The organism is Streptosporangium sp. NPDC000095 (genome assembly GCF_042899335.1).
GTDB lineage: Bacteria > Actinomycetota > Actinomycetes > Streptosporangiales > Streptosporangiaceae > Streptosporangium.
The window spans coordinates 243,437-301,107 of record NZ_JBIAZS010000005.1 but is presented as its reverse complement, the minus strand read 5'-3'; the positions used below and the strand labels follow the sequence as shown (position 1 = coordinate 301,107).

The window sequence follows — 57,671 nt, the reverse complement described above, 5'->3', positions numbered from 1 at the left end:
TCTCCATCATGAGCTTCCAGTTGGCCCGAGCTCCGTGGAGTTGCGCCCCCTGGATCACCTCCATCCCGACCTCGGACTGGTCGTCGATCAGGTCGAGGTACTCCGTCGCGCCCGCCAGGTACTCGGTCAGGGTGCGCGGCTGCTCCGCATCGAAGGTGACGAACACGAAACCTCGGTAGCCGTCACTGCGGTGCTGTGCCAGGCCGAAGTCCGCCTTGCGAAAGCCCGGCCCGTACCCGTCGGGGATCGGGACCCCGACCAGGTCGCCCTGGTTGGAGAACGTCCAGTCGTGGTACGGGCACCGGAACGATCTGGCCTGCCCGGCCGGCTGCGAGCAGATCAGGGCACCGCGGTGGGTGCAGCTGTTCGCGAAGACCCGGATCACCCCGTCGGACCCGCGCGCCATGACCACCGGGCGCCCGCCGACGTCGCGCGACACGTAGGAGCCCGGTCCCGGCACCTCCGATTCGTGCCCGACGTACAACCAGCAGCGATCGAAGATCCTGGTCATCTCCTGTGCGGCCAGGTCGTCGTCGGTGTAGGCGCGGCGATCCACCCGGAACGAGAGGCGCTCAAGATCGTCGAGCACGATCGGGTCGCCCACCGGCCGCCGCGGTTCGATCGTCACTGCTCCCTCTTTCGCTGTAGCGTCTCGACCGCGCCGATGACCAGCTCGGCCGTGCGCACGGCGGAATCGCCGCACTCCGGCTGCGCGGCGCGCAGCCGGGCCCGGTGGTCCCGGGCGGGATCGAGCAGGTCGGTGACGGCGTCGGCGACCGCCTGCTCGGTGACGCCGGCCGGCTCCAGCGCCGTCCCGAAGCCCGCCCTGTCCACGAAGTACGCCTGGATGGGCTGGTCCACGGCCAGCGGGATCACCAGCATCGGTGTCGCCGCCCGGATCGACTCCGCCACGGAGTTGTAGCCGCCGTGGGTGATGAACACGTCGGCGCGTTCGAGCACCTCACGTTGCGGTAGATAGGGGGCGGTGAGCACTTCGTCGGGCAGCGCGAGCTCCTCGGCGAGATCTCCCACCGCGGCGATCACCTGCGCACCGGTCGCCGCCGCCCCGGTGATCACCGTACGCAGCAGGTCCGGCCGCCGGTAGAAGATCGTGCCGAAGGAGACGTACACCAGCGGGCGGTCGGGGTCGATCCGATCCAGGCCGGAGAAGGCGACCTCGTCGCCGCGGGTCCCCACCGCACCCGGCAACCCGACCAGCTGCACACCGTCGTCGGTGACCGCGTCGTCCCCGACGAGGGCGGGAATCGTCGGCATCAGGTTGAGAATCGGCGAACGCGCCGAATGGGTCCGGGTCGACCACAACACCCCGTGCCCGGTCAGATAGGCGCCGACCTGCTCGTCGTACGGCCAGCGACCTCGTCGATGCTCGCGCGGGCATACTCCGCCCAGGTTGGCCCAGATCATCCCGTACGGCACGCCGGACGCCTCCGCGCCGACCATGGCCGACGCCGTGACCGGCAGCGAATCGACGAGTACGAAGTCCGGCGCCGTCTCACGGAGCGCCTTGGCCGTCTGCTCCGCCACCGGCGACGACCGGAGCATCGGGCCGATCTTCGCCGGGTCGCCGCTCCACGGCGCCATCTCGACCTTCCCGATCGCGTGGACCGGCGTCTCACCCAGGGCCTGGCGACGCTGCTCGTCGAGCGTGCCACCGTCGGCGGACAACAACAGCAGCGCGACCTCACTGCCGGCGGTTCGGAGCGCATTGACCACCGGAATATACGGGTTCAGGTGACCATGCTGAGTCGTGGTGAGGAGGGCAACGCGCATCAAATCTCCGATTCATGGAAAGAAGACGACCAGGCCGACTCAGAATCCGGCTCCGGGTGCACCACAGCAGCTACGACCGCGACACCCTCCTGCCTTCGGAAACGAGTCGAGACGGCGACGGGCGAACGGCGGAACTCCGCCTCCGGACAGGCAAAAACGCCCGGCAGGCGAAAGGGGCCGTCGACGTCTGGGCACTGCTGTGAAGCTCTACGCATTCCCCACCATCGCCGAGGGGACACATCATGTCAACGACGTCTAAATCCTGGATTTGACGCTAATTTCATGATATCGACCTGTTTAAGCGGGCAAAGAGGATGCGCTTGCGCAGGAAAACAGAGTTGGCCAGGCCATACATCTGTCGCTTGAGCATCTTGACGCGGTTTGATGTCAAGCAGCTTCTTGGCATCGTGAAGACCATTGGCGAGGGAGGCAACCGGTGAACCGGTCCACCCAAGAGCCCTCACTGCTTGAGCTCACCACCGCCCTGACTCCCGCCACCGTCTCGCGGTTCCTCGCCTCCAACGCTTGGAACCTTGAGTACAGGGGGCAGGTCAAGGAGGTCTGGCGGCTCGTCGAGGGCGGGAATCTCATCGCCCGGATCATGCTGCCCCTCGACCCGGACTTCGCTGACCACTCCGATCGCTTCTGCGACGCCCTCCACGTGATCGGCCGGGTCAACGACTGCGATGCCGACCAGCGCTACGAGCGCATAGTCGCCACGAAAGTCGACGCGAGTTCCCTTCGGCGCAGGCTGGGAGACTTGCCCGAAGCGTAGTTCGGCTGTGTCTGAAGGAGCCCTCACCTTGTTTCAGGTGAAGGGTTTCCGCTGTTCCGTGCCGTGAGGTTCCCGAGGTAGTCCCTGATCATCGATCTCGACCCCCGCGAGGGGAGCTGGGCTAATACTCCCTTTTGCTGCATCTTTCCCTTTTGCTAAGTTGATCTTATGCGCCCCCTCCTCGCAATGCTCTCCGGCGCACTGGTGAGCCTTTTCCTGGTCGGTACAGCCACAGCCGACGCCGACCGACTCCGGCCGATCCCCACCGGCACAGCCGCCCTCACAGCCAACCCGATCTACGAGACCGGCGAACTGAAACCGGACACCTGCCCGGAGCGGCCAGTTGACAACGACGACTTCAAAGGCGCCACCAACTACCTCAACGGTCTCCTCCGTTGCCTCAACACCAGTTGGAAGCGCCAGTTCGCAACAGCGAGACTTCCCTTCAGCACACCGAAGCTGCGGGTCATACGCCACGCCGGTGTGAAAACCGGCTGCTCCGAATTTCCCGAGAGCGCCCAGGCGATCTACTGCTCGGCGAACAAGACGATCGTCTTTCATCTCGACAAGAAAGCCTTGGCCGACGTAAGCGACCTGTGGCTATTCTCAGTCCTTGGCCATGAGTACGGCCACCACGTCCAAGAGCTCTCCGGAATCATGACCACCTTCGACTCTCGCAGGTACCGCTCCAAGAAGGACTACAACGCAGCCTCACGTCGCCTCGAATTGCAAGCCGACTGTCTGAGCGGCGCCTTCATCGGCAGCGTCTGGTCCTCCCTGGAGCGGCCGGACTCGGACTTTTCCTACCTGCGGCGCTTTGAGAAGAGTTCTCCGACTCATGGCAAGGCCGCGAACTACTCTTACTGGTTGAACCGCGGCTTCCTGGCCAAGGGGCCCGACGCCTGCAATACCTTCGCCGCCAAGTCCAGAGTGTCTTGACCGCTGTCTTGGCGCCCGCGCCTCTTCCGGCGGCGAGGCGCTGAATCGGGACCGGGGGCAGCTTCGTCGCTCCGCTCCCGCCTGTCAGCGGTGCCATGACAGTCGTGCCGGGCGTGGGCGGAGTACCGCATGCGGCTCCTGTCCGGCGACCCCCATAATGATCGACGGCATTTGCCGATCAATAGGGGGTTTTGTGAAGAAGGTCATGGTCGCCACGGCTCTCGTCCTGGCCGGTGTGGGCACGGTGGCCGCGCCCGCGCCCGTGCTGGCCCGGTCGACGACCTCGGGGGCCGCGTCGTCGCTCGTCACGGCGGGAGGCGAGGCGGCCGTCGTGAAGTGTCAGACCCGCAGCCTCAAGTCGCTGGCGAACGGCAGGTACGTGTCCGCGGAGTTCGGCTGGTCGGGCGACAAGTACGGGATGCTGCGCGCCCGCGCCACGAAGGTCGGCCCCTGGGAGAGGTTCTCGATCTGCTACAACGGCCGCAACTACACGATCAAGTCCCTGGCGAACGGCAAGTACGTGTCCGCGGAGTTCGGCTGGTCAAGAGGCGACCGCGGGATGCTGCGCGCCCGCGCGTCCTCGGCCGGCACCTGGGAGAGGTTCCACATCGCCTCCTGCGGGACGGGCTGTGTGTCGATCAGGAACCTCGCCGTCCCCTCCCGGAACTACGTGTCGGCGGAACTCGGCAACAAGGGCGACAAGTACGGGATGCTGCGCGCCCGCGGCTCGAAGGTCGGCCCCTGGGAGAAATTCAGGGTGCAGTAGACCGCATTTCGGGCATCGATTTCGGGCATCGCCGTGGGCCGCCGATCCGGGTCCGGCAGGCGGTTCGCGGCGGATGCCATAGGAACGGGGCCGGTTCGCGGCGAATGTCACGGGAACGGGACCGGGGACCGGTTCGTTGGCAGGGAAACCAGGCGACCGGCCGAGATGACGGGGTGTGACGACAGGCGGGCGGAGTCTCGGCCGGATGACGGTCGTCGTCCGGACAGGGGCGGTCCTTCGCCGCTTCACGGCGGCGAAGTGATCTCGCGGGGGTTCCGTTCCAGAAGGGGTGCTTGATGCGTACCACCACGGATGCCGACGTGCGGCGGGTGTTCGACCGGATGGCGGATCGGTACGACGACCAGATGCGGGTCTGGGAGCGGCGCCTGTTTCCGGGGAGCAGACAGTGGGCCGTCGGGCAGGCGCGCGGCCGTACGGTGGAGATCGCGGTCGGCACCGGGCTCAACCTGCCGCTGTACGGAGCCGACGTCACGGTGGTCGGCATCGAGCTGTCCGAGCGGATGCTGGAGCTGGCGCGGCGGCGGGTGGCGCGGGAAGGGCTCGGCGAGCGGGTGGAGTTGCGGCAGGGCGACGTGCAGCGCCTGGAGCTGCCCGACGGCCACGCGGACACCGTGCTGTCCACGTTCACGATGTGCACCATCCCGGACCCGGCGGCCGCGGCGCGCGAGGCATACCGCGTGCTCAAGCCGGGCGGCAGGTTCGTGCTGGCCGAGCACGGGCCGTCGAGCAACCCGATCGTCCGCGCCGGGATGCGGGTGGTGGAACCGCTGTTCGTGCGGTTCGCGGCCGACCACCTCACCCGCGACCCCCGGCCGTTCCTGGAGCAGGCGGGGTTCCGGATCGAGTCGGTGTCCCGGATGACACGCGGCGTCGACTTCCGGGTGCTCGCCGTCCGGCCGTGACCCGCCGCCTTCCAGCCGCGTGATTCCGGTGCCGGTGAGGCACTGCACCCTCATGAGCGGGGTACGAGAGGGAACGGGCATCGACGAGGAGGCACCCGTGGAGTACGTCCTGAAGGAGATCGCCGACCAGCCCGCGTGCTGGCGGCAGGCGCTGGATCTCGGCGCGGCGAGTCCGGCGGGGCTGCCGGAGACGGGTGAGCGCGTCGCCGTGATCGGCTGCGGCACCTCGCTGTACATGGCGCAGGCGTACGCGGTGCTGCGCGAGCGTTCCGGGCAGGGGGAGACCGACGCGTTCCCCGCCTCCGAGCTGCCGGCGCGCCGCTACGACCGGCTGGTCGCGATCACCAGGTCCGGGACCACGACCGAGGTGCTGCGCGCCCTCGACGCGGCGGGCGACGTCCCGACGGTCGCCGTCACCGCCGACCCGGCGACCCCGGTCACCGGCCTGGCCAAGACGGTGATCGCGCTGGAGTTCGCCGACGAGCGTTCCGTGGTGCAGACCCGGTTCGCCACCAGCGCTCTCGCCCTGCTCCGCGCGCACCTCGGGGAGGCCCCCGCCGACCTCGGGGCCCAGGCCGAGACCGCGCTCACCACACCGCTCCCCGAGGGGGCGATCTCGCGGCGGCAGTTCACCTTCCTCGGCAGCGGCTGGACCAACGGCCTCGCCCAGGAGGCGGCGCTGAAGCTCAGGGAGGCCGCTCTCGCCTGGTCGGAGGCCTACCCCGCGATGGAGTACCGGCACGGGCCGATCAGCGTCGCCGACGAGAACAGCCTGGTGTGGTTCTTCGGCGGTCAGGAGAGACTGCTCGACGACGTGGCCCGCACCGGAGCCCTGACCACGGCCACCACCCTCGACCCGCTGGCCGACCTGATCCGGGCCCAGCGGCTCGCGGTGGAACTGGCCCGGTCGCGCGGCCTCGACCCGGACAACCCGCGCAACCTGACCCGTTCGGTGATCCTCGGGTAGTCGCCCTCAGCGGCGCCGGGCGGCGTTCAGCAGCCAGCGGCGGATCACGGCCAGCGCCAGCGGCAGCGGCACGGTGCCCGCGCCCAGGCCCACGTCGACCAGCAGGTCGAACACCTCCTTGCGGCGGGCGGCGGTGTCGATCGCGGCGTCGATGAAGCCGGGTGACTGGGAGGCGAGGGCGAGCACGTCGGTGGTACGCAGGTGCCGGCCGAGAGCCTTTCTCAGGCCGCGCCGGTAGGCGGGCAGCGGGTCGTCCGCCGCCTGGACGGCGGCCTCCCCGGCGAGCCGGCCGGAAAGCAGCGCGTAGAAGATGCCCTCGCCGGTGAGCGGGTTGATGAGACCCGCGGCGTCACCGGCGAGCAGCACCCGCCCCGAACCCGGCCCGGGACGGCCGGGGGAGAGGGGAAGATGGTGGGCGCGCAGGTCGCGGGCGTTCACGTGGGGCAGCAGCTCGGCGAGCCGTCCGTGCAGCACCTCCTTGCCCGGCAGGCCGGTGGCGTGCAACCGGGGCAGGAGCATGCCGTAGCCGACGTTGGCGGTCCCGTCGCCGATCGGGAATGACCACGCGTACGCGGGCCACCCGTCCTGCTGCATGAAGATCGACTGGACGTCGTCGTCGGCGGGCACGTCGGCGTAGCCGCGCACGGCGATCGCGGTGTGCTTCTCGGGGGAGGGGGGAACGCCGATGAGGCGCCGTACGGCCGAGTTGGCCCCGTCCGCGGCGACCACGGCGCGGGCGGTGACGGTGCCGTCGAGAACCACGTGATCGCCGAGATCGGCGAGCGCGCGGACCTGGTGGCGGCGGACCTCGACACCGCGGGCGCGGGCGGCGTCGACGAGGCGGGCGTCGAAGACCTTGCGAGGCACGACGTGGTTGGACCTGGCGGAGGTGGCCGAGACGCGGGCGCCGCCGGGGGAGACCACCGCCAGGCGCCGTGTGGGCCGGTAGTCGGCGATGAGGTCGGGAACGCCCAGCAGGGCGAGCTCGTCGCGTCCGTGGGCGGCGATGCCGTCACCGCAGGCCTTGTCGCGGGGGAAGTCGGCCCTGTCGAGCAGCAGGACCCGCGCCTCGGGCCTGAGCTGTCTCGCGCGCAGGGCCGCGGCCGCCCCCGCGGGCCCGCCGCCGACGACCACCAGATCCCAGACGTCATCCACCCCGGGGAGCCTTCCCCGTACGCCCGGGGGGAACCTCCACGCGGTGGATCTTCCGGGTGGCGCACGCCACCGTGACCCACCCGGGTATGGGGCCGGGGTGGGCGGGAGCGCGGAGGCCGGGCCGCTCAGGGCCGGGGAAAGCCGGTGGCCGGAGGTGGCCTCAGGGCCAGGGACCGGGGGGAGAGGCGGTGCAGGCGGCGGCTAGAGGTCGCTCAGGGCGGGGAGGAGCTCCTTCTCCGACCAGTCGAAGAACGCGTCCTGGTGCTCGTGACCGATCTGGACGAGGGCGACGTGGGTGAAACCGGCGTCGGTGTAGGCGCGTACCGCCTCCACCACGGCGTCCACGTCGGGGCCGCACGGCACCTTGGCCGCGACGTCCTCTGGGCGCACGGTCTCGGTGGCGGCGGCGAAGTTGACGGGCCCCGGAAGCTCGGCCATCACCTTCCACCCGGCCACCGACCAGCGCCACATCCGGTGCGCCCGCTCCCTGGCGGCCTCCACGTCGGGGTCGTAGCAGACGGCGAGCTGGCCGTAGACGGGCTTGCCCGTGCCGCCCTCCCCGGCGAACAGGCGCACCAGGTCCGAGTCGGGATCGGTCGCGACCAGCGCGTCGCCGTGCTCGGCGGCGATCTTCCCCGACTGGCCGCCGGAGGCGGCGATCGCGAGCGGGATGGGCCGGTCCGGCAGGTCGTACAGCTTGGCTGAGTCGACGTCGAAGAACTCGCCGCGGTAGGTGACGTACCCGCCCTCGAACAGCTCCCTGATGATCTGCACGGCCTCGCGGAACATCCCGTGCCGGGTGTCGGCGGACGGCCAGCCCTGACCTGTCACGTGCTCGTTGAGGTTCTCGCCCGCGCCCAGCCCGAGCGTGAAGCGGCCCTCGCTCAGCACGCCCATCGTCGCCGCCTTCTGCGCCACCACCGCGGGGTGATAACGCATGATCGGGCAGGTCACGTACGTCATCAGGGGCAGGTGCCGGGTGGCCTGCGCCGCCGCGCCGAGCACCGACCAGGCGTACGGGGAGTGGCCCATCTCCTCCAGCCACGGGAAGTAGTGGTCGGAGATGACCGCGTAGTCGAAACCGACCCGCTCGGCCGTCGCGACGTCCTGGACCAGCTGCCTGGCGGGCGTCTGCTCACACATCATCGTGTAACCGATCTTTGCCATACCCCGCCCCTACCCGGCTTTCCGCGAGCATCGCCGGAAGAGCCGAAAATATCGCCGTCCTTTACGAATCGCCCATCTACCAGTGGCCTGCCTCCACATCGCCCGCCTTCGAGTCGTCTGTCGGTGGATCGCCCGGCCACGAGTGACCCGGCCACGAGTGATCCGGCTACGAGTCGCCCGCCTTCGCGGAGGCGCCCGCCTTTCGTGGGGTGTCCGCCTTCGACGCCTCCCCGTCCGGGGCGTGCGGAGCCTGGGGGGTGGTGTGCTTGAGCGGGACCGCCGTGCCGCGGACCACGTCCAGCTGGACGGTCTGGCGGGGCGTCAGCAGGTCCAGCAGCCAGCTTCCCGCGATGCGTGCCCGGTTGCTCGGGATGGACAGCAGGTGGTAACCCCGGGTGACCACCTTGGCCGCCATGCCCGACAGCGGCACGCCCAGCGGGTTCGCGGCGGCACCGGTCCCTCCCAGGTCGACGACGAACCCCAGGTCGCTGTGCTTGTACGGCCGGAGCTGCCCGTGGCCGTAGGAGGCGGCGATGTTGCGGGCGGCCCGCCTGCCCTGGCGGCCCGCGTGCTGGGCGGTCATCGCCGTGTACTCGCCGGGCCGGGTGAGGTCGGGGACCGCGGCCGCGTCGCCGCAGGCGAAGATCTCCGGGTGGCCGGGCACCCTCAGGTACTCGTCGACGCGCAGACGCCCCTTCACGGTCGGCAGGCCCAGGGACTCCACCATCGGGTCGGGGCGCACGCCGACACACCAGATCAGGGATTTGGTCGGTACGAACTCCCCGTCGGAGAGCTTCACCCCCTCGGCCGTCGCCTCGGCCACGCTCGTCTCGGTGCGAATCTCCATGCCCCGCTCGGACAGCGTCCGGTACGCGCTCCGCGACAGGCGTTCGTCCAGCTCGGGGAGGATGCGCGGGGCGATGTCGGCGAGGATCCAGCGCATCGGCTGGTCGCGCAGCCTCGGCCGGTGTCTGCGGAGGGCGTTCGTGAGCAGCTGGCCCTGCGCCGCGACCTCGGTCCCGGTGTATCCGGCGCCCACGACCACGAAGGTGCACCTGGCCGTACGCTCCTCGGGGTCGTCGGACGCGTCGGCGAGCTCGACCTGGCGGATCAGGTGGTCGCGCAGGTAGAGGGCCTCGACGATGCTGCGGAAGCCGTGGGCGTACTCGGCGACCCCGGGTACGGGCAGGAGTTTGTTGACGCTGCCGACCGCGACCACCAGGCGGTCGTAGCCCAGTTCGCGGTGGTTGCCCTCGGCGTCGGTGCACTTCACGCGGCGCGCCTCGATGTCGACGCTGTCCGCCGTGGCGAGCAGATACCGCACGCCGGGATAGTCGCCCGCCAGCGGGACCGCCACCTTGCGGGCGTCGAGGATGCCCGCCGCGACCTCCGGCAGCAGGGGCAGGTAGAGGAAGTAGTCGGTCGGATTGATCAGGACGATCTCGACCGCGCCCTTCGCGATCCGGGAGAGGGTACGGACCGCGGTGAAACCCGCGAACCCTCCTCCGATCACGACGACTCGTTGTCGTTCACCCATGACGTCGCTCCTTTCGGCACTCCGTTTCCAGCGGCGTGCCCCCTCTACCCCCGGGTCAAGCGTGATGGGCCGTCCCATATTGCCCACGCGGCTCGTACGGACGCCGCGGCGAGCGGGTGGGACGCGGGGCCGCGGAATGCCCGGGGAGCGGATAAGGAGGATTAATCGCCAGGTCATCGGGCGGGCAAGATGGCGGGGCGGGCGAGTGGGAGCCGCTTTCCCTGGGGATGGCCGGGAGAAGGCGGTGGAATCCAGATGCCGCGCCGATTCGAGGATGATCCGGTTTGTTGGAGGATCGGCCGGTTTGGAACGGCCGGTTCGGGGGCGGGTCTGCTTCGGGGATGGGCCGGTCCGAGGATGGGCCCCTCTTCGGGGACGGCGGGTTCGAGGGCGAGCCGGTTCGAAGGGGGTGGGTCGTGACGACCTCCGAACAGTCACGCGAGGAGCCGCTGACCTCACCGTTGGCGCCACGCGCGAAGGAGCCGGGCTCGATCGTCGTGCGCTGGCTCACCAGCACCGACCACAAGGTCATCGGCTACATGTACCTGATGACGTCGTTCGTCTTCTTCCTGTTCGCCGGGCTGATGGCCATGGTCATCAGGGGGGAGCTCGCCCAGCCGGGACTGCAGGTGCTGACCACGGCGCAGTACAACCAGCTGTTCACCATGCACGGCACCCTCATGCTGCTGCTGTTCGCCACACCGCTGTTCGCCGGGTTCGCGAACGTGGTCATGCCGCTGCAGATCGGGGCGCCCGACGTGGCCTTCCCCCGGCTCAACATGGTGAGCTTCTGGCTCTTCCTGTTCGGCGGGCTCATCGCGAGCTTCGGCTTCCTCACCGGCGGGGGTGCCCCCGACTTCGGCTGGACGGGATACACGCCGCTCTCCCACGCGACCTACTCCCCGCAGCTCGGCGGAGACCTGTGGATCGTGGGCCTGACGATGTCCGGGCTCGGCACGATCCTCGGCTCGGTGAACTTCATCACCACGATCATCTGTATGCGGGCCCCGGGGATGACGATGTTCCGCATGCCGATCTTCACCTGGAACACGCTGCTCACCGGTGTCCTGGTGCTGATGGCCTTCCCGGTGCTGGCTGCCGCGCTGCTCGCCCTGCTGGCCGACCGCAAGTTCGGCGCCCACATCTACGACCCGCAGACCGGGGGGCCGATCCTGTGGCAGCACCTGTTCTGGTTCTTCGGCCATCCGGAGGTCTACATCATCGCGCTGCCGTTCTTCGGCATCATCACCGAGGTGATTCCCGTCTTCAGCCGCAAGCCGCTGTTCGGCTACATCGGCCTGATCGGCGCGACGATCGCCATCGCGGGGCTGTCGATGACGGTGTGGGCGCACCACATGTTCGCCACGGGCCGGGTGCTGCTGCCGTTCTTCTCGTTCATGTCGTTCCTGATCGCGGTCCCGACCGGGGTGAAGTTCTTCAACTGGATCGGGACCATGTGGCGGGGGCACATCTCATTCGACACGCCCATGCTGTTCGTCGTGGGGTTCTTGGTGACGTTCCTGTTCGGCGGGCTGACCGGGGTCATCATGGCCTCCCCGCCGCTGGACTTCCACGTGCACGACTCGTACTTCGTGGTCGCGCACTTCCACTACGTGGTCTTCGGCACCGTGGTGTTCGCGATGTTCTCCGGCTTCTACTTCTGGTGGCCGAAGATGACCGGCAAGATGCTGAACGAGAAGCTGGGCAAGCTGCACTTCTGGACGCTGTTCATCGGCTTCCATGTCACCTTCTTCGTCCAGCATCTGCTGGGCGCGGAGGGCATGCCGCGCCGCTACGCCGACTACAGCGCGCTCGACGGGTTCACCACCCTCAATTTGATCTCCTCCATCGGCGCCCTCCTGCTCGGCCTCTCCACGCTGCCGTTCCTGTACAACCTCTGGTACACCGCCCGCCACGCTCCGCGCGTGACGGTGGACGACCCGTGGGGCTTCGGCAACTCGCTGGAGTGGGCCACCTCCTGCCCCCCGCCCCGGCACAACTTCACCTCGATCCCGGCCATCCGCTCCGAGCGGCCCGCCTTCGACCTGCACCATCCGAGGGTGGCGATGCAGCCGCGCCAGCTCGACCCGACGGTGGGGCTCAAAGAGGAGATCTGACCGGCGGCACGGTGGTGACGCGACGGGCCGCCAGGGCGTCCGGGCCCGGCGAGGCGGTCCGCTCCCTTCCCCGTGCCCCTCTCAGGGGCCACCCGTGACGCGGCCGAGGGCGATCTCGGTGGTCTCCTCGGGGTACGGCGACAGGCGTACGGCGTCGGCGGGGGAGAGCAGACCTGCCGCCACCCGCCCGCACAACTCGGCGAGGGCGGCGATCTCCGCGTGCTGGGCGAGGACGAACGCGCGGTCGACCGGGTCGCCGTGCCCGGGAACGACCGTGCCACCGGAGCCGGAGCCGGAGCCGGAGCCGGAGGTGGGGGCGGGGGTGGGGGTGGTCGTGTCACCGGAGGCGGGGAAAGACTCGGTCGTTCCATCGGGACCGGGACCGTCGTCGGGCCGGTCGAGCAGGCCGAGGAGCCCGGTGAGTGTGGCGGGCCATTCGAGGGGATAGGCGTCCTCGTAGGCGGGCGGCGCGCCGTTCTCCACCAGGTCCCCGGCGAAGATCACTCCGGCGTCCGGCACGTGAACGACGAGGTCGTTGCCGGAGTGGCCGCGGCCGAGGTGGGCGAGGACGACCGGGCGGTCCCCGACGACGAGCCGCGTCCGGTCGGTCACCAGGTGGTCCGGCGGCACGATCTCGGTCCTCGCGATGTCGTCGGCGATGTCCGGCCGCCCCAGATCCCGGTAGTACCGTTCCCACCCGTCCCTCGCCCGTTCGCCGTTCTCGACCAGGTCGGCGCGGCAGTCCTCGTGCGCCCAGACCGGGCAGCCGAGGAAGGACCGGGTGCCGAAGCTGTGGTCGAAGTGTGAATGGGTGATCGCCACCGTCCACGGGTCGCGGGTGATCCGTCTCACCTCCGCGAGCAGCTCCGCCCCCTGCCGCTCGTCTCCCCGCGTGTCGACCACCAGGCAGCCGCCGTCGCCCATGACCAGCCCCACGGACAGGTCCAGCTCGGCGTACCGCCGCACGAGCACCCGGTCCGCCACCTCGACCCATCGACCTTCCACGAGTCGCATTCTCCCCCCCAACCCGGGACCTCGGCACAGGCCCCCAGCCCGGGACCTCAACCCAGGACCTCAGCACAGGCCCCCGGTCCGGGACTTCAGCGCAGCACCTCGGTTCAGGGCCTCAACCCAGGACCCGGCCGACCATCCGCGCGTACATCCGCCCCGGGCTCGGCACCGACGACGGGTGCAGGAAGCCGGGAAGCATCGGCAGGTCCACCGCGAAGGGCTGCAGCCGCTCGTAGAGGACGTCGGCTCCCGAGGGGCGGTTGTCCGGGTCCTTCTCCAGCAGGTCGGCGAGGAGGCGGTTCAGCTCGTCAGGGATGCCGGGCACCCGCGGCGGGCGCTCCTTCACCTGGCGCTCGAACACCGCGTACTCGGTGGGGCCGGTGAACAGCTGGCGGCCCGTCAGCATCTCGTGGATCACGCACCCGAGGGCGTAGAGATCGCTGCGGGGGCCGGACAGGCCGCGCTGGATCTGCTCGGGGGCCATGTACGACGGGGTGCCGAGGATCTGTCCCACCCGGGTGAACTGGGTGGAGTCGGACTCGCGCAGCACGGCCAGGCCGAAGTCGAGGACCTTCACGCTCCCGTCGGGACAGAGCATCAGGTTGGTCGGCTTCAGGTCGCGGTGGCAGACGGACAGCGCGTGGGCGGCCGTCAGCACCGCGCACGCCTGGGCGGCGATCGCCGCCGCCCAGGGCACGGGGAGCGGGCCGTGCTCGCTGACCACGTCGGCCACGGTGACGCCCTCGATGAACTGCATCACCTGGAAGAGCCGCTGGTCGAAGGTGCCGAAGTCGTACAGGACCGGAGCGCCGGGGTGCTCCAGCCTGGCCAGGATGCGGGCCTCGCGCAGGAAACGCCGCTTCAGCTCCTCGTCGGGGCCGGTGAGGAACTTCAGGAACTTGACGGCCACCCTGCGGTCGAGATGCTTGTCGTGACCGCCGTAGACGGCCCCCATGCCTCCCTGGCCGAGAGGGAGGTCGTCGAGCACGTACCGGTCGCCGATGACCATCGACCCTCCCCTGGACCTGCGGGCATCAAGCCCCTTGGTCGCACGGCCGGAGATGGCCGTCGACCAGTCCGTCAAAGCCTAGCCGGATCAGCGTTTCCCCCAGCGTCCGTGTTTCACGCAGTTTGTCCTCCAGTTCGAACAGCTCGCGAAAGGCGGTGCCGTACATCCGCTGGTCGGACAGCGGCAGCACCGGCACCCGCGCCCGCCGCACGTCGAGGCGGCTGGAGCTGGGATGGATCCTGGCCGCGTCGGCGGAGCGCAGGAACCCGGCGAGGAACCCGGGGTCGAGCCGCTGCGGATCGACCCGGTAGAGCGTGAGCTGCGGGCCGAGCGCCGCGCCGCCGTGGGTGATCACCCTGACCGCGCCCAGCACGGTGGTCACCACGTCACCCGGCCGGATCATGACCAGGGCCGGGTCGAGGGTGGTCCGGCCGGAGGGCGGCGTGCCCGCCGCGGTGTCCTCGGCGGTCAGCACCGGCAGGGGACCCTCGTCGGCGGACATCCTCGCCGGTGCCTGCAGGATCGTGATCAGTCCCGCCTTGGCCAGCTCGCCGACCGTGGTGGTCGGCAGGTCCTGCCGTTCGGCGAGCGGCTGGAGGGCGGGGGTGGCGTCCGAGAGCAGGGCCGAGGTCTCCTTGAAGCCGGCCAGGGCGTCGGTGAAGTCGCGCAGGAGGTCGGGGCCGCCGTGCTGCGGGCGGTGCCTGGACGGGGCGAGGTCGACCTCGTCGTCGAGCAGGTCGATGATCCGTACCGTCCTGCTCTCGCCGGACAGCTCGGCCTCGGGGTCCTTCTGGTACGCGCGCCAGGCGGGCTCCACGATCGACAGGTCGTCACCGGCGTCCACCAGCAGCAGCCGGGACGGCGGACGCCCGCCGTCGGGCCTGCGGAGGATCCACAGGTCGGGACCGCCGGGCGCGAGCGTCACCACGGCACGCAGCGCGCCCGCCCGGAGCAGGTTGCCGCGGATCCGCTTGCCGGGACGGCGGCTGGCGGCGGCGGTGGGCATCAGGATCGCCACCAGGCCGCCCGGTCTCACCCGGGCCAGGCAGTGCTGCACCCACGCCAGCTCCGACTCCCCGCGCGGCGGCAGCCCGTACTCCCAGCGCGGGTCACCGGCGAGGTCCTCGTGTCCCCAGACCCGCTCGTTGAACGGCGGGTCGCAGACCACGGCGTCGGCGAGCTCACCGGCGAGGCGATCCTCGCGCAGGGAGTCGCCGGCGACGATCCGCGCCTCCGCGCCGCGCAGCAGCACCCGTACGGCGGTGAGCAGCGCGTTCGACTCGTTGATCTCCTGCCCCATCAGGACGGTCTTCCGTTCCGACCGGGTACGCCCCTTGCGGCCCGTCCGTGAGCCCGTGCGCGAGTCCGTCCGTGAGCCCGTGCGCGGCCCGGCGAGGGAGTCCGCGCCCAGCAGCAGTGTCCCGACGCCGCACGCGGGGTCGAGGACGACGCCGCCCTCCCCGGCCGCGAGCCCGACCATGAGCGCGGCCACGTCGTCCCTGGTGACCGGGAGCTGGCGGGAGTGGGCCTCGGCGTAGCGCTGGAACAGGAACTCGAAGACCTCCAGCGGGTCGCGCTCGGCGGCGAGCTCGGCCACCAGCCGGACGAGGGCGAGGTCGTCCAGAAGAAGATCGGCGGAGCCGGGAAGATCCGTCGTCACCTCGGCCACGCGGGTGAGAGACTTCGTACCATGATCACGCCAGAGGGTGGGTTCGCGGCGCAGGAAGAGCAGGAACGCGCCGACCCCGCCCACGAGTTCGCCCAGCCTGAGGTCGTCGACCGAGGTACGCATCCGCTGCCAGACCAGGTCACCGAGCGAGACCTCGAACGACTTGCCGTTCGCGCGCAACCACACGGCGATCTCGGGCAGGGAGAACAGCGGGCTGGAGGTGGTGCCGCCCACCGGCTGGGGAAAGTCCTCGTGGCGGCGGCGCCAGTTGCTCACCGCAGCCCTGCCGACCCCGGCGAGCCGGGCGATGTCGCCCGCGTTCACGGTGATCTCCTGACTCTCCTCCATGGTGGGTCACAGTAGTTGACCGTGCCGCAACGGTCTACAACGACTTTGCTTGTGAAGTGCTTCAACCAATGATTTACTGCCCTCATGGCACTGAACCAACCACTTGCACTGCGCTACGCGGCCCGCTCCGACGTGGGTGTCCGTCGTGAGGCGAACGAGGACTCGGGCTACGCGAGTGCACGCCTGCTCGCCATAGCCGACGGCATGGGTGGTCACGCGGGTGGAGAGGTCGCCAGTTCACTTGCCGTCACAGCCATGGCGAAGCTGGACGACACCCTGCCCGCCGACGGTGTCGACCTGCTCGCCGCGCTCAAGGGCGCGGCGAGGGACGTGAACCACACGCTGCACGACATGAGCGAGCAGGACCCCACGCTCCGCGGCATGGGCACCACGTTGACCGCGATGCTCTGGAACGGTGCCACCTTCGCCCTGGCCCACGTGGGAGACTCCCGGGCCTACATGCTGCGCGACGGCGCCCTGTACCAGATCACCCACGACCACACCCTGGTCCAGTCGCTGGTGGACGAGGGGCGGATCACCCCGGAGCAGGCCGCCGAGCACCCGCGCCGGTCGATGGTGCTGCGGGTCCTCGAAGGCACCGGCGACGGGGAGCTGGACCTTTCGCTGCGCGAGGCCTACCCGCAGGACCGCTACCTGCTCTGCTCCGACGGCCTGACCGCCGTGGTCGGCCCCGAGACCCTGTTCAACACGCTGACCGAGATCTCCGACCCCGACGAGGCCGTCCGCCGGCTCATCGACCTGGCCAACCGGGGCGGCGGCCCCGACAACATCACCTGCATCGTGGCCGACTTCGGGGCGCCCACCGGCGCGGCCCAGCCGGGCCCGGCCATCGTGGGCGCCGCGGTCGAGCGGAAACTTCCCCTCTGACCCGCGATCCCGCGGACGGCCGAGGGCGACCTCCCGCAGGAGGACCCCCGGCCCCCGACTCGCGGGCCCTGGCCTTCGACGCTCACCGAGAGCACCGGCTCCCGGCGTTCGGCAGGTCACGCGGCTTGGTGGCGTCAGACTCCCGGAATCACCAGGTTTTGCCGGTGATGCGTTCGTACGCTTCGATGTAGCGCTGCCGGGTGATCTCCACGACCTCGGTGGGTACCTTTGTGGCGCCGGGCTCCTGGACTTACCAGGTTTTGCCGGTGATGCGTTCGTACGCTTCGATGTAGCGCTGCCGGGTGATCTCCACGACCTCGGCGGGTACCTCGGGGGCGGGTTCCTTCTTGTCCCAGCCCGTGCCGGTCGCCCAGTCGCGCACGTACTGCTTGTCGAAGGAGAACTGCGCGTGGCCGGGCTCCCACCGGTCGGCGGGCCAGAAGCGGGAGGAGTCGGAGGTGAGCACCTCGTCGCCGAGTACGAGGGTGCCCTCGGAGTCCCAGCCCAGCTCGATCTTGGTGTCCGCGATGATGACGCCCCGCTCCGCGGCGAGCTCGGAGCCTCGCCGGTAGATCTCCAGCGTGATCCGCCGGAACTCCTCGGCGACCTCCGCGCCCTCCAGGGCGACGACGTCCTCGAAGGAGATGGGCTCGTCGTGCTGCCCGAGCGGCGCCTTGGTGGACGGGGTGAAGATCGGCTCAGGCAGTTTGGAGCCGTCGAGCAGACCGGGCGGGAGCGGCACGCCGGAGACCGATCCGTGCTCCCGGTACTCCTTCAGACCGCCTCCGGTCAGGTAGCCGCGCGCGACGCACTCGACCTTCGCCATCGTCAGCTTCCTGCACCGCACCGCGCGCCCCTCGAACTCGGCGGGCACGTCGGTCGCCGAGATCACGTGGTTGGGCACGATGTCGGCGAGCTGGTCGAACCACCACAGTGACAGCCGTGTGAGGATCTTCCCCTTGTCGGGGATCGGGGTGGGCAGGATCACGTCGTACACCGACACCCGGTCGGACGCCACCAGGATGATGTCCCCGCGGTCCTCGTAGACGTCGCGGACCTTCCCTGAATGAAGAAGCTTCACTGCGTTCCTTGCTCTCGCTCGACCCGGCGGCCACCTCGCGGGCCACCGGTCGCTGACCGACACCTGCCCACCGTATTCGAGATCCGGCGGCGACCCGGCAACCGGGCACCCCCTCACCTGCTCGGGGAGAGTTTCGCGACCCCCTTGGCCGGTGGCCCTCGCTACTCGCCCGGCCGCGCTTCCTTCGGTGCCAGGCTCACGTAGGACGCCGCGGTCGACTCCGCAGCAGGTCGGCCAGGACCACGGCCTCGCTGATGTCGGCCTGCCTGGTCGCGGTCAGGAGCGTCACCGTTCCCCGCTTCGCCAGCTCCCGCAGGTGCTCAAGTACGGTGGCCCGCTCGGGGTCCTTCAGTTCGGCCCGGTAGCGGTGGCGGAACTCCTCGAACCGAGCCGGATCGTGGCCGTACCACTTGCGCAACTCGGTCGAGGGCGCTACCGCCTTGCACCACTCCTGAAGATGCGCCTTCTCCTTGGAGAGCCCGCGCGGCCAGACCCGATCGACCAGCACCCTGGCACCGTCCTCGGCCTCCGGCTCCTCGTAGATCCGGCGCACCCGTACTTCTGGTTCGTCAGCCATGACGTGGTCGTTCCCGGGTGACGGTAATGGCAGCCACCCGGTGGAGTCGATCAGTCGGGTGAGAGGCGGTCGGCGGCGTGTTCGATGGCGGTGCTCACCCGGTCGGCCAGCAGGCCGACCGCGCCGACCGCGCGGGTCATCGGGTCGTCCTCCGCGCCGCCGAGAGCCTGGGAACGCAGGTAGGCGGTCTTCACCTCGGCCCACCGCGCGGCCTGCACGGGGGTGATGGTGCCGCGCAGCTCGGCCAGTTTGAGCAGGTTGGCCTCCGCGCCCGAGGTGAGGGTCTGGGCCTCGCCGAGATAGTGGTCGTCGATCACGGCCTCCAGCTCGGCGTCGTTCATCACCGGGACGACCCTGGCCGCGAGCTTGTTCATGTTCCGGTACGAGCCCTGGAGCTGGAACGGAGGCTCGGTCCGTGACGCGTCCGCCTGGGCGGCGGAGGCGATGTACGCCTGGTTGTTGGCGAGCACCACCCGCTGGATCCGCAGCAGCTTGCGCAGCACCGCGAGGACCTGCTCCAGCTCCACCGAGGAGTACGGGTGGGAGAGCTGGTCGGCCCGGACCCCCGAGTCGCCCCGCGCCAGCCGTACCAGAAGGCGGATGTCGCCCCGGTCGCGGGTGGAGAGCGGCGCCAGGACCGGGTTGGAGGTGAGCGCGTTGTCGATGTAGCTCAGCGCGAACAGCTCGTCCCGCCCCGACAGCACGTCGCCGAGGTTCCACACGTCGGCGCGGTTGGCGAGCATGTCGGGGATGCGGAAGCGCTTGCCCGCCTCGGTGTACGGGTTGCCCGCCATGCAGACCGCGAAGCGCTTGCCGCGCAGGTCGTAGGTGCGGGTCTTCCCCTCCCAGACACCCTCCATCCGGCGCTGGCCGTCGCACAGGGAGATGAACTTCTGCAGCAGCTCGGGGGAGGTGTGCTGGATGTCGTCCAGGTACAGCAGGACGTTGTTGCCCATCTCCAGCGCGAAGGAGATCTTCTCGATCTCCTGCCGCGCCGTCGCGTCGGGCGCCTGCGCCGGGTCCACCGAGGTCACCAGGTGCCCCAGGGCCGGGCCGTTGACCTTGACGAAGATGAGCCCGAGCCGGTTGGCCACGTACTCCATGAGGGTGGTCTTGCCGTAGCCCGGCGGGGAGATGAGCAGCAGCATGCCCATCTGGTCGGTCCGCTTGGCGTCCCCGGCCGCGCCGAGCTGCTTGGCCAGGTTGTCGCCGATCAGCGGCAGGTAGACCTCGTCGAGCAGCTGGTTGCGGACGAAGGCGGTCATCACCTTCGGCTGGAACTCCTCCAGCCTCAGTCGCTCGCGTTCGGCCGCGACCAGCTCGTTGCGCCGCTTCTGGTAGGCGCGGTACGCGGGGACGCGGTGGTCGCGGAAGTGCCGGGTCCTGGTCAGGAACTCGTCCAGGCGAAGCTCCATCGCGTGCCCGGAGATCCGGGGGTGTGTGCCGAGCAGCCCCTCGACCGTGGCGGTCAGCGCGGCTGAGGAGTCGTGCCGGGGCACCTCGCACAGCAGTACGGCCACCGCCTCCACCAGCTCCGCCGCTGCCCCCGAAGCCCGTCCCGCGCCTCCGGCCGGTGCCGCGTCCATGCCGGAGCCCGGAGCCGAGACGTCGAAGGCCGAGAGCCACGCCTCGGCCAGGCGGTGACGTGCGGCGAGGTCGTCGCCGAGCGCCCGCAGGTCGTCCTCGAACTCCCCGCGCGCCGGCCCCAGCGCCCGGTCGAACCGGTCGAGCAGCGATCGCGCCCCCGCCCCGGTCACGAAACCGAACGGCTTGCCGGGCAGCTCCTCGAAGAGATACTCCCCGGCCAGTTCGAAGACGCCCGCCTCTCCCGCGTCGCCGAGGAGATCCCGGCAGAAGGACGCGATCGCGGAGCCGAGGGCGGCGCGGGTCTCCTGGACCGCCTCCACCCTGCCGAACAGGGTCCGTGCCCGTACGAGCGACGTCGCCCGGGTGGTCCACGCCGCGCGGGCCGCCTCGTCGGTGCCGAAGGCCCAGAAGAGCTGGGCGGCGGCCCTCGCGGCGGGCGGGTAGCGCAGCAGTCCGGCGCCCGCGTGCAGGCGGAGCGCGGCCCGCAGGATCGCGGTGGCGTCGTGGTCGTGGACGCCGCGCTCGTAGCCCTCGTCGTACCGGGTCTCCGCGACCTTGCGGACGATCTCCAGCAGCTCCCCGCCGTCCACCGCGGCCTCGTGCAGCGCGTCCAGAGAGATCACGTTCCCGCCCGTACCGGACGAGAACGGGGCTCCGGCCTCGGCGGCGGCGAGGATCGAGGCGGCGAGGTGCTCGCCCCGGTAGACCTCGGGCGACTCCGAGACCGTCAGCTGGTTCCAGAACGGCCGGGTCTCCTCGAAGGCCGCGTCGCGCACCGGGGAGCGGTAGTCGGTCCCGGTGACGGCGAAGGCCATCTGGTCCTGGTGCGGGACGAGGGTGAGGTCGGGCGCCTGGGTGTTGACCGCGAACAGGTGGCGGCCGAGCCGGATGGTCTCCCCGCCGTCGCTGTAGAGGTCGAGCCGGTCGCGCAGGGCGCGGCCCGCCTCCTGGCGAGCCGACTTGATCCGGCCTTCGAGCTCTTCCGCGCGCACCTGGTCGCCCAGCGCGCGCAGCTCCCCGGCCACGCCCTTCAGCTTGAGCACCATCGGGTCGGACCCGAAGTAGGTGTTGACCTCGTCCAGCGACGCCAGCCCGGCCACCCGGCGCCGCACGCTCGACAGGATGCGCGTCGCCGAGTCGGCCAGCCGGTCGGCGCGGCGGGCCCGCTCGTCCAGCAGCGCCTGGCGGCGCGAGGAGAACGCCTCGTAGACGTCCTCCCGCTTGGAGGCGAGCTGCCCCAGGAAGTCGTCGAACTCGGTGAAGCGCGACTCCAGGTTCTCCAGCTGGAGCATCAGGCGGCCCAGCTGCTCGTCGCAGCGCTCGGGGGTGTCGGACATCGCGAGCGCCCCGGTGATCGCCTGCCCCAGCAGGGCGTACTCGGCCGCGAAGGCCGCCCGCCCCTCACCGGCGAGCAGTTCCGCGCGCCGGGCCTCCAGGGTGGCGCGGGCGCGGTTCACCCCGCCGAGCACCTCGCCGACCCGCTCCAGGATGGCGGTCCTCACCGTGGCGTCGGCGATGTCGAGCGTGCCGACCACCTCGACCACGATCTCCAGGCCGCGTGCCTGCCCCTCCAGTCGCTCGCCGACCGGCCCCGCCTCGGCCACGGTCGTGATGGCGCCCGCGTCGGCGACCAGCCGCTCGACCTCCGCGTGGTACCCGGCGAAGGCGTCGTCCCCCCGCAGGAACTCCGCCGCGCGCCGCGCGGTGCCGCCCAGTTCGGTCGTGAGCTCCGCGTCGAGCGCGTCGATCCTCGCGATGTCGACGTGGCGCAGCTCGCGCAGGGTCACCAGGTGCCCCTGCGAGCGCCGCAGCTCCGACAGCCGGTCGATCCAGCCCCGCGCGGACCTGGGCGCGTCGGCCCGCGTGTGCCGTACGAGCGCGGTGACCTCGGCCTCGGCGGTCTCCAGCGCCTCGGCGGCCTGCCGGGTGAGCGACTGGACCTTCTCGAACTCGTCGAGCACCTGCTCGGCGGTGGCCCGCAGGTCGGCGAGCGGGCCGCGCAGCCGGTGCTCGCCCAGCCAGTGGTAGTGGTCGAAGACCCGGGCGCAGGAGGCGATCAGCGCCTCGAAGACCGGGATCGACGGCGCCATCTCCTCGACCATCCGCGCCACCGAGAGGCAGTCGGAGATGCCGCGCACCAGCTCCGCGTTGCCGATCCGCTCCAGCGGCCCGGTGCCGACCGGTCGCCCGGCCGCGTAGACGTCCGACTGGTAGGCCGTCTGCCAGACCTGCATGGGGTGGACGCGGGTGGGCTCGTCGGAGGTGGCCCTGAAGACGACCAGAGTGCCGTCGTCGAACAGCGAGTACCCGTGGCAGGACAGCGGGGTCTCCACCCGCTTGCGGATCACGTTGTACGGCAGCAGCAGCGACCGGCCCTCGGCGCGGGCGTGGAAGACGTACAGCACGTCCTCGCCGTTGGGGGAGCGGATCACCCGCTCGAACTCCAGCTCGGACACGTCGGTGTCGAACGTCTTGTTCACCCCGGTGGACAGGTAGTAGCCGCCGGGGAAGATGATCCCCTGGTCCTCGGGCAGGCGCTGGCAGGCCTGCCCGATGCCGTCGAGGCGGACCACCTCCTTGGTCCGGGTGTTGAACACCAGGTGGCGCCACTCGGGTTCCTTGTACGGCCGCACACGCAGCAGGATCAGCGGGCCGATCCTGGCGTGGTGGACCTCCGCGTCGGCGAGGCTCTGCAGCGGCTCCGTGACGGGCTCGCGGTAGATGCCCTCCCCGCTCTCGGTGTTGTTCTCGATCTTGATGGTGAGGTCGCCGCCGACGGTCTCGACGAACACCTCGCCCTCGATCGAGATGTGCGGGTGGCGGCCCAGCACGTGGTCGTCGCGGGTGGTGGGGATCCACTCGAAGTCGTGCGAGGGCGGGAAGGTGTGGTCGCGCTCGCCACGGTCGTCGATGTACGAGAGCGTGCCGTCGGCATCGACCTGCCAGCGCAGCACGCGGGTGTCCTGCGGGCCGGTCTGGAAGACGGCGAGCAACTTGCCCTCGACCCGGCGGAGCTGGAGCAGCCGGGTCTCCCGGTAGTACCGGTAGAGGTCGGCGAAGTCCCGTTCGAAGCGCGGGTCGCGGAACATCGGCACGGGGTCGAACCGGAACGCGCTCCCGCCGTTCTCCGTGCTTTCACCGCTCCCGCCGCCCCCGCCGCCCCCGTCCTCCCGGACGAACGTGTGCGCGGAGAAGACGTCCTCGACGGTCGTCTCCGGCTTCATCCCGATGAACACGTTGTAGCCGAAGAGCATGAGCCCGCCGACCGAGACGATGTCGCGCGGCACGCAGTTGTTCTCGGTGCGTATCCGCTCGGTGCCGATGAGACGCAGTTCGGCCCCGCCGAACACCGCGAGGCGTTCGGCGTTGAGCGCGTCGGACTGCCGGGCCAGCTCGGCGGCCTGCTCGGCCAGCCGGGCGCGGAGCACCTCGTAGGTGCCCGCGTCCAGCCCCGCCCCCTCGTCGGGGGCGCCGGTGACGGCCTCCGCCGTGGAGGACGTCACCGCTTGACGGATCCGGTGGAGTTGCCGGTGGAGTTGCCGACGGTGTCGAGCGCGGCGACGGGGACCTCGGTCGTGGCCGGCGCCTGGGTCTCACTCAGCAGGCCGCGCAGTTTGTCCGCGTCGGGACCGCCCTCATTCATCATTTTCATCAGCAGCGCGGACAGCGAGAGGTTGCGCACGTCGGCGGTGTCGATCGAGCCGATCACCCTGCCCAGGTCGGCGGGGAGGCTCGCCGAGCCGTCCAGGTAGGGCCCGGCCAGGGTGCGGGTGACGTCGGAGTTCTCCACGAAGCCGTCCACGGCCTTGCCCATGCCGATCGAGTTCATCAGCCGGTCGAAGAACACGGTGTCGCCGCCGACGATGTCGATGTTGGCCTTGGACAATCCGGCCGACACCACGGAGGCCTGCGCCTCGGCGATCTTGAACTGGGCGTTCACCCCGGCGAGGCGGATCTCCTTTTCGGCGTCCAGCCGCAGGCGGTACTCCTCGTGGGAGCGGGTCGCGTCGGTGAGCGCGGCCATCGCCGCGGCCTTCTCGGTGAGACCCTCGGCCTCGGCCTTGAGCTTCTCGCCGACCGTCGCGGCCGCGGCGAGCGCCATGGCCTGCTCGCCCTCGGCCTCGGCCTTGAGCTTCTCGCGGACCGCGGTGGCCACGGCGTGGGCCCTGGCCTGCTCGCCCTCGGCGATCGCGAGCGCCTTCTCCCGCTCGACGGCGGCCTCGGCGCGGCCGACCTTCTCGATCGCCGCGGCGTCCCGCTCGCGTACCTGCACCTCGGCCAGGCCGACGGCGGCGGCCTCGGCCTGCACACCCTCGGCGAGACGGATCTTGGCGCGGGCGTCGAGCTCGGCCGCCTGCTGCCGCGACTCGGCCAGCACCAGCGCCTCGCGCGCCCGGTGCTTGGACGACGCCTCGGAGGCCTCGGCCGCCTTGATGTCCTTGACCAGGCTCTCCTGCGCCTCGGCCTCGGCCTGGATGATCACAGCCTGGCGGGTCCGCTCGGCCTCCTCGACCACGCGCAGGCGCTTGATGCTCTCCTCCTGCTCGGCGACCGTCTTCTCCACCACGATCCGCTCGCGGATCACCTCGGCGATGGAGCGCTTCTCGCCCTCCAGCTCCTTGTCCTTGGAGATGCGCGACAGCTCGGTCTCGCGCTCGCGGGCGATCACCTCGAGCAGGCGGTCCTTCTCGATGCGCTCGGTCTCGATGGCGATGACCCGCTCGCGGTTCTTCGCCGCCACCGCGATCTCACGGGCCTGGTTCTCGTGCTGGACGCCGAGCTGCTCGTCGGTACGCAGGTGCGCGGCCTGCGCCTTGAGCCGCTCCTCGGCCTGGACCTTGGCGGTCTCCGCCTCCTCGCGGGCCCGCATGGTCTCGACCTCGCGCTTCTGCTTGGTCTCCGCGTCGGCCTGACGGCGCTCCAGCTCCAGGATCGCCTCCCGCGCGTCCACGTTCTGGCGGGTGATCTCCTTCTCCTCGCGCCGCTGGAACTCGTTGGTCCGGACGTGCTCGATGGCGGTGAGCTCAGTGATCTTCCTGATGCCCTGCGCGTCGAGGATGTTGTTCCTGTCCAGGGCGGCCAGGGAGGTCTGCTCCAGGTAGTCGATGGCCGCGTCCTCAAGGCTGTAGCCGTTGAGGTCGGTGCCGATGACCTGGATGATCTGGTCGCGGAACTGGTCACGCTGGGTGTAGAGGTCCACGAAGTCGAGCTGCTTGCCGACCGTCTTGAGCGCCTCGGAGAACTTGGCGTTGAACAGCTCCTGCAGCGTTTCCTGGTCGCTCGCGCGTGCGGTGCCGATGGCCTGGGCGACCTTCACCACGTCCTCGACGGTCTTGTTGACGCGGACGAAGAAGGTGATGCGGATGTCGGCGCGGATGTTGTCGCGGCAGATCAGGCCCTCACGGCCGGTGCGCGCGATCTCGATGGTCTTCACCGAGATGTCCATCAGCTCGGACTTGTGGAAGACGGGCAGCACGACGGCGCCGGTGAAGGTGACGTCAACCTTGTTGATCTTCGAGATGATCAGGGCCTTGCCCTGTTCCACCTTGTAGAACAACCGGCTGATCATAAAGAGCATGCCGATGACGACGAGGAGGACGACGGCGAGAAGGATGCCGAGCCCGGTGGAGATGACGTCCAATGTGGCCCCTCGGTTAAATGGAACGATCAGGGTCGAGTTCCGCGTCGTACGGCATCACCCAGAAGAACTCGCCGGGGGAGTCATAGGCGAAGATCAGGGCGACGCTGCCGGCGGCGAAAACCTCGTCACCGGTCTGTCGTACTTGAACGAGAGCGGAAGAGCCGTCGGCGGAGGTGACCTCGGCCTGGCCGAAGTCACGGCCGACGCGGCGCGTGCGGATGACGCACACGCGGCCCACGAAGTCGGCGCGGGAGGGGACGCGCTCCTTCGGGACGAGCCGTCGCAGTGAGAGGACGACGAGGCGCGTGCATGCCCAGGCGCAGACCAGTGCCGCGACCAGTACGGCGACCAGGGCGGGGGTGCTCGTGAACAGCGTGCCGCCCACGAGGCTCGCGAACCACGCGACGACGACCAGCAGCGAGACGACCACCGCGGCCGGGACTCCGCCGAGTCCCAGACCGCTGAGGAAACCGGTGGCCCCCGTCGCCTCGGCACCGTCACCGCCGTCGCCGCCATCACCGTCGAACCCGAACACGCCGGCCGCGACGAGCATCCAGTACGCGATGATCACCACAAGCATGAACGTGAACAGGACGGTCGGAAAAGACAGTGCGGCATCGACGAACTGGCCCATTGGCGTGCGAAATCCCCCCGCTGATCTGTCGGAACGTGGTCCCCTGAACACGTGTAGGTGACTATATACAGATAAAGAACAGTTAAAGGAGATAGTTCCCGAAGCGGAAGAAATCCGCATGATCCTTAACCGCGGCGGCTACCGGCGCGTACGAGGGCCGGTGGCAGGGGGCATGCGGAAGCGGAGGAGCGGGAGTGGGCTCCGCGTCCTCGGCTCTGTCGCGAGAAGATGCTCCGGAAAACCGTCGCGGAGGTCAGGCGGGGCGAGTGATCATGTAGGCGAGACCGACGAGGATCACGATCGGAATGAGCCACACGACGGCCTCGATGGCGAACTCCTTGTACATGAGGACATCCCTCCGGGGCGGTGATCGGCGAGGATCTCCGACGATAGCCGTTGTCTCCGGCGGCGACCAGAACCCTTCACCTACCGGAACGGCTCCCTACACGAGAGGGCGCCCATGAGCCGGTTCTTCCGCGAGAGTCAGGTCTCCTCGAGGGGTTGATTCCCGCGAGGATCCGGTCTTCGCGGGAGGCAGGTTCTCGCCGAGCCGGTCCCTACGAGGGGTTGGCCGAGCCGACCACCACCGAGGTGTCCGACATCTCCCCCTCGACCACGTCGGCGACCACGCAGGTGATGTTGTCGGGCCCGCCCGCCTCGCAGGCGAGCGCGATCAGCTGCCGCGTCACCTCGTCGAGATCGTCGACCTCGGCCAGCACCTGACGGAGCCGCTCGGCGTCGACCACCCCCGACAACCCGTCGGAACAGAGCAGGTAGCGGTCACCGAGCTCGGCGTCCCGCAGGGAGAGGTCGAGCTCAAGGTTGTCGCCGCCGTCGAGGACCTGCAGCAGGATCGACCGGTGCGGGTGGCGGGCCGCCTCCTCGGCGGTGATCCGGCCGTCGTCCATCAGCGTCTGGACCAGGGTGTGGTCGTAGGTGATCTGGTACAGGTCACCGTTGCGCAGGAGGTAGGCGCGGGAGTCGCCGATGTGGGCGAGGGCGACGCGAGAGCCGTTCCAGAGCATCAGGGTCAAGGTGGTCCCCATGCCGGTGAGCGACGGGTCCTCCTCGACCAGCTCGCGCAGGCGCTGGTTGGCCTTGCGGACCCCCGCCTCGGCGGCGGCGGCGAGGTCGCCGGGGCACTCGTGGTCCAGGGAGGCGACGCTGGCGATCGCCGCGGAGCTGGCGACCTCCCCGCCCACGTGGCCGCCCATCCCGTCGGCCACGGCGAGAAGCCGGGCGCCCGCGTAGGCGGCGTCCTCGTTGCCTTGCCGGATCCGGCCGACGTCGGAACCTGCCGTATAGCGCAGCGTGATCATCTGCACATCACTAGATCGTCGAGTTGCACGAGCTGAGCCGCTTTCGGACAGTTGGGATGGGCATAGGGCGAACCGAGATGTTCCACAATCCACTTAACACCATGGTGACGCAAGCGGCCTGGGGAAGTGTTGCCACATCTGTTGACACCCACGGTGGCGCGTAAGCTGGTTTCAGCGCCACGCGGGGTCCCTCCAGCACCCCCGCACTGTGCCCGGATTGCCCCACCTCACGCATCGCTAGGAGATCAGTAATGGCCGCGATCATTCAGGAGGCGGCTCGTCGTCGCACGTTCGCGGTGATCAGCCACCCCGACGCGGGTAAGTCGACCATGACCGAGGCACTGGCGCTGCACGCCTCCGCGATCAGCCAGGCGGGTGCGGTGCACGGCAAGTCCGGGCGGCGCGGGGTCACCTCCGACTGGATGGAGATGGAGAAGGCCAGGGGCATCTCGATCACCTCCGCCGCGCTCCGGTTCGAATACCGCGGACACATGTTCAACCTGGTCGACACCCCCGGCCACGCCGACTTCTCCGAGGACACCTACCGGGTGCTCGCCGCCGTCGACTGCGCGGTCATGCTGCTGGACGCGGCCAAGGGCATGGAGCCGCAGACCCTGAAGCTGTTCGAGGTCTGCCGGCACCGCCGCATCCCCGTGATCACGTTCGTCAACAAGTGGGACCGGCCGGGCCGCGAGGCCCTGGAGCTGCTGGACGAGATCGAGGAGCGCACCGGCCTGAAGCCGACGCCGATCACCTGGCCGATCGGCACCGGCGGCTTCTTCCACGGCGTGGCCGACCGCACCGACGACCGGATCGTCCGCTACACCCGCACCCCCGGCGGCGCCACCAAGGCCATCGAGACCGACCTGAGCGCCGAGCAGGCCCTCGCGGAGCTGGGCGGCGACTGGGAGCGGGCCAAGGACGAGATCGACCTGCTCTCGGCGATCGGCGCCGACCACGACCAGAAGACCTTCGAGGCGCACGAGTCGACCCCGGTGCTGTTCGGGGCCGCGCTGTCCAACTTCGGCGTCGGCCGCCTGCTGGACGCCATGGTCGACATCGCCCCCGCCCCCACACCCCGCCCCGACGTCGCCGACGACCCGCGCCCGCTGGAGGAGCCCTTCTCCGGCCTGGTCTTCAAGGTGCAGGCCAACATGGACCCCTCGCACCGCGACCGCATCGCCTTCGTCCGGGTCTGCTCGGGCAGGTTCGAGCGCGGCATGGTGCTCGTCCACGCGGCCACCGCCCGCCCGTTCGCCACCAAGTACGCCCAGTCGGTCTTCGGCCAGGAGCGCGCCACGATCGACGAGGCGTATCCCGGCGACGTGGTCGGACTGGTGAACGCCAGCGCCCTGCGGCCCGGCGACACGCTGTATGACGGCCCGCCCGTCGAGTTCCCGAGGATCCCGAGCTTCGCCCCCGAGCACTTCTCCACCGCCAGGGTCCGCGACTCCAGCCGATCCAAGCAGTTCCGCAAGGGCATCGAGCAGCTCGACGCCGAGGGCGTGGTCCAGGTGCTGCGCTCCGACGTCCGCGGTGACCAGTCGCCGGTGCTCGCGGCGGTGGGGCCGATGCAGTTCGACGTGGTCAAGCACCGCATGGCCGCCGAGTTCAACACCGAGATCCTGATGGACCGGCTCGACTTCAGCATCGCCAGGCTCACCGACGCCGAGTCGGCGGCGATCCTGGCCCGCCAGCGCGGGGTGGAGGTCTTCACCCGCTCGCTGGACGGGGTGCTGCTCGCGCTGTTCACCGATGAGTGGCGCATGCGCGGCGTGCTGCGCGAGCATCCCGACCTGGTGCTGAACGCGCTGCTCGCGGACACGCGCGGGTGATGTCGAGGTGAGACGGGTCGCGTGAAGGTGAGACGAGGAGGTCCGGGGGCCAGGACCTTCTCGTTGCACATTCATGGTGAGATATGTCGTTATGAGCGTGATTAAGTGGGGAATTCTGGCGACCGGCGGCATCGCCGCCACCTTCACCGAAGACCTGAAGCTCCTGCCGGACGCCGAGGTGGTCGCGGTCGGATCGCGGTCGGAGGAGTCCGCACGGGCCTTCGCCGACCGGCACGGCATCCCGCGGGCCCACGGAAGCTGGGCTGAGCTCGCCGCCGACCCCGACGTGGACATCGTCTACGTGGCCAACACCCAGAACGCCCACCACGACGCCGTACGGGCCTGCCTCGAGGGAGGCAAGGCCGTCCTGTGCGAGAAGGCGTTCACCCTCAACCGAGGCGAGGCCGCCGCGCTGGTCGACCTCGCGCGGGAGCGCGGCCTGTTCCTGATGGAGGCGATGTGGACGCGCTGCCTCCCGGCCGTCCGCAAGGTCATGGAACTGGTCGAGGCAGGCGCCATCGGCCCGGTCAACACCGTCCACGCCGACTTCGGCTTCTCCGTCTCCGTCCCGCCCGAGCACCGGCTCCGCAACCCGAAACTCGGCGGTGGCGCCCTGCTCGACGTGGGCGTCTACCCGATCTCCTTCGCTCACATGGTGCTCGGTGTCCCGGCCGGTGTGCGCTCCTGGGCGCGGCTCACCCCCGAGGGGGTGGACGAGAACACCGGCGTGCTGCTCGGCTACGACAACGGCGCGGTCGCCCTGCTGTCCTGCGGCCTCACCACGCACAGCCCGGTCGCCGCGTCCATCTCCGGCCCGCTCGGCCGGATCGAGGTGCCCGGCCCGTTCTTCCGCCCCGACACCTTCGTTTTGCATCCCACGGAGGGCGAGCCGGAGACCTTCCACGTCCCCTTCGAGGGCAAGGGCATGCTGCACGAGGCGGTCGAGGCGATGCGCTGCCTGCGGGAGGGGCTGCTGGAGAGCCCGCTGATGTCCTGGCAGGCGACGTTGGACGTGATGGGCATCATGGACGAGGTCCGCTCGCAGGTGGGTGTTCGTTTCCCGGGCGAATAGTTGAGCAGGCGTTTTTTCTTATAGCTGGGGCTGTTCCCTTTCGGTGCACCCGGATTTTTCCGGGTGCGCTGTGCGGGTGCTCATTGCGCCGGTGTGGTTGGTGTTCGTGTTCGCATACGAGCGGGTGGGTGCTCTTTGTGCTCGCTGCGGTGGGCGGGTGCTCCGGCCGGCCGTCTCAGTTACTGTCTGGTGTTTCAGGCCTCCGGCCTGCTCGGGCGTGGTGGTTGCGGGCTCTTTTTAAGCCGGCCGGAGCACCCGCCCACCTCCGCTGCACGTGTTCCGGCTGTGCGGGGTGCGGGCCGTAGTTGCTTTCTTTCCGGCCGCCCTGGCGACCCGCCGTCGCTGAAGCGTCCTTTACCGGTCCTCCAGGGCGGGTCGCCGTAGCTGAAGCGTCCCGTGCACGACCCAGTCCAGGGCTGAGGCACCACAGGCCGCACTACCGGGGCGCGCTGCAAGACCCTCGTCGTGGAACCGGTCTCATCGCGTTGGAGGCCGAGACGGTCAAGGTCATCCCGGCCAGGGATCAGATGCTGTGTGTCGCCAAGGTCCTCGGGGTCGACTACGTAGACATGTCCGTGCTCCGGGATTACCCGTCGGTCGAGCGGAGTTCGAACCAGATGACGGTTCCGGTGGAGTCGCGGTGAAATCCCCAGCGGGTGGCGAGGTCGTTGACGAGCATGGGTCCTCGGCCACCGGTGGCCTCCGGGCCGGGCTTTCTCGTGCAGGGGATCTCTGAGGTGCCGGGGTCCTGGACGGTGATGAGCACGCCGTGGGGGGAGGAAGGCCACCGTGACGACGAACTCCCGTGACCGCTTGGCCGTCCCCGCGTCGTACTCGTACGGTCTTGTGTCGTGCGGTCCGGCGTCGTACGGCCCCACATTGATGGCTTCGGTGTCTGCCGGTTGCGCATCGAGCGATCCGCTGGAGTGTTCGACGGCGTTGGTGGCGAGTTCGCTGGTGAGGAGCATGGCGTCGTCGCGGAGCGGGTGGTCGTCGCCGAGGAGTTCGGCGACGAAGGCGCGGGCGGCTCTGACCTGCTCGGGGGTGGCCGCGAACCGCTGAGAGATGACGGGCGTATAGCCGAAGGACTCCGACCAGCCGGGGATCCGCCCCGGGTGCGGTGACCGTACGGCATCGGGGGGCGTCGTGGTGCGGAGGCGGTCAGCGAGTACGCCGACGAGCAGGGACAACAGGCGTGCGGTCATCTCGGTCATCTCCCGGGTTCTGCGTCGTGTCGCCCTCGTTGCTCGGGGGCGGGTTTTCTGTCCTGGGGTGGTAGCTCTCGATGTTCTGTATTTGTGCGGCGAGTTCGGCGGGGGTGGTGGCCTCGATCAGGCCGATGCGCTCTCGGCACCAGGCGGGGGAGAGCGCCCAGTAGCGGCCGGTGGCCTTGCCGTACCAGAGGTGCCAGCCGGTGAACCGCGGCGCCGGGGTGTGCGGCGCCTGGTGGTCGGTGCCGGTCTCCTCGGTGGGTGCCTGCCGGGAGGTGGTGTGGTCGGAGATCATGCTGTCACCGCCGTGCGGCGTGGCTGGTGTCTGATTGCTCCGGGTCGCGTACCTGGCGGTGATTGTCGTTCGTACGGCGGGATGGGTGTCGTGGAGGCCGGTCGCGTGTGGCGTCCGTGGCTGGGGAGAGTGCCCGTGAGGGGGCGGTTCGGCGGGCAGGTGGCGAGGGTGGGCGTGGGCGGTTTCTTGCAGAGGCCGAGGTGGCGTCGGGCCGTCATGCGGGTGCGGACCTGGACGGCGGTGGGTTGTTCCCACAGGTGGCCGGGGCGGTGCGGCAGGCTGGCCGCGTCGTGGGCGTAGGGGGGATGGCCGCACCAGCGGCAGCCCAGGGGTGAGGGTGGTCGTTCGGCGTGCCATCGAACCCGGATGATCTTGACGGTTCTACTAGGGTTGAGCACAGTTCGCACCTCCAGTGTGCGGACGAGGCTCTGCCAGGCGACGTCACTCGCCTGGCAGAGCCGTTTTGTGGGGTTCCAGGGCTCGGGTTCCTGGATGTCCGTGGTCCTCTAGGTCAAGGCGGCTTCCCTGGTGTGGGTGGGGGCCGCCTGGACGAGGACCGCTGCGATCGCGGACGGTGCGCTCAGCGAACAGGGGTATCTCCTGTCACTGCTCACGAAAGGTGACGCTATGAACGCGCAGAGATACCGACATCGGTGCTGCTGATACTTTGGCGCGCGGGGAGGTCAAGCAGGTCACGGCGGGTTACCGTGAGCCCATGGCCTACTTGGACCCGGCGGCGGAGAGCGTGGGAACCCGCGTACGGCGTGCTCGTAAGCGCGCGGGCATCCCCCTGACCGAACTGGCGCGGCGCGTCGGCCGCGCCCAGTCCTGGGTATCAGCGATCGAGAACGACAGCCTTCCCCTGGACTCCATCGCGCTCGTCAACACCCTCGCCCGCGCCCTGCGTGTACATCCCAACGAGCTCACCGCAGCCCCTACCGGGGCGACAACCCAACAGAGGATCGAGGACACACAGCGATCCCCGAGATCCGCCGTCAGCTAGAACGCTACGACCTCGACCCCGAATGGGCCGGCGAGGTGCGATCGCTGCCCGAGTTGCGTGCCGCGACCGAACATGCCTGCCGACTGCGGATAGAGACCCGCTACGCGGAGTTGGCCGACGCACTGCCGGCGCTGCTCTCCGAACTTCAGGCGGCGACCCACCTGTACGCCGAGCCTGACCGCAGCGCCGCCTTCGGACTGCTCTGGTCCACTTACCGGGCAGCGGACTCGGTCGCCTACGACCTGGGGTACGCAGACCTCTCCCTGATCGCGACCAGCCGAACCCACTGGGCCGCCGAACGTTCGGGAGACCCCCATCACCTGCCGGTAGCCATGTGGCGGCGCGCACGGAACCTGTGGGCCAGCACCTCATGGAACGACGCACTCGCCGTGCTCGACACGGCCTGCGCGAACATCGAGGACGAATACACCGCGGGTCAACCGGAGGCACTGGCCGTCTGGGGCGGGCTGCAACTGTGCGCCGCGATCACCGCAGCCCGCAAGAACGACGCAGACGAGGCGTGGTCGCGACACCGGCTCGCGTCAGAAGCGGTCACCCGGCTCGGGACTCGCCAGCGCACCAACTACTACGAGATGTGCACCAGCCAGACCAACGTCGACATCCACGGCGTCGCCGTCGCGGTCGAACTCGGTGACGGCCCCCAGGCCGTGAGCAGGGCAAAGATGATCCAACTCCCGAAGGGCCTACAGGCCAACCGCGTCGGATACCACCACCTCGACTACGCTCGCGCCCTGCTCTGATGCGGCCACCGCGAAGCCGCCACAGCGCAACTGGAACACGCCGAGAAGGCAGCCCCCCTCCTCATCCGCAACCACCCCATGGCCCGACAGGCCGTACGAACCCTCCTGGACCTGGAACGCTACAGCTACCGCGAACGCATCCGCCGCCTCGGCGTACGCATGAACATCCTCTGAAACGTTCGATTGTGTACTCTGCTGGCGTCCATCGGCCTCTAGTTGCTCCCGTTATGAGCCCTACCGGCAGGTGATCGCCACCACCGACTCGGCGAGGTTGCCAGATGCCAGCACCTGGTATCTGACCACCAACCTGCCGCGCTCCGGCGGCCCGGCCGCCGCCGACTCCTCGCACCCACCGGCCGACCTGGCGGCACTCGTACGGATCTACGCGTTGCGCTCCTGGATTGAGCAGGGCTACAAGCAGCTCAAGGACGCACTCGGCTGGGCCGACTTCCAGGTCCGCTCCTCGGTGGCGATCCGCCGCCACCAGACGCTGGTGATGGCCGCGTTCTGCTTTTGCCGGCGCACCTGGTTGACCGGAAGCGGCCCGCCCGATGGCAGCGTGGGCCCGGGCGGCGAACCACCGCCTCTGTCGAGTGAGAATCATTCCAACGGTGGCCAGACCGTCGAGGATGGGGGAGAAAATCAGCTCCGACGCCCAGCTCAGGCCGTCTTGGCCGTCAGCGCTGCGCCACGTCCGCGGCTGGCTCACCCCCTGGATACGGCTCCAGCGTTACTGGCGTGCCTGGTCCAACGCGTCCCCGCCCCCTGAACTCCAGCGCCGGTGAATTCGAGTGATCGTCGCCACGGGGTCACCGTTCGCGCGTCGTCAACATACATGAGAAGAGTGCCTTTGAACTGGGACGATCGGACTTGTCTAAGGTCCCGCCCACACCAGCTCAAGAGACACTTTTCCCGTGAAGACTACCGATTCGCGACCCAAGATCGTCATGTCTTCCGACGGCTCCGGGCTCATCTCCCACTCAGGCGCACTGCTGCTACTGGAAACACTGCGCGTCACCAGCCTGGACCAGGCCCTCTCAGAGCAACTACGACGATGGCGACCGGCCCGCGCGATCCACGACCCCGGAAAGATCATCGCCGATCTCGCCGTCAGTCTCGCTCTGGGAGGCGACTGCCTGGCCGACATCGTCACCTTGCGCTCCCAGCCACAACTGTTCGGCCCCATCGCCTCCGATCCCACCGCCTCCCGGCTGATCGACCGGCTCGCCACCGACACCGCCAAAGCCCTCACCGCGATCCGATGCGCCCGAGCCATCGCCCGCGAACACGCCTGGACCCTCGCCGGGCCGACCTCGCCCGGAGCCGACGGCCACCTGATCCCCATCGACCTGGACGCCACCATCGTCATCGCCCACTCCGACAAGGAAAACGCCACCCCGACCGGGAAGAAAACCTTCGGCTTCCACCCCATGACCGCCTTCGCCGACCACGGCCCCCACACAACCGGCGAGCCACTGACCCTGATCCCGCGACCGGGCAACGCCAGCTCCAACACCGCCGCCGACCACATCACCGCCACCCGCCTGGCCCTGACCCAACTCCCCAAAGCCCTCCGCCGACACGTCCTGATCCGCACCGACTCAGGCGGCGGCACCCACGAGTTCCTCACCTGGCTGACCCGCCCAGGCCAATGGCTGAAGTACTCCATCGGATTCACCATCACCGACGACATCGAAAAGGCGATCCTGCGCCTGCCCGCCACAGCCTGGACCCCCGCCTACGACGCCGACGGACAGGCGAGAGCAGGCGCCTGGGTCGCCGAGATCACCGCCATGCTCAACCTCACCACCTGGCCCGCCAAGATGCGCGTCATCGTCCGTAAAGAACGCCCACACCCCGGTGCACGGCCTCGTTTCACCGACGCGGGCGGACACCGCTTCACCTGCTTCGTCACCAACACCCCTGGCGGGCAACTTCCCGAACTGGAACTACGACATCGCCGCCGCGCCCGAGCCGAGGACCGCATCCGCACCGCCAAGGACACCGGCCTGCGCAACCTGCCACTGCACGACTTCACCCAGAACCGGATCTGGTGCGAGATCGTCGCCCTGGCCTGCGACCTCATCTCCTGGACGCAACTGCTCGCCCTGAACGGCCCCGCCCGCCGCTGGGAACCCAAACGCCTGCGACTACGCCTGTTCGCCATCGCCGGGCGCCTGGTCCGCGGCGGCCGACAACTCCGGCTACGCATCGCCGCCCACTGGCCCTGGACACCACAGATCATCGCTGCCGTCACCCGCCTGCCAAGCCTTACCCGCACAACCTGACCAGCGCCAAACCGCTCCACCGACGAAGAAAGGACGCCCACGGGCTCGTGGAACCCCGCCCACCCGGCGCGACAACCAAGCCACCACGCTGACCAGGACGCGAAATCAACCTTCAGCCGAATACCTCAGCCGACCACACGAAGATCATGAAAGATCGAGGCTAACCCGTAGGGTAAAGCTCTAAAACCATCAGCGCTTCCGGCATGGTTTGCCTTCTGGCCATTTCGATTGCTTTCGTGACCTGTGGACTATCTAGTTCAAGGAACTGGTATGAATCTATAGGCTCCATGCTCAGGCTTACATTTTTCCATTTTTGCGATTTCATCCGTAGGGGATCTTCTTGGTCGATCGCCTTCCATTCGAGGCTATGTAGAAAATTGCTTGATCTATTGATTGCTTCTTTAACGCTCGGACTCTCGGTGTCGATTATCAAAATTTTTATTACGGTGCTACTACCATCCCAAGGGATCTCCATGTCGGCCTCTGACACAACCTTCCCGGCGTCACGAATATCACGTATAACATCAGGGTTGACCTGCAATTTCTTTCCAGGAAATACCCACGACCCGCATCCGGACACCAAGGAAACAAAGAGCAGTATCGCAAATAATTCTCTGACGCGGAGCCACCATTTTGGTGCGCCAACTTCGACGGGCGACATTTTTCGGGAATCTCCTTTTCAGTCCATTTAACATGAAGCATTTTATCGCTTATAAAAATATGGCTGCCGTCGGTACCACTATAACCCCGACAGTCTGATACTCGCAGCGCTCTGCACACCGGTTGTTATCCAGCTCTGCATGGGAACGCCTACGCTAACACCGAGGTACTCGGCGATCCTTGCGTGCATGCGAGCCATGTCCACACCGCCACGCCCTCCGACGGCCAGGCTTGCCGAGATGTCCATCAGCCCGACACTTTGACGATCTTTGGCTGGTCGTCTCCGATGAACAGCAACTCTTCTCCCGTCAATCATCCTCGGCAATCGTTCGGGAGAACTATCAACGACCTAATGAATCAGTGCTTATGCTCAAGCAGCGGGCACAATATATAATTAGCGATTAACTTACCCGGCTACCTGTAGTGGTGCAGTCTTTTGTTGGGACTCTCGATCCAGATCGAAGCCAGAGTCGACAGAAAGATATTAAAGAACCCTCGGAAGTTTTCATGTTGAAGCGAGGTCACGCCCTCCCTGAATGGGGAAGGCGCTACTCGGGCTCATTTTGGTTAATTATTTCCGTTCAGGATTAAATTTTCCTGCCCACATCCAGTATTCCTCGGCAACCTCATGTCCTATGCCGTACATGAATTTATAGCGGTCCTTTATAGCCTTTCTGTTTTCGACAGAATAGCTATTCAGTGCACTATCGTTGTAACCGCTCTTAATCCATGCTTCGAACTGCTTTGGCGAGCCAGCGCATCCGCAATAAAGGAGGGTGGCTTGCCAGTCCGTTAAATTATGATTAGCTATTTTGACGGTCTCTTTTAGATGGCGCATGCGTGCAGCGGCCAACCTGATTGACCAACTATCACTATTAATCAACATATCTGCGACCGTATCGTTCGTCAGCTTTTCTATGGGTGTTCCCAAATATTTTTTTCCGGCATAGTACTTCTTGAGCATGGCTTGAGCCTTATATACCTCAAGCTGTGCTATCCCCAGAGAGGCATCCTTGCCCTCTTTGTAGTATGAAGCTTTCGCCGCAGCCCAACCTAATTTCGTTTCCCAGAACATTCCTTCATAGATAAGAACGGCCACTAGAGCTTCCTTGCTCACTCCATGTTCTTTTGCGGCGGAAGCAATCGTTCGACTGTGATGCGTGAGGGAAGCGTACAGGCTAGAATATTTATATTTTTTCGGAGGGGTGCCACCTGAAGGGTTACCGCCTGGAGGTAGCGTCAACGAGCTCTTTGAGTCGGCAGCCCAGAGCAAATTATCCTTCGTTGCTCCTGCGGCTATCAATGCTTCAGAGTTTGTAAATATCCACGAAGTGGCTATCGCTCGATCATCCCATTCATTGCTATACATCTGCATGGCGCTATACGCTAGCATAAATTCATTTTGCACCCCCCCGGGGGCATTCCAAAAATCATCTTCCATACCCTTTGGCATTGGTCTACCGTTAGGCATGACGCCCAACTTTCTGCCTTCTTCCTCAGTGAACTTTGGTGCCCACCAGAAGTCCCCGTAGCGTGCTTCCCACCAGTAGTCGTCTTCTTTACTGTTGGGGCCGGTGTACACAAGACAGCACGGCTGATCCCCCCACGCGTTGTACGGCTTTCCCGGGATGATCGGTTTGGGGGTCCAGTTTGAGAAACCTCGGTCAACGCGGTTGTCCCAGTAGCTGCTTATGTCGTAGGACTGCCAGTCTGAGATTCCACCGCTTGCAGTTTGAGAGCCTGGACCCAGGATGGGGATGCTGTTGTGGCCGGTGGGGTCGGTGTTGGTGAGGGGGCCGGCGTTGGCGTAGGTGTAGCGGTTGGCTTGGACTGATGGGTCGGGGTTGAGGGTGGCGGTGTCGCGGGAGGTGAAGGTGCCGGTGCCGGGTTGGTACCAGCGGGCGTGCATGTTGACTTTGCCGGTGTCGGGGTCGGTGTATTCGCCTTGGTAGCCGAGGCTGCGCTGGGTGCCGGTGCGGTGGGTGACGGCGCCGAAGGGGTCGTAGGCGACCGAGTCGACCAGGGCGGTGGCGGAGAAGGTGCCCACCACGTCGCCATGCAGATCGTTCATCACAGCGAGTGCGGGGCTTGCGCCTTCTTGCAGGCTGAGCAGGCCGCCGAACGGGTCGCGGCCGTATTTGGCCATGGTGGTGTTGGCGCCGTCGGCGACGGTGATGAGGTCGTTGCTCAGCCCGGAGTAGGTGAAGCGCTGCTGGGTGGCGTCGGCGGTGCGTGAGGTCATCCGGTCCAGGGCGTCATAGCCGTAGGTGGCATCCCCGTCGGAGATGAGCCGGTCGAAGGCGTCGAAGGCCAGATTGCGGGTGACCCCGGCTTTGGTCTCGGTGGCGAGGGTGCCGCGTGGGGTGTAGGTGTAGTCGACTCCGGCGCCGGAGGTGAGGCGGTTGCGCTGGTCGTAGACGAAGGTGTCGGTGCCGGCTTTGGTGCGGTTGCCGGAGGCGTCCCACTCATAGGCGGTGACGGCGCCACCGGGCGCGGTCCAAGAGGTCAAGCGCCCGGCGCGGTCATGGGTGTAGGTGTTGGTTCCGGCTCCGGCGGTGCCGGTGGTGGTCTTGGTGGTGAGGTTGTCGTCCTTGTCCCACCCATAGACGATCTTCGACAGTTCGGTGCCGGAGTTGTTCTTCACCGCTTGGGAGGTGAGCCGGTCCATGGTGTCGTAGCCGTAGGTCTGGGTGCCGACCGGGTTGGCGGAGGTTTTGCTGGTGAGCCGGTTGGCGTTGTCGTAGCCATAGGTCCAGGTGCGGCCGGTCACCGGGTCGGAGGCGGTGCTGAGCCGGTCGACGGCGTCCCAGGTGTAGGTGGCCGTCCCGGTCGGATCCACGCGCTGGGTGAGGTTACCCGTGGCGTCGTAGGCATAGGCGGCGACCTGGTTGCTGGCCTTGGAAACCTTGGTCAGCAGACTACGGTCGTTGTACTCCAGACTGTAATCACCGATCGCGGTCACTCGCCCGGCCTGGTCGTAGGTGACCGCGCGGTTCACGGTGGCCGTCGCAGCGCCGCTGCCGGTCTCGGCGGTCATCCGGTCCAGGTGGTCGAAGGTGCGATCAAGGCGCACTCCGCCTGGTTGCAGGGTGGTGGTGGCGTTGCCGGAGGCGTCGTAGAGGTTGGTCCAGGTGCGGTCTGCGGCGCCTGGGTGGGTGGTGGTGGCGGGTTCGATGACGGATTCGACCAGGCCGAGGGTGTTGTAGGTGGTCCAGGTGGCGTTGCCGCGGCCGTCGGTGGTGCGGGTGCGCGCCCCGCTCGCGTCGTAGCCGAACGTCGAGGTGATCGACGAGGTCGCGGAGACCGGTTCGATCAGGGAGGTCAGCCGCCCCGTGGCGTCGAACGTGCGCTGCGTGGTGTGGCCTTCGGCGGAGGTGGTGCTGGTCGGGTTACCGGCGGCGTCGTAGCCGAAGCCGATCGTGCGCAGCACCGTGACAGGGCTGGTGCCGGTGAGGTCCTTGGCGGAGACCTTGCGGCCGGCGAGGTCGTAGGCGACCTCGGTGGCGTTGCCGAGCGCGTCGGTCACCTTCGTCTGCCGGCCCATCAGGTCATAGACGGCGGTGGTGGTGCGACTAGCTGGAGCGGTGGTGGCAGGGGTGGCCGGGGCGATGGTGGTGGTGACCTCTCCGGCGGCGTTGACCGTGTAGGTGGTGGTCTTGTTACCGGGCGCGACGCGCTTGGTGAGGTTGCCGGCGGTGTCGTAGGTCAAAGCGGTGGTGTGCGCGGCGGTGGTGGGGGTGCGCTCGATCACGGTCTGGGTAATCTGACGGCCCAGGTCGTCGTAGGTGGCCTCGTTCCGTGCGCCGGTGGGGTCGATCACCGCGACCTGCTCGCCCAACAGGTTGTACTCGCCCACCCAGGCGCCGCCCGGCCCGGAGGGGCCGGGGTCGGTGACCTTGACCGGACGTCCCAGCGCGTCGTAGACGGTGGAGGTGACATGGTTGCGCGGGTCGGTGACCGTGGTCTGCCGCCCGGCCGCGTCGTAGCCGAAACTCACCGTCGGGGTGATCGCGCTACCGCCCGGCGGAGTGTAGGACGCGCCGATGGTCGAGGTCAGCCGCCCGGCCTTGTCGAAGGCGATGGTGGTGGTGCGCCCTTCGGCATCGACGATGTGGGTCTGCTCCCCCGCGCTGTTGTAGCCGTATCTGACGGTGGGCTGCCCGGTGGCGGCGGTAGTTCCGTTCTTTTCGATCGTCACCTGCGCGGCCTTGGTCTCAACCAGCCGTCCGGCCAGGTCGTAGCGCATCGTGGCGGTGAAGTTCGCAGCCGTGGCGCCGGAGGCGTTCCCACGCGGGTCGGTGGTCGCGCTCAGCAGGCCCCGGTCGTCGTAGAGGTTGGTGGTGATCAGGTCCTCAGCCCCGTTCTCCACCGTCTGCCGGGTCACCTGATTCAGCACGTTGTGCAGATAGGAGACCGATTCGGTGCGGGTGGTACCGGTCGCGGTAGAGGTCTTCTTGGTGGCGTTGCCGGCCGCGTCGTACTCGAAAGCGGTTTTGCGCCCCAGAGCGGTGGGGTCGAGCGTGGTGGAGGTGAGGCGGCTCGCGGCGTCGTAGACGGACTCGATGGTGGTCTTGCCGCCGCCGCTGACGTGGCGGATGAGGTTACCGGCCGGGTCGTACTCGTTTTCCTGCAGCACCACATCGTCCGGGGTGGTCAAGCCGTTAAGGCGCACATCGTCGCCGACCGTTGTCGCAGCACGGTTGTCCATCCAGTAGGTGTAGGCCTTCTTGCGGCCCATCGCGTCGACCTGACCGGCCAGCCGACCACCGGGGTCATAGGAGGAGGAGGTCAGCACCACGTCCTGGGCGGGCTGCGGGTTGAGGGGGCTGCCGGTCCAGTTCTTCAACGTGGCAGAGGCCGGCTGGCCGCGTTTGGTGTAGGCGAAGGTGATCACTGTGCCCGCCGGGTCGGTCGCCGAGGTCTGAGCGCCGGTGACATCCCAGGTGGAGGCGGTCACGCCGCCCTCAGGATCGGTGACCGTCTGCGCTCGCCCCAGGGCGTCGTAGGTATAGGTGGTCGTGCGCGGCGCATCGCCGCCTGTCAGGTCGGTCACCGTGGTGGTGAGCGGGTTGCTGTCGGCGTCGTAGGCCAGCGTGGTCTTGGTGGTGTGGGTGACGTCGGTGACCTCGTTCTTCACCCCGGGTTCAGTTTGGGTGAGCAGACGGCCGAGCCCGTCGTAGGTGAAGGCCGTACTCACCCCACCCGGGTGGGCCGTCGAGATCTCGGTGCGGGAGGTCAGTCGGCCGACCGCGTCGTAATCAAAGGTGGTCTTCAGCCCTGAGGGGCTGGTCTTCTCGGCTACCTGTCCGGAGGCGGTGTAGCGGTAGGTCGTCTCGTTGCCCTTGGGGTCCTTGGCTGACTCCAGTAGTCCGGCCGGGGTGGTGCCGCCGCCGATCGCGGGCTCGGTGCCGTCGGTGTAGGTGGAGATCGTCGAGCGGCCGGTGGGGAAGTCCGGGGTGGCCGGGCTGGTCACCTTCGTCACCTCACCCTGGGTGGTGTATTCGGTGACGGTGGCGTAGGTGGTGTCGGTCTCAGAGGCCGAGCGCCCATCGCGGTACACCGTCACCTGGTCGTTGCGCGGATCGAACGCGTCACCGGTGTTGAGGTGGTATTTCCAGCGTTCGATCGCGCATTGACCCGGAGCGCGGCAGTATTTGCGGGCGATGAGGTTGTCGCGCTCGTCGAAGTAGACGTCGTTGACGATGTTGTTGCGGTCGATCAGCTTGGCCAGCGAGCCCGACAGGTTGTACTCATACCAGGAGGTGTGGCCCAGCTGGTCGGTCTCGCCGATGACGCGATAGCCGCGCCAGGCGTCGTAGAGGTACTTCAACTGCTCGTTGCGCGGGTCGACGACGGTGACGCGGGCGGCGCCGCTTTGGGGGTCGTAGGTTTGTGCGCCGATCTGCCAGGTGCCGCCGTTACGGTCAACATGGGTTTTGAGCCGGTCGGTGGCCGCGTCGTAGGTGTTGGCCGCCCATACCCGGCCCGAGGGCAGGGTGAGGCCGGTGAGCTTGTGCGCCGCCTCGGCCCGAGCCGCGTGGTGGGCGCTCACCTCGGCTACGGTCAGTGGTTTGTCATAGAGGGCGACCTCGTCGATGAGCCCCTTGAACGCGAACGCAGCCCGCGGAGAGGGGACCGCCGGGGAGGTGGCCGGGTCGGCCACCCCGTTGCCGATCGTCGCGCTTTGCCGCCAGGCGGTCACCGCTGCGGTCAGCGTGCCGACCTGCGCGCCGTCCAGGAACAACGTCTGATTCGAGCCCGAGACGCTCAGCACCACGTGGTGCCAGGTGTTGTCGTTGACCACACCCGTGGAGGTGATCGGCGCGGTGACCGCGGCCAGTGAACCGCGCAGCTTGCCGTCGGTGCCGACGTACAGCATCGGCCCCCAGGGGATACCGGAGGTTTCCTGGGTTCCGGCGGCCATCAGCACCCCGGACTGCGCTGTTTTGAACCACAGCTCCACCGAGATCTGATCGCCCAGATGCGGCACCGTGTGCGCGGGCAGCTTCAGCGCCGAGCCGGTGGTGAACTCCACCGCGGTGTCGGTGCTGCCGGCCAGCGCGCCGGGCTTGGCGTAGGCCACCGACTGGTAGGTGGCGTTGGTTTGGCTCGCGCCTTGGTCGGTGGCCGTTGTTCCTGAGGTCTCGCCCAGCCGCCAGTAGGCGTAGGGGTCGGCGTCCAAAACGCCGCTGCGGTACTGCGAGCCGGTGCTGTAGCTGTAGTGGGTGCAGTTGGGAGCGGCCACCGGCGCACACACCCCGGTCAGCCGATCATCGTCGTAGTGGTAGGTCCACGTCAACGGCGCACCGTTCACCGGGTCACTGGAGACCGAGGTGACGTGAGCGCCGGTCCAGGTGAACGACAGCGACCGCCCGCCGGCGGCCGTCACCGTCGCCAGCTTCCCACCCGTGCCGTAGGTCAACTCCACGCCGCGGCCCCGTGAATCGGTGACCTCACTGAGGCGGCCTTGGGCGTCGAAGGCGTAGGTGGTGGCCGACTTGTCCATCAACCGCCAGCTGCCGCCACCATCTTCGGCCAAGGTGGCGTGCATTCCCGGCGGCGGCTGAAAGACTCCCGCCCCGGTGCCCATGAACCGCACCTGACGGCCGTCGGGGTAGGTCACCAACGCCGAAACCGCCGCTCCTCGCACCTCCTTGACGACCTTCATGTCCCAGCGGGTCGACCACCCCGCCCCGAAAAGGCCATCGGTGCGCGGGTCCATGCTGTTGTAGGAACGCGTCACCGACAACGACGGCCCGGCGGTGGGAACCGACAGGTCGGTGGCAGTGGTGGTGTAGTTACCGCTTTGCTGATGAAACTCCTGACCACCGGCGCCGGAGGTGGCCAGCAGGGAGGTCACCACGGGCTGGCGAACCCCGGTGACGAAGGTATGCACCGGCGAGAGCGTCGACGTCGAGTTTGAGGTGTCGGTGACGGTGACCGTCCACCAGTACTGCTTACCCCACGCCAGCTTGGCCGTCGGCACCTTCCAGGTGCTCACCCCGGCCGCCAAGGTGCCCGAGGAGGTGCACCCGGTCCCGGTCATCGTGTCCTTGTCACAGATCTTGAACGCATACCGCACCGACCCGCCCACCACACTGCGCCCCTGGGCCCGCAACGTGGGAGTCAGCGAATCCATCAACATCCCGCTCCGCGGGAAGGTGTTCAGCAACACCGGCTCATCGACCAGCAGCGACTCCTGCCGCTGTGCCGCAGGAGGGGACTTCTTCGCCGACGACCTGCTTTGCGTGTCGCCCTCCCGCTGGTTGACGAACCGCTCCTCGATCGGGACCGCTTCTGAGGGGGGTTCGATGTCGGATCGCCACTGGCCCTCGACCACCCCCGCCGACACCTCACTGGTCGCCTCAGTGCCCACCAAAGTCGGCAAACCGGCGGCTGATCCGGTCAACTGACGCGGCGTCACCAGCGGCAACCCCGCCAACGCGGGCGACACCTCGACGACGGCCACAGCCGGCAGCGCCGGGATCTGCAACAACCCGGGAACGACCACGAGTAACGCCAAATGCGCCCAGCGGGCCGAGCGCAACAATGACAGACTCCGGCGCATACGCCGTCACCCTCCGAACAAGTCAGCGCGGAAGCCAATCGTCCCCGCGTTACCCCAGCCCACGACAGGTTCCAGCCCACGGCCGGGGTCAATGGTTCGGAGCGTGCCAAAAGCAAACGATCAGAAAGTACCCATGAAATCTTTATGCGCGCAATATGTGTAAGGAGGGCTAAATAGGACACGGGCTTCGGGTTTGAAAGTGCCGTGTATTGAGGCCGCGTTCTCGCGGTGACGTTCGGTGATAGAAAGAGGTGGGTCGAAACAGTGACGCAGGGGAAGGTGTCGGTAGCTCACGGTTCATGTCGGGTGCTTCGTCTTTTGGGTTTTTCTGAAAACGCGGTCCGCGAGCGACGGGATATGGCGATCTCGCGATGGTCCGAGGGGGAGCAAAGAGTTTGAACGCGCGGTTTTGGGGCGGGCCGAAGGTGGTGACGATGGTGTTGGAGTGGCTGAAGGTGATTCTTCGCGGGTCGAAAGGTGGAGGCGGGAAGGTCGCGAGCCAGTGTGATCCGGAGCACACCGAGGCGGGCCAGCAGACATTCGGGGTCCGGGATGATGGCCCCACAGGACCGGCTGTTCACTGAAGACCTGTACGACCCGAACACCGGCCTTCCCGCATGATCATCGATTCCAGCGCCGTCATCGCCGTCATCAACGGGGAGCCTGAGGTCGCCCACTTCACCCACCCGCTGTACATGAGCCACACCGAACACCCGGGAAACCCCTCAAGCGTGGGGAAAGGGGAGACAGCCCAACAAAACGAAGTTGGACGAGCTTCCAGCCATGGCGTTCCTGGAAGGCGCGCTCGCCGGTGATCAGGCTCACCGTCCGGGCTGAAAATCTTCAGCCCTGCCTGATCAGCTGAAAGCTCATCAGGCAGGACCGTGGCCTCCCCGGATGGGGGCGGCAGAGCACGTGGGAGCGGCGTCGGGGTCGCTCAGAGGCGCAGAGTGGTCGACGCGGTGCCGATTCGCTGGCCTCCCGAGAACAGATGGGTCTTCAGCGTCTTGTTCAGCGCGCCGGCCGCGACGGAGGTCAGCTTGACCCGGATGTTGCGGGCGTGCACGACCGAGCCGTCCACCTTGAGCTTGGCGACCGACAGGTCGAGGTCGAAGACCGGAACGCGGGACTTGGGGTTGTCGTTGACGTTGCCACTGATCTTGCCCTTGGCCAGGTCGATGACGAAGTCGCCGACCTTGAGCCGCTTGCCGTTCTTCACGTTGACGAACGCCAGGTCGCCGCGGTGCCCGACCTTCCCGGCAAGCGGATCGACCGAGGCCCGGCCACCGGTGACCGGGTAGCTGAAGGAGAGCGCCAGGTTGTTGCCGGAGAGGTGAACCCCGGTTTTGCCGGGGGAGGTGGCGTAGACGGCGATCCCGTTCTCAAGAAGGACCTCGCCCAGGCCCCGGACCGTGGTGACCTTGGTCTCGCCGCCCTTGACGGGCGCGGCCGTGGCAGCCGAGGCCGGAGCCTGGAGAGGGAGAACGAGGAAGGCGGCGCAGGCCGCGACCGAGCTCAGCGTACGAAGAAGGCGCATGGTAGGTTTTCCCTTCCTTGACGACATCACCCCCTCTTCTTGGGCCGGGCGCCGCATGGATGCACCTTCACCCCCCATTCGCCGCCGAAGAAATGGATGATGATTGTTCCCGACCACCCCCACCGGACATGTCGCACAGCACTGACGACGACAGGGCCGCGCTGGACGAGGACGCCCTGGCCGACGGCCTGCGCGGCGGAGACGAGCGCTGCCTGGCCGAGGCGTACCGCCGATGGGCCCCGATGGTCTACACGCTCGCGCTGCGCTCGCTGCGGCACGCCGCCGATGCCGAGGACGTCACCCAACAGGTGTTCATCGCCGCGTGGAAGGGCAGAGCCGGCTACAACGCCGAGGCCGGATCCCTGGCCGCCTGGCTCACCGGCATCACCCGTCACAAGGTGGCCGACCGCTGGAGGCTGATTCAGCGGGATCAGAAGATCTCCCACACCGTGGGCTCCGCCGTCGAGGAGCCTCCCGCCCTGGACACGGTGACCGACGGTGTCCTGCTGACCGACGAGCTGAACAAGCTGGGCGAGCCGCGACGTACCATCCTTGAACTGGCCTTTTACCAGCAGCTCACGCACATCGAGATCGCTGCCAAGCTGGATCTGCCACTGGGCACGGTCAAAAGTCACATCAGCCGAGGGCTCGACCGGCTGCGCCGACGTCTGGGGGTGAACGGTGCACCATCTGAATGATGACACGCTCGCGCTGATCGCCCTGGGGGAGGAGAGCGATTCCGCGCACCTGGCCACCTGCCCGGACTGCCGTGAACGTCTCGAGGGGCTCGCTCAGGTCGTTTCCGCCGTCAGGCAGGGACCGCTGGAGCATCCCAGCCCTGATGTATGGGAGGGGATACGCGCGGAGCTTGGCCTTTCTCCCGACCTTTTGCCCGGACCTGCTCAGGCTGCTCCGCTCGTCCAGGCCAAGCCGAAGGCCTCGCCCGGCCTGGGCGGGTCCGCAGGCCCGAGTGCTCCGCCGGACCCGGCCGCTCCTGCCGTAGCGCCCGCGCGGCCCCGCCCGCTCCGTCCTTCCCGCGAAGCGGGCAGCGGGGCGGCGAGGTCGCGTGTCGGCCGCCGCGTCCAACTGCTCGCCGCCGTGGCCGCCGGTCTGGTCATCGGGATCGGCGGTACGTTCCTCTTCCAGGGGCTGGCTCCGAATCGTGACACCGTCGTGGCTCAGACGGTGCTCAGCGCACTGCCGGGCAAGCAGGGGGACGGCGTGGCGGAGCTCAGGACCGGATCGGACGGCGACCGCCTGCAGGTCCGTCTCAGCGGGCTGCCCGCACCCGACGGCTTCTACGAGGTCTGGCTGCTCGACCAGGCCGCGAAGCGGATGATCTCGCTCGGAACGCTGGGCCCCTCGGGAGAGGCCTCATACCTCTTGCCCGCGAACGTCAGGACCACCGACTATCCGGTTGTGGACGTTTCGCGCGAACCGCTCGACGGAGATCCCGGACATTCCTCTGACAGCTTCCTGCGCGGAACCCTGCACGGATAGGGGACGAGCCCGTCGCATCGGCGGCGGGCTCGGCTCGCGTGTCCACGCAGAATCCGGAGCTTGTCGAGGGTCGGACGAGCTTCCAGTCGTGGCGTTCCAGGGCTCGGGGTTCCTGGATGCCCGCAGTCTTCCTGGGCTAAGGCGGTTTCCCCGGTGTGGGTGAGGACCGCCTGCCTGAAGACCGCTTTTGATGAACAAAAGACTATTTGCGTCTTTCCAGTGTAAATTTGGCCGTCTCGGCGATCTCCTTGCTGGAATCCTGTTCAAGGATCTCAAGTATGGAATTCGGCGTATCGGGCCAAACGGCAAGCCACCACCTGACATTGATGGATCGGTCGTGAGCCAGCAGGCGAAGGTCTTCTTCGGGAAGCTCTACGAACTTCAAGAGATTCGCGCGGACCAGTGCAGAAGGGTCGCGTGCCAGAGTGTGACGTTGTTCGGGTGTCGTCCTGGGGTTCTGTGCTGCTCCGGCACGAATCTTAGGGTCCGGATGTGCGACCAGTGTGGCAAGCACATCAGGGAGAGCAGTGTGTGCCGCCAGACCCTCCTTGACCTCACTTGACTGATCCTCCATGAGGAGATGGGCGATTTCAGGCTCAAGGGTGTCGTACTCGGCCATGATTCGGCGGAGTACGCCGTCCGGAGACGCGGCGATTTCCTGTTTCACATTGATGTCGGAGTTGGGGTGGTGGGGAACCGACCAGCGAACAGATTTATGGGAGTCGTTTACGAGCTCGCGAAGGACGTCTGCCGGGCAATTTCTGTTCTCGACGACAGATTGTCGCACCTTCAAGTCGGGATCACGGTAGAGGGTCCGAAGTAGGTTAGCAGAGTCTGGGCCCTCCCATTTCGCGATGGCCCGCCTCACGGCCGGGGACTCGTCTGCCACCAGAAATTCCATTATCTCGTGCGTGGCTTCGGGTGACCGCACTGCGACAACGCGACTCTTTATTCGCTTATCTCTTGCAAGCTCCCACAGCATTTCTATGTCGTCGTAATCCCTGTAATTCGGATACATTTTTACTTCCAAAATCCGATGCCTCGCAGCAAGGAGCGGCCGCCGGCGCATAAACTCCGGCCAGCCGATCGTCGTCGTAGTGGTAGGTCCCCGTCAACGGCGCAGTACTTACCGGGGCACTGGAGACCGAGGTGACGTAAGTACCCGTCCAGGTGAACGACGGTGACCACCTGTGGCAGCCCGGCCCTTCCAAGATGCCGGGGCCGTGATATGTGGCAGGGAGCATGAACGACCGAAGTCAGTAATCCTCCGGTCCTTCGAGTGTGGGCAATCCTAATGCTCTGCCGACTTCGCTGCTGATGGCGGAATAGCTGGCGACACCGAACGTGCCACACGGAATCACCTTACCCTCTGTTGGGCGTCGCATCTCATCTACGTATCTACAGAAAGGGAGATCCAAAAAGCAATGCTGTTTGAGCATGTCGTGCTCTCCGAGGGGGATGTTGGTAAGGGTTTGAAAGTATCCCATGGTCCACGGCCTACGGTTCGTGAAGAGTGGTGGTATTAGGAGTGGCCGTGTATCTATAGTTAGATGATCAATGGTGGCACCAGGGCTTTCGAATGCGTAGATATGAATCAGGCAAGCCGCGTCGGTCAGTGGATGATCTCGTGGCATGGATGGAATGATGACGCGTCCAAAAAAATTCCCACGACTTTTTATGGAAAACGTGAACAGGTCGCCGGAGGCTAGGTGCTTGCGTGAGCTCTTCAGCGTCTCAAAGTGAAGTTTCCCGTCGTTCATCCTTGAATCTTATTGTTCACAGGAGGTGTGGTGCCTTCCTGACCATTGACACGGGGGCGGCCTGTGGTGCCTCAGCCCTGGACTGGGTCGTGCACGGGACGCTTCAGCTACGGCGACCCACCCTGAACGCGCCTTCAAAGACGCTTCAGCGGCGGCGGGTCGTCAGGGCGGCCGGAAAGAAAGCAACTACGGCCCGCACCCCGCACAGCCGGAACACGTGCAGCGGAGGTGGGCGGGTGCTCCGGCCGGCTTAAAAAGAGCCCGCAACCACCACGCCCGAGCAGGCCGGAGGCCTGAAACACCAGACAGTAACTGAGACGGCCGGCCGGAGCATCCGCCCACCGCAGCGAGCACAAAGAGCACCCACCCGCTCGTATGCGAACACGAACAACCACAACGAGGTGATCTCAGCGACTTTTAGTGGCCCGTCTCCGAACGTTGACCGGGTATCACGACCGGGTGACCAGCTCTCTTCAGGTCTGGTTTCCCCAGCAAGGTTGTGTGACGGCCCATTAGATGAGTCTGCCGTGCTCTCACTGGGTGAGGACGAGGACGGTGCGGGTGATGTCGCCGATTTTGCCGGGGCCGGCGGTGATGCGCTGGAGTGTGCGCCGGCGGCCTTTGAGCGAGGATCTCGATTTCTTCGTTGATGGAGCGCTAGGCGGTGGCACGGAAGATCTTGTGGTCGCGGCCGAGTTTGGGGATGTCGGTCTCGCCTCGAAACCCATTTCCGGCCGTCGACGATCTCTCCCGATAAGCCCGGAATTCCACCATTCATTCCTCGGAAATCCCAGCTGTCGGAACCATTTCACTGAGATCATTTCATTGAATAGCTGAAACTTTCAGTGCCGTTGACGGTATTCGACGCCGACCGTATCGTTCGATCATCGCCTATGCGTGTCTTTCATCGCGCGCACTTCCTGACAGGAGAGGCCCATGACAGAACGGCGCGTCCGTCGGCGACGGCGCCTGATCATGTGGCTGGTGGCCGCCTTGTTCGGCGCGTTCACCGTCGTCACACCCGCCAACGCCGCCACCACCTGCACGTTGACGTTCCAAGCCAATTACCGGGGGACCGTCGGCGGGCAGTACAGGTGGCAGGTCGATGCGCGGCTGACCAACACCGGCACGACACCGTCGACCACCTGGGAGGCGGTCATCAACTTTCCCTTCTCAGCGGGCGCGGTCGTTCACCTGTTCTGGAACGTGAATAGGTTCTCGACGACCGTGTGGAGACCGGCGTCGTGGAACGGCGCCATCCTGCCGAACCAGTACGCGAACTTCGGGTTCGAGATCGACATGCCTATGACGACCACCTCGCCGCCTCTTCCCACTTCCAGTCAGTGCACCATCACCTATTGATGAAACGGGCGAGTCCATGGGGCTCGTCCGTTCGTCAGCTTTCAGTTTGTCGCGAGATCAGGAACTTCTCGTATTCTGCGACGACGTCCGCCCGGGCCATGAGGCTCGAAGGCCGCCGGCGCACACTCCAGCGCATCACCGCCGGCCCCGGCGAAATCGGCGACATCGCCCGCGCCGCCCTCGTCCTCACCCAATTCGAGCACGATCATCCAGCCGAAATTCGCTGAGATCAGCTCAATGAGCACCGAGAACAACCACACGGCACACCCGGAAGGCGCCTCAGGCCCCGGAAAATGGAACCACTCCACCAAAATGAAGTCAGACAAGCTTCCAGTCGTGGCGTTCCAGGAAGGCGCGCTCGCCGGTGGCGTACTCGGTGAAGGCCTCCTGGACCGCCTTCAGGTCCGGGACGTGCGTGCGGAACATCCGGTTTCTGACGCTGTCCTTGTACTCAAGCTCGTAGCCCGAGATCTCCGGCGAGCTCTGGATGAAGTGCTCGCCGAAGACGACCAGGGCGGTGAAAGGGTTCTGCGGGGACATGGTCGCGAGCGCGTCGGAGATGAGCTGGAGGTCCGGTGAGACCACGATCATCCCGTCGCCGGTGCGCATCTCCATGGTCGGGTAGACGCCCCGCGGAGACAGGTTGTGCACCAGGCCGCGCTGCGGGTCGTAGCAGACAAGCCCGCACTCGGTGGCCAGGGCGAAGACCTCGGAGGACACCTCGTCGGCCCGCTCGGGGTCCATGCTGACCAGGACGTGGTCGGGGGAGAGCCACTCGGCCCCGGGCAGCCGGTCGGCGAAGGCCGCCAACCCCGGGTGCGTCTCAGCGGCGTCTTCCCCCTCTTCGGGACGGGGACCCGCGTCCTGAGGCTCCCCGGCAGGAGTCGTCTCGGCGTCATGAGGCGTCCCGGCGTCATGGGACTCCCCGATGGGAGCCGCCCCGGCGTTGGGCCGAGGCTCGGTGTTACGCGGGTCCCGGAGGCTCAGGAAGACGTTCTCCGCGCGTTCTCTGGTGATCGGTTTGGGCTCGTACCAGACGGCCAGTTCGAAACTCACGGTTCCATTGTCCTCCGGGTGCCTCTCCATGAAGGAAAGGGCCGGACCGATCGGGTGATCGGCCCGGAGGACACGCTGATGGCCGAGGGCTCACGATACGCGGGAAGGGTCAGCCCCTGTGTGACCCCGGTGGGAATGAGCCTGCTCATTCTCGTACGGATCGTGAAGCTTCAGACGACCACTAAATTTCCTGCCACCCGGACCCTACGGAGCGACTGCATATTTTCCGCATACAAAAAAAGCTGCTCAGGGACAGCCCGTGATCGAGGAGGGGCGTCCGAGGAGTCCGGCCAGATCGTCCGCCTTCGCCCTGTCCCCGATGAGGGTGAAGAGTTCGTGGGACTCGCGCCAGCATTTCAGGGCCTTCTCCCCGTGGCCGGCCGCCACGTGGGCGAGGCCGAGGCTACGGAGCGCGCCCGCCAAATATGTCGTCCAGCTGCGGGTGCGCCACAGCGCCACGGATTCGGTGAGGCGTTCGACGGCTCGCGCGTGGTCGCCGTCGGCGCGGTCGAGGTCGCCCAGGATCCAGAGGGCGTCGGCGAGGTGGTGGGTGAGGTTGTATCGGCGGCTGAGCTCTTCCACGGTCTCGGCGGTGGGCCGGGCCCGCTCGTCGCCGTCGCCGTTGTAGAGCTTCGCCAGCGTGACCAGGGTCATCGTCTCGGAGGCCGGGTCCTTCGCCATCCGGGACATGACAAGCGAGCGGTTGAGACACCGTTCCGCGGGTTCGAACTGGCCGGTCTCGACGTACGCGAGGCCGAGGAACTGCAGGCAGGTCGCCTCGAAGCGCGGGTTGCCCAGCGTTTCGGCCACCTGTAACGCGCTCACCAGGTGCGGGATCGCCGAGGGGACGTCCCGCTGGCCGTTCGTGATGCCGAGGGCGAGGTGGGCGCGCGCCCGGCCGCCGAGGTGGTCGGTCTCCTCGGCGAGGCGCAGTGCCGTCTCCGCCGCCTCCACGGCCGGTTCGACGAATCCCTGTGCGGCCAGGCCCCAGGCGCACATCACGTGGGCGTCCGACAGCCCACGCAGCTCGCCGACCTCGGCGAACATCTCGGCGAGCCGGACGGCGTTGGTGTGCAGCGCGACCATCGCGCCGCCCTCGTGCTCGACGCCGGTCCAGGTGGTCACGTCGAGCAGTCCGCGCAGCATGACGGCCTCGCCGAGCAGGTTTCCCGCCGTACGGCAGGCGAGCATGGCCCGTTCGTTGAGGCGTCGGCACTCTGAGAAGAAGCCGTGGGAGTCGAAGTAGCGTTCGAGGCATCCCGCGAGGTCCCAGGCGAAGTCGTCGAGTGCGAGGGCGCAGGCCTGCTCGACGAGACCGGCGAGCGCGGTCCGTTCGGCGTTGAACCAGGCGAGGGGGTCGCGCAGGAGGGATGTGGCGATCTCCTCGGGCAGTGCCCGGCGCGGTGCGGGGCCGTGGAGTACGGCGTAGCAGGCGCCGTGGACGTGCTCCATCGCCTGTTCGGCCAGCCAGAGCCACGCGCCGAACGCCCGGGTCGTCGCGCGCAGCAGCTCGGCGGGCTCCTCCTCGGCCTCCGCGCGCTCGCGGGCGTACAGCCGGACGAGGTCGTGGAAGCGGTAGCGGGCCTGTCCGGTGGCGTCGATCCCGGAGATGGTGGCGAGCTGCGCGTCCACCAGGAGCTCCAGGTATGTCTGCCCTTCCTGGTCGGGGCGGTCGAGCAGGGTGGCGGGGACCCAGCTCGCGAAGCCGGGCACGTCGAGAAGGCCGAGCAGCCGGAAGGCGCGTCGCGCGTTCTCCGGGAGGCCGACGTAGCTTTGGGCGAGACTCGCCCTGACCGCGTGGTCGCCGACGGTCAGCTGGTCGAGGCGTCCGCGCTCGTCGGCGAGCCGCCCCACGAGCCAGGCGATGCTCTGCCGGGGGCGGGCGGCGAGCCGCGCGCCCGCGACGCGTACGGCGAGCGGGATGCGGTCACACAGCCAGACGAGCTCGGTGGCGGCGGGGAGTTGTGCGGCGACGCGGTCGTGCCCGATCATCCGCGAGAGCAGGTCCACGGCCTCCTGGGTGCTCAGGACGTCCAACTCGACCGGTCGTACGCCTTCCAGGCCGGAGAGCCTCGCGCGGCTCGTGACGATCACGGCGCAGCCGGACACGCCGGGGAGCAGGGGTCTGACCTGCTCCTCGGAGGCCGCGTTGTCGAGGACGATGAGGACCTTCTCGCGGGCGAGGCGGCTGCGGTACAGCGCGGCGCGTGCCTCGACCGACTCGGGGATGCTCGACCCGGGCACCCCCAGCGCGACGAGGAACCGTCCGAGCACGTGGCCGGGGTGCGCCTGCTCCTCCTCGTGCGCGCCCTGCAGGTCGACGTAGAGCTGCCCTCCGGGAAACCTGTCCGCGATCCGGTGCGCCACGTGCAGCGCCAGCGTCGTCTTGCCGATGCCGCCCATTCCGGTGATGACCGAGACGGTCGTCGTGGAGCACTCCTCCAGCCGGGCGACGAGCTCCCTGACCTGCTCGTCGCGTCCCGCGAAGTCGGCGATGTTCATCGGCAGCTCCGCGGGAGGATCGCGCGACTCGGGCGGGCCCTGTCCGGTTTCCGGCTGGTCGTCCTGCGGGTGCTCGGGGGTCGCCCACTCCCCGGCCAGGATCAGCCGGTGGAGGTCGCGGAGCCGTTCCCCGGGCTCGACGCCGAGCTCCTCGTTCAGCAGGCGCCGGGCGTCGGCGTACACCGTGAGCGCCTCGGCGCTCCGGCCGGAGCGGGCGAGCGCCAGGATGAGGTGCGCCCGCAGGCGTTCACGGAGCGGGTGCGCGTTCACGTGGCCGGTGAGTTCGGCGACGAGCTCCGGCTGGAACCTCACCGTGAGGTCGGCCTCGACGCGGTTCTCCAGGGTGGTGAGCCGTAGCTCCTCCAGGCGCGCCGCCTCGCCGGACAGGTCGTCGACGAATCGCAGGTCGGCGTACGCGGGGCCGCGCCACAGCCGCAGGGCCCGGTGGAGGAGGTCGGCGGCCTCGTGGTGGTCGCCGTGCAGGAACGCGTCGCGTCCCTCCACCGCCAGTGACTGGAATCGATGGACGTCCAGCTCGCCGGGGTGCACGACCAGCAGGTAGCCGCCGTGCCGGCGCAGGATCCGGTCGCCGCCCAGGGACTGGCGGACACGGGAGGCGTACAGGCGCAGGTTGCTGGCGGCCGTCTTCGGCGGCTGCTCGCTCCAGAGCGCGTCCACGAGCAGGTCGTCGGGCACGGACCTGTTGGCGTGGTGAAGCAGAACCGCGAGCAGGGCCCTCTGTTTGCGTCCGCCCAGGGGAAGCGCCTGGTGGTCGGCGCGCACTTCGACCGGCCCCAGGACGGAGAAGTCCATACCACTCCCCTGGAAGACTTCGCAGTGGCCAAGTTTGCCCGACCTTTCCACCGCCCGTCAATGATCATTGAGGACCCCCGGGCCCCGAGGGCGCCCGGGTGCCGGGGCGGGATGCGGGCGTCGCGGCCGGGTTACGCCGGCGGCTTGTCGGCGGCGGCGACCCGCGACAGCTCCACGGTGCAGAACGCGCAGCGCTTGGCCTCGACCGGAATGCTGCTCAGGCACTCCGGACAGTCCTTCTCGGTGGCCTTCTTGTTCCTGTCGAAGAAGGCGACCAGCCGGGTCATGGGCATCACGACGAACCAGTAGATGACCGCGGCGATGATCAGGAAACTCAGCAGGTGGTTGATGAAGTCGCCGTACATGAACTTGGAGCCGTTGATCGTGAACACGTACTGCGAGAAGTCCGGCTCCCTGCCACCCGTGATCGCCCCGATCAGCGGCGTGATGAGGTCCTTGACCAGGGCCTGCACCAGTCCGCTGAAGGTGGCTCCGATCACGACCGCCACGGCGAGCTCGACGAGGTTGCCCCTCATCAGGAACTTCTTGAATCCGCCCATCACTCATGTCCTTCACTCGTGAGGACGGTCGCTTTGCCCACCTGGCGGCGGCCAAACTTCCGTCTTTTTCCGGGATTTTCTCCGGTGAGGACAATACCGGCAAGCCTGCGCGCAGCCGTACCGGCTGAATAGGGCAGCGAGGGTGAAAGGTTACTATCAGCGCATTCACGAGCGAGGTGGCCGGATGGACTTTCGTGTGCTGGGCCCTGTCGAGGCGTTCACCGACGAAGGGGGCGCGCTGGACATCGGCCCCTACCAGCAGCGGCTGGTGCTGGCCATGTGCGTCCTCGCCGCCCCGCGGCCGGTCGCCCCGCACCGGCTGATCGACGCGCTCTGGGAGGGCGACCCCCCTCCGGGAGCGCTCAACACCGTGCAGGCGTACGTCTCCAAGCTCCGCCGCGTCTTCGAGCCGGGCAGGACGAGGAACGTTCCCCCGACGGTTCTGGTCAGCAAACCGGGAGGCTACGTATTGGACGTCCCCGGCGGCGCGATCGACCTGGGCAGGGTACGGGAGCGGCTGGCCGAGGGCAGGAGCCTGGGGGCCGGGGGCGACCACGAGGGAGCGGTCGGGCAGTTGCGGCTGGCGTTGGGGGAGTGGAGGGGGGAGCCGCTCGCTGACCTCTCCGACACCTCCTGGGCGGTGGAGGAGAGCTCACACCTGGCGGAGTTGCGGCTCACGATCGAGGAGGATCTGGCCGAGGCGGAACTCGCGCTCGGCCGGGGGGCGGCGCTGACGAGCGGGCTCGCCCACCTGATCGGCGCCCACCCCTTCAGGGAACGGCTGCGTGTGCTCTCCGCCCACGCGCTCTACCAGGCGGGACGGCAGGCCGACGCGCTCGGTGTGCTCGCCGAGGGACGCCGGTTGCTGATGGAGGAGATGGGGCTGGACCCCGATCCCCGGTCGAGGGAGATGGAACGGCGCATCCTCGACCAGGATCCCGAGCTGAGGCCCCGCCTCGTGGCGAGCACGGGCCAGGCGACGAGGGAGAGGGCCACCGGGCTGGTGGGCCGGGACGCCGAGGCCGAGGTGCTGGAGCGGGCGGTCGCCGGTGAGGGGCATCGGGTGGTGCTGCTCGCCGGGGAGCCCGGTATCGGCAAGACCAGCCTGGCCGAGCACGCCGCGGAGGCCGCGCGGGCGCGGGACCACCGGGTGGTGTGGGGGCGCTGCTGGAGCGATGCCGGCGCGCCGCCCTTCTGGCCCTGGACGCAGGCCGTGCTGGACCTGGTCGGCAGGGACGGCGAGCTGGCGCGGCTGGCCGGAGCCGGGCAGGCCGGCGCGGGGCAGGCCGGGCAGTTCGCGTTGTACGAGGCGTTCGCCCGGCTGCTGAACGAGCACGGCCGGGTCCTGGTGGTCCTCGACGACCTCCAGTGGGCGGACACCTCGTCGCTGCGGCTGCTGGAGTTCCTCGCCTCCACCAGGCTCTGTCCCGAGTTGACCGTCGTGGCCACGTACCGCGACACCGACGTACGCCCCGGCGAACCGCTGG

General features: G+C 67.9%; 42 protein-coding genes (2 of these 42 running past the window's edge). 17 read left to right on the top strand and 25 right to left on the bottom strand.

Annotation, left to right across the window (positions count from 1 at the left end; all coding sequences use genetic code 11):
* On the bottom strand, positions 1 to 628 hold the 5' end (the start) of the coding sequence (locus ACFY3V_RS14440) for an aromatic ring-hydroxylating dioxygenase subunit alpha (protein ID WP_362897448.1). Its footprint begins 692 nt before the window's first position; the window shows 628 of its 1,320 coding nt (coding positions 1-628); the start codon lies at positions 626 to 628; the stop codon falls past the left edge of the window.
* Complete coding sequence (locus tag ACFY3V_RS14435; RefSeq protein ID WP_389773374.1) at positions 625 to 1,734, bottom strand: glycosyltransferase; 1,110 nt, start codon at positions 1,732 to 1,734, stop codon at positions 625 to 627. Before ACFY3V_RS14435 ends, ACFY3V_RS14440 begins: the two co-directional genes overlap by 4 nt.
* A 493-nt stretch (positions 1,735 to 2,227) precedes the next feature.
* Here ACFY3V_RS14435 and ACFY3V_RS14430 point away from each other — a divergent pair, with 493 nt between their 5' ends.
* The 5 genes from ACFY3V_RS14430 (at position 2,228) to ACFY3V_RS14410 (ending at position 6,161) form a co-directional block, all read left to right on the top strand.
* On the top strand, positions 2,228 to 2,566 hold the full coding sequence (locus ACFY3V_RS14430) for a hypothetical protein (RefSeq protein ID WP_389773370.1): 339 nt from the start codon (positions 2,228 to 2,230) through the stop codon (positions 2,564 to 2,566).
* 168 nt (positions 2,567 to 2,734) lie between these two features.
* Complete coding sequence (locus tag ACFY3V_RS14425) at positions 2,735 to 3,505, top strand: neutral zinc metallopeptidase (RefSeq protein WP_362897451.1); 771 nt, start codon at positions 2,735 to 2,737, stop codon at positions 3,503 to 3,505.
* Positions 3,506 to 3,698: 193 nt separating this feature from the next.
* Positions 3,699 to 4,271 carry a hypothetical protein gene (locus ACFY3V_RS14420; RefSeq protein ID WP_389773367.1) on the top strand — a complete coding sequence of 191 codons (573 nt, stop codon included), beginning with the start codon at positions 3,699 to 3,701 and terminating at the stop codon, positions 4,269 to 4,271.
* Positions 4,272 to 4,567: 296 nt separating this feature from the next.
* Positions 4,568 to 5,194, top strand: a complete 627-nt coding sequence (locus ACFY3V_RS14415; RefSeq protein WP_389773364.1) for a class I SAM-dependent methyltransferase — start codon at positions 4,568 to 4,570, stop codon at positions 5,192 to 5,194.
* Positions 5,195 to 5,246: 52 nt separating this feature from the next.
* The gene (locus ACFY3V_RS14410; RefSeq protein ID WP_362897454.1) at positions 5,247 to 6,161 is read left to right on the top strand and encodes a sugar isomerase; all 915 of its coding nucleotides are present in this window, start codon (positions 5,247 to 5,249) and stop codon (positions 6,159 to 6,161) included.
* A gap of 6 nt (positions 6,162 to 6,167) precedes the next feature.
* Here the strand turns inward: ACFY3V_RS14410 and ACFY3V_RS14405 are convergent, their stop codons facing one another.
* The 3 genes from ACFY3V_RS14405 to ACFY3V_RS14395 form a co-directional block, all read right to left on the bottom strand.
* Positions 6,168 to 7,316 carry an NAD(P)/FAD-dependent oxidoreductase gene (locus ACFY3V_RS14405; RefSeq protein ID WP_389773360.1) on the bottom strand — a complete coding sequence of 383 codons (1,149 nt, stop codon included), beginning with the start codon at positions 7,314 to 7,316 and terminating at the stop codon, positions 6,168 to 6,170.
* 201 nt (positions 7,317 to 7,517) lie between these two features.
* Positions 7,518 to 8,483, bottom strand: a complete 966-nt coding sequence (locus ACFY3V_RS14400) for a TIGR03557 family F420-dependent LLM class oxidoreductase (protein ID WP_389773357.1) — start codon at positions 8,481 to 8,483, stop codon at positions 7,518 to 7,520.
* Between the two features lie 166 nt (positions 8,484 to 8,649).
* The gene (locus ACFY3V_RS14395; RefSeq protein ID WP_389773354.1) at positions 8,650 to 10,020 is read right to left on the bottom strand and encodes an NAD(P)/FAD-dependent oxidoreductase; all 1,371 of its coding nucleotides are present in this window, start codon (positions 10,018 to 10,020) and stop codon (positions 8,650 to 8,652) included.
* A 449-nt stretch (positions 10,021 to 10,469) separates the two neighbouring features.
* Between ACFY3V_RS14395 and ctaD the strand changes: the two genes are divergently transcribed.
* A complete protein-coding gene (ctaD, locus tag ACFY3V_RS14390; protein ID WP_389773680.1) occupies positions 10,470 to 12,137 on the top strand; it encodes a cytochrome c oxidase subunit I in 1,668 nt (555 codons plus the stop codon).
* Positions 12,138 to 12,218: 81 nt separating this feature from the next.
* On the opposite strand, the gene ACFY3V_RS14385 is transcribed toward ctaD, so the two are convergent.
* From ACFY3V_RS14385 to ACFY3V_RS14375, 3 genes are all read right to left on the bottom strand, one after another.
* Complete coding sequence (locus ACFY3V_RS14385; protein ID WP_389773351.1) at positions 12,219 to 13,151, bottom strand: MBL fold metallo-hydrolase; 933 nt, start codon at positions 13,149 to 13,151, stop codon at positions 12,219 to 12,221.
* Between the two features lie 112 nt (positions 13,152 to 13,263).
* Complete coding sequence (locus tag ACFY3V_RS14380) at positions 13,264 to 14,157, bottom strand: serine/threonine-protein kinase (protein WP_362897459.1); 894 nt, start codon at positions 14,155 to 14,157, stop codon at positions 13,264 to 13,266.
* Between the two features lie 25 nt (positions 14,158 to 14,182).
* Positions 14,183 to 16,174, bottom strand: a complete 1,992-nt coding sequence (locus ACFY3V_RS14375; RefSeq protein ID WP_389773347.1) for an N-6 DNA methylase — start codon at positions 16,172 to 16,174, stop codon at positions 14,183 to 14,185.
* 84 nt (positions 16,175 to 16,258) lie between these two features.
* Here ACFY3V_RS14375 and ACFY3V_RS14370 point away from each other — a divergent pair, with 84 nt between their 5' ends.
* Positions 16,259 to 17,062: a PP2C family serine/threonine-protein phosphatase gene (locus ACFY3V_RS14370; protein ID WP_350948503.1), complete on the top strand. Its 804-nt coding sequence runs from the start codon at positions 16,259 to 16,261 to the stop codon at positions 17,060 to 17,062.
* A 250-nt stretch (positions 17,063 to 17,312) separates the two neighbouring features.
* Here the strand turns inward: ACFY3V_RS14370 and ACFY3V_RS14365 are convergent, their stop codons facing one another.
* From ACFY3V_RS14365 to ACFY3V_RS14340, 6 genes are all read right to left on the bottom strand, one after another.
* Positions 17,313 to 18,143, bottom strand: a complete 831-nt coding sequence (locus tag ACFY3V_RS14365) for a phosphoribosylaminoimidazolesuccinocarboxamide synthase (protein ID WP_389773343.1) — start codon at positions 18,141 to 18,143, stop codon at positions 17,313 to 17,315.
* Positions 18,144 to 18,339: 196 nt separating this feature from the next.
* Complete coding sequence (locus tag ACFY3V_RS14360; RefSeq protein ID WP_389773340.1) at positions 18,340 to 18,720, bottom strand: DUF488 domain-containing protein; 381 nt, start codon at positions 18,718 to 18,720, stop codon at positions 18,340 to 18,342.
* Positions 18,721 to 18,770: 50 nt separating this feature from the next.
* Positions 18,771 to 23,810, bottom strand: coding sequence for a DNA repair ATPase (locus ACFY3V_RS14355; RefSeq protein ID WP_389773337.1), 5,040 nt, complete (start codon positions 23,808 to 23,810; stop codon positions 18,771 to 18,773).
* Positions 23,807 to 25,948 carry a flotillin family protein gene (locus tag ACFY3V_RS14350; protein WP_389773334.1) on the bottom strand — a complete coding sequence of 714 codons (2,142 nt, stop codon included), beginning with the start codon at positions 25,946 to 25,948 and terminating at the stop codon, positions 23,807 to 23,809. The genes ACFY3V_RS14355 and ACFY3V_RS14350 overlap by 4 nt, the downstream gene beginning before the upstream one ends.
* A gap of 13 nt (positions 25,949 to 25,961) precedes the next feature.
* Positions 25,962 to 26,528: a hypothetical protein gene (locus tag ACFY3V_RS14345; RefSeq protein ID WP_389773331.1), complete on the bottom strand. Its 567-nt coding sequence runs from the start codon at positions 26,526 to 26,528 to the stop codon at positions 25,962 to 25,964.
* Between the two features lie 611 nt (positions 26,529 to 27,139).
* On the bottom strand, positions 27,140 to 27,901 hold the full coding sequence (locus tag ACFY3V_RS14340; RefSeq protein WP_350948602.1) for a protein phosphatase 2C domain-containing protein: 762 nt from the start codon (positions 27,899 to 27,901) through the stop codon (positions 27,140 to 27,142).
* Positions 27,902 to 28,152: 251 nt separating this feature from the next.
* Here ACFY3V_RS14340 and ACFY3V_RS14335 point away from each other — a divergent pair, with 251 nt between their 5' ends.
* Positions 28,153 to 29,736, top strand: a complete 1,584-nt coding sequence (locus ACFY3V_RS14335; RefSeq protein ID WP_350948509.1) for a peptide chain release factor 3 — start codon at positions 28,153 to 28,155, stop codon at positions 29,734 to 29,736.
* A 91-nt stretch (positions 29,737 to 29,827) separates the two neighbouring features.
* Complete coding sequence (locus ACFY3V_RS14330; RefSeq protein ID WP_389773327.1) at positions 29,828 to 30,808, top strand: Gfo/Idh/MocA family protein; 981 nt, start codon at positions 29,828 to 29,830, stop codon at positions 30,806 to 30,808.
* A gap of 586 nt (positions 30,809 to 31,394) precedes the next feature.
* Here ACFY3V_RS14330 and ACFY3V_RS14325 read toward each other — a convergent pair.
* On the bottom strand, positions 31,395 to 31,574 hold the full coding sequence (locus ACFY3V_RS14325) for an ATP-binding protein (RefSeq protein ID WP_389773324.1): 180 nt from the start codon (positions 31,572 to 31,574) through the stop codon (positions 31,395 to 31,397).
* Positions 31,575 to 31,969: 395 nt separating this feature from the next.
* Positions 31,970 to 32,314, bottom strand: coding sequence for a hypothetical protein (locus ACFY3V_RS14320; protein WP_389773321.1), 345 nt, complete (start codon positions 32,312 to 32,314; stop codon positions 31,970 to 31,972).
* A gap of 715 nt (positions 32,315 to 33,029) precedes the next feature.
* Between ACFY3V_RS14320 and ACFY3V_RS14315 the strand changes: the two genes are divergently transcribed.
* The 4 genes from ACFY3V_RS14315 to ACFY3V_RS14300 all read left to right on the top strand — a co-directional run bounded on the left by ACFY3V_RS14315 (position 33,030) and on the right by ACFY3V_RS14300 (position 36,366).
* Positions 33,030 to 33,317 carry a helix-turn-helix domain-containing protein gene (locus ACFY3V_RS14315; protein WP_389773318.1) on the top strand — a complete coding sequence of 96 codons (288 nt, stop codon included), beginning with the start codon at positions 33,030 to 33,032 and terminating at the stop codon, positions 33,315 to 33,317.
* A gap of 35 nt (positions 33,318 to 33,352) precedes the next feature.
* Positions 33,353 to 34,078 carry a hypothetical protein gene (locus ACFY3V_RS14310; protein ID WP_389773315.1) on the top strand — a complete coding sequence of 242 codons (726 nt, stop codon included), beginning with the start codon at positions 33,353 to 33,355 and terminating at the stop codon, positions 34,076 to 34,078.
* Positions 34,079 to 34,322: 244 nt separating this feature from the next.
* The gene (locus ACFY3V_RS14305) at positions 34,323 to 34,847 is read left to right on the top strand and encodes a hypothetical protein (protein WP_389773312.1); all 525 of its coding nucleotides are present in this window, start codon (positions 34,323 to 34,325) and stop codon (positions 34,845 to 34,847) included.
* Between the two features lie 145 nt (positions 34,848 to 34,992).
* Complete coding sequence (locus tag ACFY3V_RS14300) at positions 34,993 to 36,366, top strand: IS1380 family transposase (protein ID WP_389773309.1); 1,374 nt, start codon at positions 34,993 to 34,995, stop codon at positions 36,364 to 36,366.
* Between the two features lie 160 nt (positions 36,367 to 36,526).
* Here the strand turns inward: ACFY3V_RS14300 and ACFY3V_RS14295 are convergent, their stop codons facing one another.
* From ACFY3V_RS14295 to ACFY3V_RS14285, 3 genes are all read right to left on the bottom strand, one after another.
* The gene (locus tag ACFY3V_RS14295; protein ID WP_389773307.1) at positions 36,527 to 37,027 is read right to left on the bottom strand and encodes a hypothetical protein; all 501 of its coding nucleotides are present in this window, start codon (positions 37,025 to 37,027) and stop codon (positions 36,527 to 36,529) included.
* A 570-nt stretch (positions 37,028 to 37,597) separates the two neighbouring features.
* The gene (locus tag ACFY3V_RS14290; protein WP_389773304.1) at positions 37,598 to 45,094 is read right to left on the bottom strand and encodes a LamG-like jellyroll fold domain-containing protein; all 7,497 of its coding nucleotides are present in this window, start codon (positions 45,092 to 45,094) and stop codon (positions 37,598 to 37,600) included.
* Positions 45,095 to 46,031: 937 nt separating this feature from the next.
* Positions 46,032 to 46,631 (bottom strand): hypothetical protein, encoded by a 600-nt coding sequence (locus ACFY3V_RS14285; protein WP_389773300.1) that lies wholly within the window; start codon positions 46,629 to 46,631, stop codon positions 46,032 to 46,034.
* Positions 46,632 to 46,759: 128 nt separating this feature from the next.
* Between ACFY3V_RS14285 and ACFY3V_RS14280 the strand changes: the two genes are divergently transcribed.
* The gene (locus ACFY3V_RS14280; protein ID WP_389773297.1) at positions 46,760 to 47,329 is read left to right on the top strand and encodes an RNA polymerase sigma factor; all 570 of its coding nucleotides are present in this window, start codon (positions 46,760 to 46,762) and stop codon (positions 47,327 to 47,329) included.
* The gene (locus ACFY3V_RS14275; RefSeq protein ID WP_389773295.1) at positions 47,313 to 48,131 is read left to right on the top strand and encodes an anti-sigma factor domain-containing protein; all 819 of its coding nucleotides are present in this window, start codon (positions 47,313 to 47,315) and stop codon (positions 48,129 to 48,131) included. The genes ACFY3V_RS14280 and ACFY3V_RS14275 overlap by 17 nt, the downstream gene beginning before the upstream one ends.
* A 202-nt stretch (positions 48,132 to 48,333) precedes the next feature.
* Here ACFY3V_RS14275 and ACFY3V_RS14270 read toward each other — a convergent pair whose 3' ends face one another.
* Both ACFY3V_RS14270 and ACFY3V_RS14265 read right to left on the bottom strand, forming a co-directional pair.
* A complete protein-coding gene (locus ACFY3V_RS14270) occupies positions 48,334 to 49,149 on the bottom strand; it encodes a hypothetical protein (protein WP_389773292.1) in 816 nt (271 codons plus the stop codon).
* A 238-nt stretch (positions 49,150 to 49,387) separates the two neighbouring features.
* On the bottom strand, positions 49,388 to 49,891 hold the full coding sequence (locus ACFY3V_RS14265; RefSeq protein ID WP_389773289.1) for an Imm26 family immunity protein: 504 nt from the start codon (positions 49,889 to 49,891) through the stop codon (positions 49,388 to 49,390).
* A gap of 936 nt (positions 49,892 to 50,827) precedes the next feature.
* Here ACFY3V_RS14265 and ACFY3V_RS14260 point away from each other — a divergent pair.
* Positions 50,828 to 51,253, top strand: a complete 426-nt coding sequence (locus ACFY3V_RS14260) for a cellulose binding domain-containing protein (protein ID WP_350948515.1) — start codon at positions 50,828 to 50,830, stop codon at positions 51,251 to 51,253.
* A gap of 41 nt (positions 51,254 to 51,294) precedes the next feature.
* On the opposite strand, the gene ACFY3V_RS14255 is transcribed toward ACFY3V_RS14260, so the two are convergent.
* From ACFY3V_RS14255 to mscL, 4 genes are all read right to left on the bottom strand, one after another.
* Positions 51,295 to 51,579: a hypothetical protein gene (locus tag ACFY3V_RS14255; protein ID WP_389773286.1), complete on the bottom strand. Its 285-nt coding sequence runs from the start codon at positions 51,577 to 51,579 to the stop codon at positions 51,295 to 51,297.
* Positions 51,572 to 52,309, bottom strand: coding sequence for a hypothetical protein (locus ACFY3V_RS14250; protein ID WP_389773283.1), 738 nt, complete (start codon positions 52,307 to 52,309; stop codon positions 51,572 to 51,574). The genes ACFY3V_RS14255 and ACFY3V_RS14250 overlap by 8 nt, the downstream gene beginning before the upstream one ends.
* Before the next feature lie 246 nt (positions 52,310 to 52,555).
* Positions 52,556 to 55,624 (bottom strand): BTAD domain-containing putative transcriptional regulator, encoded by a 3,069-nt coding sequence (locus ACFY3V_RS14245; protein WP_389773280.1) that lies wholly within the window; start codon positions 55,622 to 55,624, stop codon positions 52,556 to 52,558.
* Positions 55,625 to 55,755: 131 nt separating this feature from the next.
* Complete coding sequence (gene mscL / locus ACFY3V_RS14240; RefSeq protein ID WP_362897477.1) at positions 55,756 to 56,184, bottom strand: large conductance mechanosensitive channel protein MscL; 429 nt, start codon at positions 56,182 to 56,184, stop codon at positions 55,756 to 55,758.
* 184 nt (positions 56,185 to 56,368) lie between these two features.
* Between mscL and ACFY3V_RS14235 the strand changes: the two genes are divergently transcribed.
* Positions 56,369 to 57,671, top strand: the beginning of a protein-coding gene (locus ACFY3V_RS14235) for a BTAD domain-containing putative transcriptional regulator (protein ID WP_389773275.1). 2,036 nt of this gene lie beyond the right edge of the window; the window shows 1,303 of its 3,339 coding nt (coding positions 1-1,303); the start codon lies at positions 56,369 to 56,371; its stop codon lies beyond the right edge, outside the window.

Bases quoted from the DNA above. Each gene is read 5' to 3' on its own strand.
- ACFY3V_RS14425 (WP_362897451.1), top strand. From the start codon at position 2,735: ATGCGCCCCCTCCTCGCAATGCTCTCCGGCGCACTGGTGAGCCTTTTC.
- ACFY3V_RS14415 (WP_389773364.1), top strand. From the start codon at position 4,568: ATGCGTACCACCACGGATGCCGACGTGCGGCGGGTGTTCGACCGGATG.
- ACFY3V_RS14410 (WP_362897454.1), top strand. From the start codon at position 5,247: ATGAGCGGGGTACGAGAGGGAACGGGCATCGACGAGGAGGCACCCGTG.
- ACFY3V_RS14400 (WP_389773357.1), bottom strand. From the start codon at position 8,483: ATGGCAAAGATCGGTTACACGATGATGTGTGAGCAGACGCCCGCCAGG.
- ACFY3V_RS14395 (WP_389773354.1), bottom strand. From the start codon at position 10,020: ATGGGTGAACGACAACGAGTCGTCGTGATCGGAGGAGGGTTCGCGGGT.
- ACFY3V_RS14385 (WP_389773351.1), bottom strand. From the start codon at position 13,151: ATGCGACTCGTGGAAGGTCGATGGGTCGAGGTGGCGGACCGGGTGCTC.
- ACFY3V_RS14380 (WP_362897459.1), bottom strand. From the start codon at position 14,157: ATGGTCATCGGCGACCGGTACGTGCTCGACGACCTCCCTCTCGGCCAG.
- ACFY3V_RS14375 (WP_389773347.1), bottom strand. From the start codon at position 16,174: ATGGAGGAGAGTCAGGAGATCACCGTGAACGCGGGCGACATCGCCCGG.
- ACFY3V_RS14370 (WP_350948503.1), top strand. From the start codon at position 16,259: ATGGCACTGAACCAACCACTTGCACTGCGCTACGCGGCCCGCTCCGAC.
- ACFY3V_RS14360 (WP_389773340.1), bottom strand. From the start codon at position 18,720: ATGGCTGACGAACCAGAAGTACGGGTGCGCCGGATCTACGAGGAGCCG.
- ACFY3V_RS14345 (WP_389773331.1), bottom strand. From the start codon at position 26,528: ATGCTTGTGGTGATCATCGCGTACTGGATGCTCGTCGCGGCCGGCGTG.
- ACFY3V_RS14340 (WP_350948602.1), bottom strand. From the start codon at position 27,901: ATGATCACGCTGCGCTATACGGCAGGTTCCGACGTCGGCCGGATCCGG.
- ACFY3V_RS14335 (WP_350948509.1), top strand. From the start codon at position 28,153: ATGGCCGCGATCATTCAGGAGGCGGCTCGTCGTCGCACGTTCGCGGTG.
- ACFY3V_RS14330 (WP_389773327.1), top strand. From the start codon at position 29,828: ATGAGCGTGATTAAGTGGGGAATTCTGGCGACCGGCGGCATCGCCGCC.
- ACFY3V_RS14320 (WP_389773321.1), bottom strand. From the start codon at position 32,314: ATGATCTCCGACCACACCACCTCCCGGCAGGCACCCACCGAGGAGACC.
- ACFY3V_RS14315 (WP_389773318.1), top strand. From the start codon at position 33,030: ATGGCCTACTTGGACCCGGCGGCGGAGAGCGTGGGAACCCGCGTACGG.
- ACFY3V_RS14295 (WP_389773307.1), bottom strand. From the start codon at position 37,027: ATGTCGCCCGTCGAAGTTGGCGCACCAAAATGGTGGCTCCGCGTCAGA.
- ACFY3V_RS14290 (WP_389773304.1), bottom strand. From the start codon at position 45,094: ATGCGCCGGAGTCTGTCATTGTTGCGCTCGGCCCGCTGGGCGCATTTG.
- ACFY3V_RS14285 (WP_389773300.1), bottom strand. From the start codon at position 46,631: ATGCGCCTTCTTCGTACGCTGAGCTCGGTCGCGGCCTGCGCCGCCTTC.
- ACFY3V_RS14280 (WP_389773297.1), top strand. From the start codon at position 46,760: ATGTCGCACAGCACTGACGACGACAGGGCCGCGCTGGACGAGGACGCC.
- ACFY3V_RS14270 (WP_389773292.1), bottom strand. From the start codon at position 49,149: ATGTATCCGAATTACAGGGATTACGACGACATAGAAATGCTGTGGGAG.
- ACFY3V_RS14265 (WP_389773289.1), bottom strand. From the start codon at position 49,891: ATGAACGACGGGAAACTTCACTTTGAGACGCTGAAGAGCTCACGCAAG.
- ACFY3V_RS14260 (WP_350948515.1), top strand. From the start codon at position 50,828: ATGACAGAACGGCGCGTCCGTCGGCGACGGCGCCTGATCATGTGGCTG.
- ACFY3V_RS14245 (WP_389773280.1), bottom strand. From the start codon at position 55,624: ATGGACTTCTCCGTCCTGGGGCCGGTCGAAGTGCGCGCCGACCACCAG.
- mscL (WP_362897477.1), bottom strand. From the start codon at position 56,184: ATGGGCGGATTCAAGAAGTTCCTGATGAGGGGCAACCTCGTCGAGCTC.